39 protein-coding genes, 1 tRNA gene and 1 pseudogene are annotated in these 47,722 nt (G+C 53.9%); 16 read left to right on the top strand and 25 right to left on the bottom strand.

Annotated elements, in window-relative coordinates; genetic code table 11:
- Nucleotides 1–525: IS5 family transposase (locus tag ACMHXH_RS16670; protein WP_413737951.1), on the bottom strand; the 525-nt coding region annotated here is incomplete at its 3' end.
- A 568-nt stretch (nucleotides 526–1,093) separates the two neighbouring features.
- Between ACMHXH_RS16670 and ACMHXH_RS16675 the strand changes: the two genes are divergently transcribed.
- A complete protein-coding gene (locus tag ACMHXH_RS16675) occupies nucleotides 1,094–1,576 on the top strand; it encodes a hypothetical protein (protein WP_039033504.1) in 483 nt (160 codons plus the stop codon).
- A gap of 477 nt (nucleotides 1,577–2,053) precedes the next feature.
- On the opposite strand, the gene groL is transcribed toward ACMHXH_RS16675, so the two are convergent.
- Together groL and ACMHXH_RS16685 are read right to left on the bottom strand one after the other, a co-directional pair.
- The gene (gene groL / locus ACMHXH_RS16680) at nucleotides 2,054–3,694 is read right to left on the bottom strand and encodes a chaperonin GroEL (protein WP_039033505.1); all 1,641 of its coding nucleotides are present in this window, start codon (nucleotides 3,692–3,694) and stop codon (nucleotides 2,054–2,056) included.
- Between the two features lie 58 nt (nucleotides 3,695–3,752).
- Nucleotides 3,753–4,043: a co-chaperone GroES gene (locus ACMHXH_RS16685; protein ID WP_025010152.1), complete on the bottom strand. Its 291-nt coding sequence runs from the start codon at nucleotides 4,041–4,043 to the stop codon at nucleotides 3,753–3,755.
- Nucleotides 4,044–4,292: 249 nt separating this feature from the next.
- Here ACMHXH_RS16685 and ACMHXH_RS16690 point away from each other — a divergent pair, with 249 nt between their 5' ends.
- A complete protein-coding gene (locus tag ACMHXH_RS16690) occupies nucleotides 4,293–5,657 on the top strand; it encodes an MATE family efflux transporter (protein WP_039033506.1) in 1,365 nt (454 codons plus the stop codon).
- 215 nt (nucleotides 5,658–5,872) lie between these two features.
- On the opposite strand, the gene ACMHXH_RS16695 is transcribed toward ACMHXH_RS16690, so the two are convergent.
- Nucleotides 5,873–6,550 carry an FxsA family protein gene (locus tag ACMHXH_RS16695; protein ID WP_082014242.1) on the bottom strand — a complete coding sequence of 226 codons (678 nt, stop codon included), beginning with the start codon at nucleotides 6,548–6,550 and terminating at the stop codon, nucleotides 5,873–5,875.
- Nucleotides 6,551–6,750: 200 nt separating this feature from the next.
- Here ACMHXH_RS16695 and cutA point away from each other — a divergent pair, with 200 nt between their 5' ends.
- The 6 genes from cutA to ACMHXH_RS16725 all read left to right on the top strand — a co-directional run bounded on the left by cutA (nucleotide 6,751) and on the right by ACMHXH_RS16725 (nucleotide 13,448).
- The gene (gene cutA, locus ACMHXH_RS16700; RefSeq protein ID WP_039033507.1) at nucleotides 6,751–7,083 is read left to right on the top strand and encodes a divalent-cation tolerance protein CutA; all 333 of its coding nucleotides are present in this window, start codon (nucleotides 6,751–6,753) and stop codon (nucleotides 7,081–7,083) included.
- Nucleotides 7,080–8,888 (top strand): protein-disulfide reductase DsbD, encoded by a 1,809-nt coding sequence (locus ACMHXH_RS16705; protein ID WP_039033508.1) that lies wholly within the window; start codon nucleotides 7,080–7,082, stop codon nucleotides 8,886–8,888. The genes cutA and ACMHXH_RS16705 overlap by 4 nt, the downstream gene beginning before the upstream one ends.
- A gap of 127 nt (nucleotides 8,889–9,015) precedes the next feature.
- The gene (locus tag ACMHXH_RS16710) at nucleotides 9,016–10,635 is read left to right on the top strand and encodes a cation:proton antiporter family protein (RefSeq protein WP_039033509.1); all 1,620 of its coding nucleotides are present in this window, start codon (nucleotides 9,016–9,018) and stop codon (nucleotides 10,633–10,635) included.
- A 202-nt stretch (nucleotides 10,636–10,837) separates the two neighbouring features.
- On the top strand, nucleotides 10,838–11,989 hold the full coding sequence (gene galK, locus ACMHXH_RS16715; RefSeq protein ID WP_039033510.1) for a galactokinase: 1,152 nt from the start codon (nucleotides 10,838–10,840) through the stop codon (nucleotides 11,987–11,989).
- Between the two features lie 32 nt (nucleotides 11,990–12,021).
- Nucleotides 12,022–13,053: an aldose epimerase family protein gene (locus ACMHXH_RS16720; protein ID WP_039033511.1), complete on the top strand. Its 1,032-nt coding sequence runs from the start codon at nucleotides 12,022–12,024 to the stop codon at nucleotides 13,051–13,053.
- Nucleotides 13,050–13,448 (top strand): DUF2391 family protein, encoded by a 399-nt coding sequence (locus ACMHXH_RS16725; RefSeq protein WP_039033512.1) that lies wholly within the window; start codon nucleotides 13,050–13,052, stop codon nucleotides 13,446–13,448. The genes ACMHXH_RS16720 and ACMHXH_RS16725 overlap by 4 nt, the downstream gene beginning before the upstream one ends.
- Before the next feature lie 95 nt (nucleotides 13,449–13,543).
- On the opposite strand, the gene ACMHXH_RS16730 is transcribed toward ACMHXH_RS16725, so the two are convergent.
- The 5 genes from ACMHXH_RS16730 to fdhD form a co-directional block, all read right to left on the bottom strand.
- Nucleotides 13,544–13,948, bottom strand: coding sequence for a hypothetical protein (locus tag ACMHXH_RS16730; RefSeq protein ID WP_039033513.1), 405 nt, complete (start codon nucleotides 13,946–13,948; stop codon nucleotides 13,544–13,546).
- A gap of 424 nt (nucleotides 13,949–14,372) precedes the next feature.
- Nucleotides 14,373–15,353, bottom strand: a complete 981-nt coding sequence (locus ACMHXH_RS16735) for an NAD(P)H-quinone oxidoreductase (RefSeq protein WP_039033514.1) — start codon at nucleotides 15,351–15,353, stop codon at nucleotides 14,373–14,375.
- A gap of 243 nt (nucleotides 15,354–15,596) precedes the next feature.
- Nucleotides 15,597–15,830 carry a sulfurtransferase-like selenium metabolism protein YedF gene (yedF, locus tag ACMHXH_RS16740; RefSeq protein WP_025010175.1) on the bottom strand — a complete coding sequence of 78 codons (234 nt, stop codon included), beginning with the start codon at nucleotides 15,828–15,830 and terminating at the stop codon, nucleotides 15,597–15,599.
- Entirely contained in the window at nucleotides 15,830–17,044 is a 1,215-nt protein-coding gene (gene yedE, locus ACMHXH_RS16745) for a selenium metabolism membrane protein YedE/FdhT (RefSeq protein ID WP_039033515.1), read from the bottom strand. Before yedE ends, yedF begins: the two co-directional genes overlap by 1 nt.
- Nucleotides 17,045–17,349: 305 nt before the next feature.
- Nucleotides 17,350–18,186 (bottom strand): formate dehydrogenase accessory sulfurtransferase FdhD, encoded by an 837-nt coding sequence (gene fdhD / locus ACMHXH_RS16750; RefSeq protein ID WP_039033516.1) that lies wholly within the window; start codon nucleotides 18,184–18,186, stop codon nucleotides 17,350–17,352.
- 141 nt (nucleotides 18,187–18,327) lie between these two features.
- Here fdhD and ACMHXH_RS16755 point away from each other — a divergent pair.
- Nucleotides 18,328–18,422 (top strand) — tRNA-Sec (locus tag ACMHXH_RS16755).
- 69 nt (nucleotides 18,423–18,491) lie between these two features.
- Here ACMHXH_RS16755 and selB read toward each other — a convergent pair.
- The 8 genes and pseudogenes from selB to ACMHXH_RS16795 all read right to left on the bottom strand — a co-directional run.
- Nucleotides 18,492–20,327: pseudogene (gene selB, locus ACMHXH_RS16760) on the bottom strand (selenocysteine-specific translation elongation factor); the annotation flags it as partial.
- The gene (gene selA, locus ACMHXH_RS16765; RefSeq protein ID WP_039033576.1) at nucleotides 20,324–21,745 is read right to left on the bottom strand and encodes an L-seryl-tRNA(Sec) selenium transferase; all 1,422 of its coding nucleotides are present in this window, start codon (nucleotides 21,743–21,745) and stop codon (nucleotides 20,324–20,326) included. The gene selA and the pseudogene selB, both read right to left, overlap by 4 nt.
- A 62-nt stretch (nucleotides 21,746–21,807) precedes the next feature.
- A complete protein-coding gene (gene fdhE / locus ACMHXH_RS16770; RefSeq protein WP_039033518.1) occupies nucleotides 21,808–22,722 on the bottom strand; it encodes a formate dehydrogenase accessory protein FdhE in 915 nt (304 codons plus the stop codon).
- The gene (locus ACMHXH_RS16775; protein ID WP_039033519.1) at nucleotides 22,723–23,364 is read right to left on the bottom strand and encodes a formate dehydrogenase subunit gamma; all 642 of its coding nucleotides are present in this window, start codon (nucleotides 23,362–23,364) and stop codon (nucleotides 22,723–22,725) included.
- Entirely contained in the window at nucleotides 23,361–24,284 is a 924-nt protein-coding gene (fdxH, locus tag ACMHXH_RS16780; RefSeq protein ID WP_039033520.1) for a formate dehydrogenase subunit beta, read from the bottom strand. The genes ACMHXH_RS16775 and fdxH overlap by 4 nt, the downstream gene beginning before the upstream one ends.
- Nucleotides 24,285–24,286: 2 nt before the next feature.
- Nucleotides 24,287–27,301, bottom strand: coding sequence for a formate dehydrogenase-N subunit alpha (gene fdnG / locus ACMHXH_RS16785; protein WP_144361832.1), 3,015 nt, complete (start codon nucleotides 27,299–27,301; stop codon nucleotides 24,287–24,289).
- A gap of 895 nt (nucleotides 27,302–28,196) precedes the next feature.
- Nucleotides 28,197–28,910 carry a single-stranded DNA-binding protein gene (ssb, locus tag ACMHXH_RS16790; RefSeq protein ID WP_039033523.1) on the bottom strand — a complete coding sequence of 238 codons (714 nt, stop codon included), beginning with the start codon at nucleotides 28,908–28,910 and terminating at the stop codon, nucleotides 28,197–28,199.
- Between the two features lie 33 nt (nucleotides 28,911–28,943).
- Entirely contained in the window at nucleotides 28,944–30,311 is a 1,368-nt protein-coding gene (locus ACMHXH_RS16795; RefSeq protein ID WP_039033524.1) for an MFS transporter, read from the bottom strand.
- A gap of 221 nt (nucleotides 30,312–30,532) precedes the next feature.
- On the opposite strand from ACMHXH_RS16795, the gene uvrA reads away from it, so the two are divergent.
- The 4 genes from uvrA to ACMHXH_RS16815 all read left to right on the top strand — a co-directional run bounded on the left by uvrA (nucleotide 30,533) and on the right by ACMHXH_RS16815 (nucleotide 36,817).
- Nucleotides 30,533–33,355 (top strand): excinuclease ABC subunit UvrA, encoded by a 2,823-nt coding sequence (uvrA, locus tag ACMHXH_RS16800; RefSeq protein ID WP_039033525.1) that lies wholly within the window; start codon nucleotides 30,533–30,535, stop codon nucleotides 33,353–33,355.
- Between the two features lie 7 nt (nucleotides 33,356–33,362).
- On the top strand, nucleotides 33,363–33,713 hold the full coding sequence (locus tag ACMHXH_RS16805) for a hypothetical protein (RefSeq protein ID WP_144361834.1): 351 nt from the start codon (nucleotides 33,363–33,365) through the stop codon (nucleotides 33,711–33,713).
- Between the two features lie 73 nt (nucleotides 33,714–33,786).
- Nucleotides 33,787–34,845 carry a M28 family peptidase gene (locus ACMHXH_RS16810; protein WP_335911750.1) on the top strand — a complete coding sequence of 353 codons (1,059 nt, stop codon included), beginning with the start codon at nucleotides 33,787–33,789 and terminating at the stop codon, nucleotides 34,843–34,845.
- A gap of 169 nt (nucleotides 34,846–35,014) precedes the next feature.
- The gene (locus ACMHXH_RS16815; RefSeq protein ID WP_144361835.1) at nucleotides 35,015–36,817 is read left to right on the top strand and encodes a DEAD/DEAH box helicase; all 1,803 of its coding nucleotides are present in this window, start codon (nucleotides 35,015–35,017) and stop codon (nucleotides 36,815–36,817) included.
- A 35-nt stretch (nucleotides 36,818–36,852) separates the two neighbouring features.
- Here ACMHXH_RS16815 and ACMHXH_RS16820 read toward each other — a convergent pair whose 3' ends face one another.
- Both ACMHXH_RS16820 and ACMHXH_RS16825 read right to left on the bottom strand, forming a co-directional pair.
- Nucleotides 36,853–37,059, bottom strand: a complete 207-nt coding sequence (locus ACMHXH_RS16820) for a cysteine-rich CWC family protein (RefSeq protein WP_039033527.1) — start codon at nucleotides 37,057–37,059, stop codon at nucleotides 36,853–36,855.
- Nucleotides 37,056–37,436 carry a GFA family protein gene (locus ACMHXH_RS16825; protein ID WP_039033528.1) on the bottom strand — a complete coding sequence of 127 codons (381 nt, stop codon included), beginning with the start codon at nucleotides 37,434–37,436 and terminating at the stop codon, nucleotides 37,056–37,058. The genes ACMHXH_RS16820 and ACMHXH_RS16825 overlap by 4 nt, the downstream gene beginning before the upstream one ends.
- Before the next feature lie 771 nt (nucleotides 37,437–38,207).
- Here ACMHXH_RS16825 and ACMHXH_RS16830 point away from each other — a divergent pair.
- A complete protein-coding gene (locus tag ACMHXH_RS16830) occupies nucleotides 38,208–38,603 on the top strand; it encodes a hypothetical protein (RefSeq protein ID WP_071477189.1) in 396 nt (131 codons plus the stop codon).
- Between the two features lie 218 nt (nucleotides 38,604–38,821).
- Here the strand turns inward: ACMHXH_RS16830 and ACMHXH_RS16835 are convergent, their stop codons facing one another.
- The 5 genes from ACMHXH_RS16835 to slyA form a co-directional block, all read right to left on the bottom strand.
- Complete coding sequence (locus ACMHXH_RS16835) at nucleotides 38,822–39,874, bottom strand: c-type cytochrome (RefSeq protein ID WP_039033531.1); 1,053 nt, start codon at nucleotides 39,872–39,874, stop codon at nucleotides 38,822–38,824.
- Nucleotides 39,875–39,883: 9 nt separating this feature from the next.
- Nucleotides 39,884–40,438, bottom strand: coding sequence for a c-type cytochrome (locus ACMHXH_RS16840; protein ID WP_233962780.1), 555 nt, complete (start codon nucleotides 40,436–40,438; stop codon nucleotides 39,884–39,886).
- A 288-nt stretch (nucleotides 40,439–40,726) separates the two neighbouring features.
- A complete protein-coding gene (locus ACMHXH_RS16845) occupies nucleotides 40,727–41,755 on the bottom strand; it encodes a DUF2955 domain-containing protein (protein WP_039033533.1) in 1,029 nt (342 codons plus the stop codon).
- Between the two features lie 8 nt (nucleotides 41,756–41,763).
- The gene (locus ACMHXH_RS16850) at nucleotides 41,764–42,822 is read right to left on the bottom strand and encodes an HlyD family secretion protein (protein ID WP_039033534.1); all 1,059 of its coding nucleotides are present in this window, start codon (nucleotides 42,820–42,822) and stop codon (nucleotides 41,764–41,766) included.
- Between the two features lie 10 nt (nucleotides 42,823–42,832).
- Nucleotides 42,833–43,300: a transcriptional regulator SlyA gene (slyA, locus tag ACMHXH_RS16855; RefSeq protein WP_039033579.1), complete on the bottom strand. Its 468-nt coding sequence runs from the start codon at nucleotides 43,298–43,300 to the stop codon at nucleotides 42,833–42,835.
- A 350-nt stretch (nucleotides 43,301–43,650) separates the two neighbouring features.
- Between slyA and ACMHXH_RS16860 the strand changes: the two genes are divergently transcribed.
- Entirely contained in the window at nucleotides 43,651–45,498 is a 1,848-nt protein-coding gene (locus tag ACMHXH_RS16860; RefSeq protein WP_335911796.1) for a methyl-accepting chemotaxis protein, read from the top strand.
- An 83-nt stretch (nucleotides 45,499–45,581) separates the two neighbouring features.
- Here ACMHXH_RS16860 and metF read toward each other — a convergent pair whose 3' ends face one another.
- A complete protein-coding gene (metF, locus tag ACMHXH_RS16865; protein ID WP_025887953.1) occupies nucleotides 45,582–46,472 on the bottom strand; it encodes a methylenetetrahydrofolate reductase in 891 nt (296 codons plus the stop codon).
- A gap of 400 nt (nucleotides 46,473–46,872) precedes the next feature.
- Between metF and ACMHXH_RS16870 the strand changes: the two genes are divergently transcribed.
- The gene (locus ACMHXH_RS16870) at nucleotides 46,873–47,013 is read left to right on the top strand and encodes a hypothetical protein (protein WP_160289558.1); all 141 of its coding nucleotides are present in this window, start codon (nucleotides 46,873–46,875) and stop codon (nucleotides 47,011–47,013) included.
- Nucleotides 47,014–47,722: the final 709 nt, after the last annotated feature.

The raw sequence follows: 47,722 nt of genomic DNA on the forward strand, positions 1-47,722 counted from the left end.
TACTTCATTATCTGCTACAGTTTCAAGGCTTGTTTGCGCACCGATAATTTCATGTGTAGCGGCATCGATAGCCAAATGAAGCTTGCGCCAAACTCGACGTTTTTCTTTGCCATGCTTACGCATTTTCCATTCACCTTCGCCATACACTTTGAGGCCTGTGGCATCGACGACAACATGCGCTACCGCACCTCTTGAGGGATTGCGGTACTTGACGTTCACCGTCTTGGCGCGTTTACTGATACAGCTGTAGTCTGGAGCAATTAACGGTATTTTCATCAGCTGAAATAGGGAGTTGATGAACCCTTCGGTCGCACGTAATGACAGCTTAAAAATCCCTTTGAGCATCAAGGCGGTTTCGATGGCGGTGTCGCTGAATTGAAAGCCACGGCCACGACCGCCGTGATGCTTTGTGCAATGCCAAGCGTTAACCGCTGCCTCGTCCAGCCAGAAGGTAACCGAACCACGGTTGACTAATGCCTGATTGTATTGCTTCCAGTTGGTGATATTGCGTTCTGACTTACCCATGAAACTGACCGAAGACCTGTTATGCAAGATCAGATCATGGAAAGCGAAAAAGGTTCCGCTTATTTAGGCAACAACGCCTGGCCAAGATGCTTGTTAGAGCAAGAATTATGACCCTCGCTGTGGTTGGGTTGAATCGTTACTGTTTGAAATAGAAGGTGTTTTTGCCATTAATGAGAAGGGTCATGATACCCACAGTGCTTCTATTGTTATTGTGTTCGTATCATCCATTAAGATATTTTTACAAGTTACTTCACACACGTTTCACGGTTAGCAAATAATCAGACTCGAAGGAGAGTAAGCAAGCAAAAGTCAGGACACCCACAACACTTTTGCTGTGTGGAGTCTACAGGGACCTATCTATTAGTAAGAGGGCGACAAGCCTGCAGCCCTCTGGTGGGACTCGTCCTGCTGGGCCAGGAGATTCGGCACCTCCAGGCAGTCAGATCGGTGAAAATGAAATCTTTGGAAGGCCAGAAAATAGAAGAAGTGGCTCAAGTATTGACATTCCTGCTAATGGCGACAAACCTCATGAGACATTGCATTACCCATCAAAAGAGCAGAATAAACAATGAAATACTTAAAGTTTAGTACTGGTGATGTTTCACTGAACATTATAAAACACATTCTTTTGAACAATAGAGTGATTGGGTATGGTGTCCCAACATCACAGAACTTATCTTGTGCTTGGATATTTAACCTTTATTTTGAAGGTTTTGATAAAACTCTCAGTTTTTCATCAGATGTTGCGAGTTCTACAGGATGGAAAGAATATGGGTATTTAAGAATGGACTTGAAGCCAGTTGAAAGTAATAAAGAGTTAATTACATATGTGGCTATTGAGCCGATAGATATTTCATCGCTTGATATTCTAATAAATGAAGAAGATGACATAATTGCTGAATGCGGACTTATCTTAATTGGAGAAAATAAAAGATGGGTTGTGATATCAACTTCCCCAGCACCCGGAGCGGTTTCTGTTAAAGCGGACTTTAACACTGTAGGATATAAGCCGGAAATATTGTTGGAGCAGTGCAGCATAAAGAGAATTTGATTTTCATGAAAGAGTGAGGACAGCCACAACACTTCACCCGCAGACTGCACCAAATCACCCGGCATATGCGCATCAGTGACCGTCGCTAACATGGATGTTGGCGCCGAGCTTACAAGGACGTATTCACAGCGTGTCACTGAGGTGCATATGCATAAGGCCTGCGGCAGGCAATGAGTGGCACAATCAGCCGGAAGCCATTCCAAACCCAAACCACTCCCCCGCCCTCGGCAGAAACCGCTGAAATGGAAAAGGCCCGTGTTCGATGCGCGGGCCTTTTCCTTTCTCGGAATAAACAAAAGCCCCGATACGGTTAAGTATCGGGGCTTTTATTTTTAAGTTCTAAGCTTCTGAGCTTAAGACCGACATTACGTCTAGCGCAGGAAAAATCGTTTTAGAGCCAGGCATCTTGCCGCGACGTTTAGTGAACTAAACGAGTGTCAAGATAACGCCGCTATAGACGATTTTAACCCGCTAGGATCACATCATGCCGCCCATTCCGCCCATACCACCCATACCGCCCATATCAGGCGCAGCCTCTTCCTTTGGCAGCTCGGCTACCATGGCTTCGGTGGTGATCATCAGACCGGCTACAGAGGCCGCAAACTGCAGCGCAGAGCGGGTAACCTTGGTTGGATCCAGGATACCCATTTCCAGCATGTCGCCGTAAGTGTCGTTACCGGCGTTATAACCATAGTTACCGCTGCCGTTCTTGACGTTGTTGGCGACAACAGAGGCTTCTTCACCTGCGTTGGTAGCGATCTGGCGCAGTGGGGCTTCCATGGCGCGCAGGGCGATAACCACACCGTGCTTCTGATCTTCGTTGCTCACGTCCAGCTCACCAATCTTGGAGGCAACGCGAACCAGGGCAACACCGCCCCCAGGAACCACACCTTCTTCAACGGCGGCGCGGGTAGCGTGCAGCGCATCTTCAACGCGGGCTTTCTTCTCTTTCATTTCCACTTCGGTAGCGGCACCGACTTTGATTACCGCAACACCGCCGGCCAGCTTGGCCATACGCTCTTGCAGTTTTTCTTTGTCGTAATCGGAAGTCGATTCTTCAACCTGCTGCTTGATCTGGGCAACACGGGCTTGAATTTGCGACTCTTCACCGCTGCCATCGATGATGGTGGTGTTGTCTTTGGTGATAACCACGCGCTTGGCGGTACCCAGGTCTTCCAGAGTGGCTTTTTCCAACTCCAGGCCAATCTCTTCGGCGATAACAGTACCACCGGTCAGGATAGCGATATCCTGCAGCATGGCCTTGCGACGGTCACCGAAACCAGGCGCCTTAACGGCAGCCACTTTAACGATACCGCGCATGTTGTTCACTACCAGAGTCGCCAGGGCTTCGCCTTCAACGTCTTCGGCAACGATCAACAGTGGCTTGCCCGTCTTGGCCAGGCCTTCGAGGATAGGCAGCAGCTCACGGATGTTGGAGATCTTCTTGTCAACCAGCAGGATGAATGGGTTGTCCAGTTCAACAGAGCCGGTTTCAGCCTTGTTGATGAAGTAAGGAGACAGGTAACCGCGGTCGAACTGCATACCTTCAACTACGTCCAGTTCGTTTTCCAGCGCCTGACCTTCTTCAACTGTGATCACGCCTTCTTTGCCCACTTTTTCCATCGCGGTGGCGATGATTTCACCGATAGACTCATCAGAGTTGGCAGAGATGGTACCTACCTGAGCGATAGACTTGGAGTCGGAGCAGTCCTGAGACAGGGCTTTCAGCTCGGCAACGGCGGCGATTACAGCCTTGTCGATACCGCGCTTCAGATCCATTGGGTTCATACCGGCGGCAACGGCCTTCAGACCTTCGGTCACGATAGCCTGAGCCAGTACTGTGGCGGTAGTGGTACCGTCACCGGCAGCGTCGTTGGCCTTGGAAGCAACTTCCTTAACCATTTGCGCGCCCATGTTTTCAAACTTGTCTTCCAGTTCGATCTCTTTGGCAACTGAAACACCGTCTTTGGTGATCAGTGGTGCGCCGAAGCTCTTGTCCAGAACGACGTTACGGCCTTTAGGGCCCAGAGTGACTTTAACTGCGTTAGCCAGAACATTCACGCCCGCCAGCATTTTTACGCGAGCGTCATTGCCAAATTTTACTTCTTTAGCTGCCATGTTGATTATCCTTAAATTTTTCGATTACTTTGGAAGGTCTTTAATGGTTGTGAGTGGTTTATTCCACTACGGCCATCAGGTCAGCTTCTGACAGGATCAGGACTTCTTCACCGTCAATCTTCTCTTTCTTGACACCGTAACCTTCGTTGAAGATCACTACGTCACCTACCTTCACGTCCAATGGCTTAATGTCACCGTTTTCGAGGATGCGGCCATTGCCAACAGCCAGTACTTCACCACGGGTAGACTTTTCGGCTGCGCTGCCGGTCAGTACGATGCCACCGGCCGAAGTGCTTTCAACTTCCAGGCGTTTGACGATCACGCGGTCATGTAATGGACGAATATTCATCGATGGATTCTCCTAATGATTTTTGCCCAATATGAGGCGGTTCATGGTTGATGTAAAAGGCGACCAAGCCAATTGGCTTTAGCCGCTTGATGTTGGCTTATATGGGGGCCGTATTTGGCACTTCCAAGGGGACAGCTCAAAATTTTTTGAAAATTTTTGACCCTCGTTTTTTAAAGCCGGGGCAATCCTGTTAGAATCGCGCTTCCGCACGATTTCCTTCATCCATTTCACAAGAGGCAGATACGGGCCATGAGAGACAGACACGGGCTGCTCAGTCAGCCGATAGGTCGTGTACTGCTTAATATGAGTATTCCCAACATGTTAGGGATCCTCACCGTGCTGGGCTTCAATCTGGTAGACACCTACTTCATCAGTAAGCTGGGCACAGAGGCGCTGGCGGCGATCAGCTTCACCTTCCCTGTGACCCTGGTGGTATCCAGTATTGCCATCGGCATAGGCGCCGGTGTGTCCACTAATCTTGGCCGCCTGATAGGCGCCGGGCACGCCCCCAAAGCCAAGGTGTTTCTGCATGATGCCCTGCTGCTGACCTTTATTTTGACTGCCGGGCTTTCCTTGCTGGGCAGTTTGTTTATCGAGCCGCTGTTTTCCCTGCTCGGCGCCAAAGACGACATACTGCCGCTGGTGCATGACTATATGAACCTCTGGTATCTGGGGGCGCCGCTATTGGTGCTGTTGATGGTGGGTAATCAGGGCCTGAGGGCCACCGGCGATACCCGTTCCCCGGCGGCGATTTTGTCGCTGGCGGCGCTGATTAACCTGATCCTCGATCCGCTGCTTATCTTTGGTATCGGCCCCTTTCCCAGGCTGGAAATTCAAGGCGCCGCCGTGGCGACCCTGATCTCCTGGTTAATGGCACTGTCGCTGTCCAGTTATCTGTTGGTGGCCAAACGCCATATGTTGGTGGCCGCGGGCTGGTGTTTAAGTCGCTTTGTCGATAACTGGAAACAGCTGGCCCATATCGCCCAACCGGCGGCGCTGATGAATATGATCAACCCCCTGGCCAATGCCGTGATGATGGCGATGCTGGCCAGGATAGATCACGCCGCGGTGGCCGCCTTCGGTGCCGGTACCCGGCTGGAGTCTGTGCTGCTGATTGTGGTGATGGGGCTGTCTTCCAGCCTGGTGCCCTTTATCGCCCAGAATCTGGGCGCTGGTCAGAAGGAGCGCGCCCGCGAGGCATTGCTGCTGGCGCTGAAGTTTGTGCTCCTGTTCCAGACCCTGCTGTATATTCCGTTGGCGCTGCTGGCGCCGCAGATTGCCGCCCTGTTCACTACCGATCCGCAAGTGCTGGAATGGCTCAGCTTCTATATTCTGGTGTTGCCCGCCGCTTACGGCCCTCTTGGCGTGGTGATCATAGTGGCCACCTCGCTCAACGCCTACCACAGGCCCATGGCCTCGCTGGTACTGAATCTGTGCCGCCTGTTCCTGCTGATGCTACCACTGGCGGCGCTGGGCGCCTTCCTCGGTGGGGTAAAAGGCCTAATGCTGGCGCTGCCGGTAACCAACATACTCATGGGTATTGCCAGCTATTATCTGGCCAGCAATATCAGCGAACCGCAAAAAATCAAATCCCCCTGCCCCAATGAGGGATAAGCACTTGGCAACTCCAGAAAGCTGAGAGTATGCACGGCAGTAGTTGCCGCGACAGCATCCTTAAACTGACGCCGCGGCCACTGCTACGGCGCACTCATTCAAGTGCCGCGATAGCCACTGGCATAGCGATAAATGAGTGATAAATGTTTTCCAGTCAGCGCTGCAAGTTATGAAGAGTGAATAAAAAAGACCTTCCGAGCGGAAGGTCTTTTTTATCAGTGTTTGTGCCGATCACCTGCGCTACCGGGCCGACTATCATCTTGGTCTGTTTTATCTTCCGTATCCTGCGGCTGATGGCCTTTTTCACTTCGCTGATGGCTGTTTTCACTTCGCCGAGGGCTCTCTCCACCCGGCTGATGGCTCTCTTCTTCCAGCTGATGGCTCTCTTCTTCCAGCTGATGGCTCTCGGGACGCTTATCGGAAGGGTCGGCCTTGCGCTCAAATTCACCTTCAAATACATCCCCACCCTGACCTCTTTGATGAGGTGGTTCAAAGGGGTTGGCACCGGCTCTGAACTGGGCGCCGGTAACCACCTTGAGCTGCATCCGCTGATAGAAATAACGTGCCAGCGGTGCCCTAGTGATAGGGGTCAGCAGAATAAGGCCGATAAGGTCGGTAACAAACCCCGGTATAAGCAGCAGAATACCGGCCATAGCCAGCATCATGCCCTCGACTATCTCTTGCCCCGGCGCTTCACCAACGGCCAACTTTTTCTGTACCGACATCAAGGTACTCACGCCCTGGCTGCGAACCAGAGAAACACCGACCACCGCGGTGAGGATCACCAATGCCACTGTGTTCCAGCTGCCCAGGACTTCGCCGACCCGGATAAGTACCGAGAGTTCGACGACAGGGATCAGCACAAAGATGATCAACATTATCAGAAATGGCATGTAGGCCTCATTTTTTGCAGTAGTTGAAAACTAAATGGGGATAACCCGGTCTGATTTCAAGTCCGCAGCCTGCAACGGGTTTGGCGCTTAAGCTCACTGTTTCAGCAAAGCCTTAATGCAAGCCTGCGGCAAAACACGTAAAGTAGACGCTCGATTTTAATCCCCTTGGCTTAAGTCAGGTTTAATTTAACCCGCTCATTATGGACATAAAATCTCAACAAGCGCTGCTGGTTTTTTGCAGTTGCCCGGATACAGACAGTGCCAAGAGCCTGGCGGCAACCTTGGTGCGCGAGTCGCTGGTGGCCTGTGCTCAGGTGAGTCAGACTGTGGATTCATTTTATGTCTGGCAGGACGAACTCTGCCAGGAGACTGAAGTCAGTCTGCAGCTCAAATGTCTGGCCAGCGCCTACCCCAGGCTGGAGCAGAGACTACTCGAACTGCATCCCTATGAAGTACCTGAAATTATTGCTGTGCCCATCAGTCATGGGCTGCCCGCCTATCTGGATTGGATAAAAGACAACACTAAGCTATGAAGAAAATACTTACCCTGCTGCTAGGCAGCCTGTTGCTTCTCAGCCCGCTGGTTCAGGCCGATGGGATCTTTGGTAACAAGCAATTCGATTTTCTCAAGAGTGAACCTGAGCTGATGCCTGTGGATCAGGCCTTTGCCTTCGACTTTAGTCAGCAAGGCAATAAGGTCAAGCTCAGTTGGGTGATAGCCGACGGCTATTACATGTACCGCGACAAACTCAAGTTCAGCATAGATGGCGGTGAACTGGGCGAGATAGCCCTGCCCCAGGGCAAGGGCCACACGGATGAGTATTTCGGTGAGCAGCAGGTGTACTACTCCTTTATCGAAATTCCAGTTGCCATTAAAGAGGCAGGGGAAGCCGCCAAGTTATCCGTCACCTTTATGGGCTGCGCCGAGGGCAAACTCTGCTTCCCGCCGACCACCAGAGACGCCCTGCTTAAACCTGTAGCGGCCAATGATGGCATACTGCCCGATACCGACAAGAGTGCCGATGCAAAAGCGCCGGCTCCCAAGGGCCAGGCGGTAACCCAACAGGATAACCTGCTGGACAAGCTGCTCTCCGGCGACAGCACCCTCCTCAACTATCTGACCTTCTTCGTGTTGGGGATAGGTCTGGCGCTGACCCCTTGTGTGTTCCCCATGTATCCCATTCTGTCGGGGATCATTGTCGGCCAGGGGCAGAAAGTCTCCACCGGCAAGGCCTTTACCCTGTCGATGGCTTATGTGCAGGGGATGGCAATTACCTATTCGCTGCTGGGGCTGGTGGTGGCTTCGGCCGGTCTCAAGTATCAGGCGGCGCTGCAACACCCGGCTGTGCTTATCACCATAGCCATACTGTTTGTGGTACTCAGTCTGTCTATGTTTGGCCTCTATGAGCTGCGCCTGCCCGCCAGTTGGCAACAGAAGATGAACAGCCTCTCCAATAAGCAAAAGGGTGGCAATCTGCTGGGCGTGTTCGTCATGGGTGTGCTTTCGGGCCTGGTGGCCTCGCCCTGTACCACGGCGCCGCTATCGGCGGTACTCGTGTACGTGGCACAAACCGGCGATCTGCTACAGGGCTTTTTGACCCTCTATATTCTCAGCATGGGCATGGGTCTGCCGCTGCTGCTGATAGGCACCTCGGGCGGTAAGTTGCTGCCGCGCGCCGGCACCTGGATGAACATAATCAAGCATGTGTTCGGCTTCCTGCTGGTGGCCGTGTCCATCATAATGCTGGGCCGTATCTGGCCTGGATTGGTGTCGGATCTCATGTGGTCTGTGTGGGCCATCGTCTTTGTTGGCTACCTGATGCACCAGAACAAGCTGAGCCAGTTCAACTGGAAACAGACAATGCGCAGCGTGATCCTGACCCTGCTGTTGCTGTCGAGTTTCTCCTATGGCTTCCAGGCGGTAATGAGCGCCATGGGCTACCACTTCATGGGGCAGCCACAAACCGAGCATCATACCTTCAAGCGCATCAAGTCACTTGAGGATTTCAAGACCGAACTGGCAGATGCCAAGGCCGCCGGCAAGCCGGTAATGTTGGATCTCTATGCCGATTGGTGTGTGGCCTGTAAGGAGTTTGAGCAGATCACCTTCAAGAATGCCGAGGTTAAACAGCGGATGGAACAGATGGTGCTGCTGCAGGCCGATGTGACCGCCATGGATGAAACCGATGTCGCCCTGCTGGAAGCCTATGATGTGCTGGGGCTGCCGACACTGCTGTTTATCGATGAGCAAGGCCAGCTAACAAATGAGCTGAGAGTGACAGGTTTCATGGGCCCGAAAGAGTTTGCCGCCCACTTGGACATTTTGCTCAAAAACTAGTGCGTTAGTACTGACATTTCTGGAAAAGCGAACTTATCAGCAGATAAGTTCGCTTTTTTATTTAAATTTAATGCTCTTCTTATAGAATAACCTTCTAATAGCCATCATTTTTCCTAAAAGAATAAAAATGGAACCAGCAATTCTTGTTATTACCTTGGCCTGCGGCATGCTGGTCAACCGCATCAATTTACCACCGCTTATCGGCTATCTGGCCGCCGGCTTTGTACTCTATACCTTAGGGGTAGACAATGACAGCCTGCCAATGCTTAACGAATTGGCTAACTTAGGGGTTACCCTGCTGCTGTTTGCCATAGGCCTCAAGCTGGATATCCGCAGCCTGTTCAAGGCCGAAGTCTGGGCCGGCTCCAGCCTGCACCTGATGTTATCCATGGTGATCTTTGTCCCCATTCTCAAACTGCTGGGGCTGGTTGGCCTGGTGCAATTGACCAATCTCACGGTGGAACAGCTGACTCTGCTGGCCTTTGCCCTGAGCTTTTCCAGTACTGTATTTGCGGTCAAGGTATTGGAAGACAAGGGCGATATGCAATCCCTCTACGGCCGGGTCGCCATAGGTATTCTGATCATGCAGGATATCTTTGCGGTATTGTTCCTGACCATTTCCAAGGGGGAGTTTCCCTCGATATGGGCGCTGGCACTCCTGTTATTACCTTTAGCCAAACCCTTGATATACAGAGCCTTTGATAAGGTCGGCCACGGTGAACTCCTGGTACTCTTCGGCCTGGTGATGGCTTTGGTGGTCGGCGCCTGGCTGTTTGAATCTGTGGGGCTGAAACCGGATCTTGGCGCGCTGATCATAGGTATCCTGCTGGCAGGACACAAGAAGGCGTCCGAGCTGGCCAAGTCGCTGTTCTACTTTAAAGAACTGTTTCTGGTGGCCTTCTTCCTCACCATAGGTCTCAACGGTCTGCCGAGCGTGACAGATATTATGCTGGCTGTGCTGCTGGTGACACTGATCCCGCTGAAAATCCTGTTGTTTGTCTATATCCTCACCCGCTTCAAACTGCGCTCGCGCACCTCTATGCTGGGCTCATTCAACCTGGGTAACTTCAGTGAGTTCGGTCTGATTGTGGCTGCCGTGGCTACCAGCAAAGGCTGGCTACCCTCTCAGTGGCTGGTAATCATTGCCGTGGCACTGAGCTTCAGTTTTGTATTGGCGGCACCACTCAACGCCATGGTGGGCAACATCTACCAGAAGTACCAACAGAAACTGGTCAAGCTCGAGAAGCACCCACTGCATCCGGAAGACAGACAGATCCCCGTGGGCAATCCGCGCTTCCTTATTCTGGGGATGGGGCGCATAGGCTCTGGTGCCTATGATGAACTCAAGGCCAGATTCGATGGTGAGATCCTGGGGATTGAACACAAACAGGAGTTGGTGGATTTCCACCGCGAGCAAGGGCGTAACGTAGTACAAGGCGATGCTTCGGATACCGACTTCTGGGAAAAACTCGACCGGGCTCCCGGGCTTGAACTTGTGCTGCTGGCGATGCCGTATCATGCGGGCAATATGTTTGCAGTTGAGCAACTTAAGAAACTGAATTACCAAGGAAAAATCAGCGCGATTGTGCAATATGGTGATGAGGGTGTGGCGCTGCGCGAATCCGGCGTCCACAGTGTTTACAACCTCTATGAGGCCGCAGGTGCCGGTTTTGTCGAGCATGTGGTCTGTGAACTGCTGGCGGCCGAAACCGTCAAGGAAGCCGACGCCAAGAAAGCCGCATCCTGATATCTTAGTATCATTTAGCCTCACTCTGTCCGGCAGCGGGTGAGGCTTTTCCTTTCATCTTCCCGAATACCCCCTCAATCTATCCTGGAATGCAACCTGGATAAAAATCTCACTTACACCTCAGAGACAGAAATGATATAACAACAGAAAAGCAGTCATTTATGTTGCTGTTCGAGCGTTTTTTTGCGGAATCCATAAGAGCATGTCGAATCCTGCCCCCAGCGTTACCAAACTCTTTGTCAAAACCTTCGGCACCAAGCCCGATGCTTTATATCAGGCCCCCGGTCGGGTCAACCTTATCGGGGAACACACAGACTATAACGAAGGTCTGGTGCTACCGGCGGCAATCAACTTTCACACAGTCATCGCGGTCAAGCGCCGTGACGACGACAAGTTCCGCGCCGTATCAGGTGCCTTTCCCGGCATTTTTGAATGGCACTATGGCAATGAAGGCAGCATGAACGAGGATGAGGGCTGGGTCAGCTACCTCAAGGGCTTTACCTCGGCCATGGCCCAGAGCGGCCTACCTGCCCGCGGCCTGGATCTGGCGGTGATCGGCAATGTACCGGCCAACGCCGGATTAGCCTCGTCGGCCTCGCTGGAAATCGCCTTTGGCACCGCCATCAATGACACCAGTCAACTGCATCTGTCACCGCTGGCCATAGCGCAACTGGCGCAGCGGGGTGAAAACCACTATGTCGGCCATAGCTGCGGCATCATGGATCAGATCACCTGTGCCATGGCCGAAGCCGGGTCAGCGCTGCTTATAGACTGCCTGGATCTGGACTGCGAAAGCGTGCCCTTCCCCGACGATCTCAGTCTGCTGATCATCAATTCCGGTCTACCCTCCATCGCTCACAACAAAAAGTTTGGTGAGCGCCGCTTGCATTGCGAGCAGGTGGCAGGACATTTCGGTTTGGATACCCTGCGCCACTTGTCGCTCAGGGCGCTGCAAAGCGCCGAGGATGAACTGGATCCGGTTGCCTTTCGCCGTGCCCGCCATGTGATCAGTGAAAATCAACGCACCCAGAGCGCCTGCCGCGCCCTGGAGCAGGGCGATATCGCCAGGCTCAGTAAACTGATGGCCGAATCACACCGCTCGATGCGCGATGACTTTGAAATCAGCCATCCAGCGATAGATACCCTGGTGGAATTGATAACCGACGTCGTCGGCGAACGCGGCGGAGTACGGATGACAGGCAAGGGCTTTGGCGGCTGCGTCATCGCCCTGGTGGAACATGAGTTGACCGACAAGGTGATTGCCGCCGTCGAGCAGCAATACCCGGCCAAAACCGAGCTGGAGGTCAGTGTTTACCTGTGCAGCCCCAGCGACGGAGCCTGCCGCCTGGACTGAGTTGTAGACCTAAAGCCAAAAGGAACTAGCAGATGATACGTTTCAGCGCACTCGACAGTTGGGAAGATCCCCGCGGCGGCCAAATAGAAAGGGTCAGAATCGACAATGGCATTCTGGCGCTGGAAGTGCTCAGTCTCGGTGGCATTATTCGCTCACTGTGGGCGCCGGATCGCCATGGTGAGCGCGCCAATATCGTGCTTGGCTGTGACTCTGCAGCCGATTATCTGGATCAGGACGCCTGTTTGGGCGCGGCTGTCGGGCGTTACGCCAATCGTATCAAGCAAGGGCAAATTCACGGCCTGGGCAAGACTTTTTCTCTGGACAAAAACTTCAACGGCCACTGCCTGCACGGCGGCCACGAAGGCTTTCATCGGCGCCAGTGGCAACTGGGCACGCTGCCGGATGGGGTACGCCTCAGCCTGATAAGCCCGGACGGTGACATGGGTTTTCCCGGTGAATGCCGGGTGCAATTGGACTATCGTCTGGCGGGCAACAACCTGTTTGTGGAGTTTATGGCCTCAAGCAGCCAGGACTGCCCGGTGAGCCTGACTCAGCACAGCTATTTCAATCTCGATGGCCGGGCGGATATCGCTGAGCACCATTTGCAACTCGATAGCAGCAGAGTCCTGGCAACCGATTCCGAAGGCATTCCCAGCGGCATAGTCGATACCCAAGGCAGCATGTTGGATCTCAGCCAGGGCAAGACTCTCAAAGCACTGCTGGGACAGCCGGAACTGGCCGCCGGCCAAGGGCTGGATCACTGCTTTATCAGCCGGCAACAGAAAGATGAGCTCTGGCGTGTGGGTCGTCTGAGCGCACCGCTATCCGGCCGCGGCCTAACGCTGTACACCAACCAACCCGGAGTGCAGCTATACACAGGCGCCGGGCTAGAAGGGACCAAGGGTCGTAAGGGCCAAGCGTTGAAGGCCTGGCAGGGCGTCTGTCTCGAGCCACAAATGCTGCCGGACGCTGCCAATCAGCCACAACTGCACGGCGATCCCTGGATAGCCCCCGGACAAATTTATCATCATTTGAGCCGCTACGAGTTCGATACCCAGGCATGACCAAACTCTATTTCAACGCCGAGGATCTCGGCCAGATCAGCATAGGCGCCTTTGCCTTGTCCGTGCCCATCTCCTTTTCCGAGGAAGCCTGGATGCTGGCGGCCAATCTACCGGTAGTAAATCTGGTACTGGTGGTGGTATTGAGCCTGAGCTTTATCGCCCTGTTTGCCTATCAGAGTGTGTTTCAGGCCAACATCAAGGCCAGGGTGTGGGTGTTTTGGCTGCGGATCCTGCTGGCTTATGCCCTGACCCTGCTGGTGGTGAGTGTCGTCTTGCTGGCCCTGGATAAATGGCCATTACTGAGCGATCCCTTACTGGCGCTGAAACGCACCCTGTTGATCGCCATGCCGGCCTCTATGGGCGCCATCATAGTCGATAGCTTCGATAAAGAATAATCGGCTATCCAATAGATAATGTCAGTATTCGACTGTCCGGTATACCCGGGCCACCGCTTCAGTAAACTGAAGACGGACGGCCGGGTATAGGGATATCAGTCGTCGAAGCTGTCATCCCAATCGTCATCGAAATCATCACCCATGTTGTCGGTTTCAACCTCGACCTCAGGTTCCGGCTTGGGCTTACGCGCGGGAGCGCTGTCTTTGACGTTGTTCAGATTGACTCTGGCCTGCTGCTTTTGCATAAACTCGCTGCGGACCGCTTTGAATGCACTACCGAACTCACGCTCGGCAGCCTTGGCTTCATCCTCACCCAGATCATGCAAGTTGGGTTTAACTATATCTTCCACATATTCAATAATCGCATTGCGCTGAGAGTTGAACAGGTAGATACGTCCAGGAGATGCCTCGGGTAACTGATTGTCATGGACGACGATAGCATTGCCACGTGCGGTTCTGAGCTCGCCATACCAAACTTGTTTCTTTGCAGTGTTATACATATATGCCAATACCCTTAAATCAACACATACACCAGAGAAGTTGCCAATAAGTCGCTGCACTTTGTGCCTGGACTTGCTCGCGCCTTCCCTAAAGTTTTTCGGCCAAAGAAGCGCACTACTGCTCACTTTGCCACAATAGGTTTCCACCTTTGGAAGGTGGCGTTTTCAAGTGCGTATTCTTACAGAATCTTTCCGAGAATCAATGCTGCAAACCGTGATTTTTCCAACTAAATAACGATTAATTTTTCATGACAGCACCCTAGAGTGCTCTCACAAAGGACTTTAGCCTAAATTTTCATCAGGGCAAGTTGAATTTTGCACGCAAACGCCTTAAGGCTGCATGTTACAGCCAACCAGCGACGACGAAGAAAAAGCTGCCGAAGGAATATTCAGCAGCCAAAGGGAGTGGCGCGTCAGTAGCTACTTACTTCAGTGTCAGTACCACCTTGCCCGAGTGATTGCCGGATTCCAGCAAGTGGTGTGCCGCAATGCAGTCTTGCAGCGGGAAGCTGGCAAAGATATGTGGCTTAAGGGCGCCTTCATTCAATAACGGCCAGACCTTGGCCTTGAGCTCGGCAGCAATCGCCGCCTTGGCCGCGACGCTTTGAGGCCTCAGAGTCGAGCCGGTCCAAACAATGCGCTTGGCCATCAGGCGAAAGATATCCACTTCAGCCCTGGCCCCCCTTTGCATGGCAATAGACACCATGCGGCCATCAGAGGCGAGTACCTTGAGATTCTTGTTGGCAAAGTCGCCGCCAGCCATATCCAGCACCACTTCGACCCCCTTGCCCTCGGTCCAGTCCATTACAGGTTCGACAAAGTCCTGTCGGCGGTAATCAATCGCAAGCTCAGCCCCCAGTTGCCGACACCAGGCACATTTCTCCGGGCTACCGGAAGTCACCAGTACCCTGGCACCAAAAGCCTTGGCCAGGGCAATGGCGCTACTGCCGATACCGCCCGAGCCGCCGTGGATTAGCACTGTCTCACCTGGCTGCAACCCGGCTCGCATAAACAGATTGCCCCACACGGTAAAGAAAGTCTCGGGAATCGCTGCAGCCTCTTCCAGGCTCCAGCCCTTGGGCACAGGCAAGCAATGCCCCGCCCAGGTAAGCACATACTCACTGTAACCACCGCCAGGCACCAGGGCACAGACCGCTTGCCCATTTTGCCATTGGTCTACGCCCTGCCCCAATGCCACTATCTCGCCGGCCACTTCCAACCCCAACACGGGGGAAGCGTCTGCCGGAGGCGGATAGTTGCCCTTGCGCTGTGCCAAATCCGGGCCATTGACTCCGGCCGCCGCCACCTTGATCAACACCTGCCCCGGGCCGGGAGTAGGGATCTCGGCATCAGCCAAATAGAGCACTTCCGGTTGTCCGGGAGTATCAAAAATAACCTGTTTCATTACTGCTCCTTGATGTAGGGAAGAGCCGAACCACAGCTTATATTTGCCTTTAACTCGGTTCAGTGCAAATCTGGCATCGAGTCATGGCGGCCATCGGCGCACGACTTTCAGCTGGCTTGAAAGTCGAATGCCGCTCATATCCAGATGCCTGGCTCCCGCAATAGCCCACCATTAAACCCGCATAAAAAAACGCTGCAAAAGCAGCGTTTTATAACAATTGAAACAGCGGAAATTGATACTAATTCAGCGCTGAATCAGATAGCGGATCGTCGGGCCGTTCTGTTCTATCTCCAACACCTTGTAGCCGTGGTTTTTGGCATCCAGCGGAATATTGTTGATCGACTGTGGGCAGTCGCTGATCACTTCCAGAATTTCACCGGGCTTGAGCTGGGGCATAGCCTCCAGGGTGGCAACAGCGGGATATGGACAGGGTTCACCAACCATATCTAATTGATAATCAGGAGTATATTGGCTCATTACGCGGCCTCCGCAGTCAGTTGAGCATCCCGTTTGGCTTTACGGGCGAAGAATTGTTTTTCCCAGGCGAGCATGGCGACAAATGCCAGGCCCAGCATCAGATAGGTGGCCAACAAGCCGCCCTTGTCCCCTAAGCTGGAAAGCAGGTTGACCTTGTCCCAACTGGTGGCCAGTGGTTCGGCCAAGTCGTCCCAGTAGTAGGCCAGAATGGTGGAGCCGATAACGTTGCCCAGACCAACCCACCAGAAGTGTACCTGCCCTTCCACGGCGCGGTACATCCAACCGGTTTCGCAGCCGCCGGCCAGCACTATGCCGAAACCAAACAGCAAGCCGCCGATAACCGCGTTGGGACCGGCCCACATGATCTTGGGTGAAACCCCAAGTTGCACATAGCTGTAAATCCCTATGGCACTGACCGCCATACCTATAATGATCGCCTTAGCCATATGGGTACGGCCGGTGATCCACATGTCGCGAAATGCCGAGGTAAAGCAGATCTGTGCCCTTTCAATCAGTAGACCGAAACCGACACCGCAAAGCATGGCGATACCTAGCTTGGGCGCATTGAACAGGGTCAGGAGTCCCCAACCGACTATGCCGATAAACACCAGCATACCGATCCGAAAGCGCCGTCTGGCCTGGTTTTCATCCTGCTTGACCGAACTGGCCTTGGTGACCTTCTTCAGCGCCACCGGAATGCGGAACATGGGCAACAAGGTAAACCTGGCGCCAAAGTAGGAACCGGCAGCAGTGGCCAACGCAAAGAACCAGGCATGCAACGAGAACTGTGGGATCCCGGTAAAGAAGGCCGCCAGGTTACAACCCATGGCCAAGCGGGCACCGAAGCCGGCTATGATGCCGCCAACCAGGGCCTGCATGATACGCACCCGACTCTGTGGCATTCTGAGCTTGACGTTATTGGCCCATAGCGCCGCGGCGATACAACCACCGAACATGCCGATAATCATCATGCCGTCGATACGATCCAGCGGCGTGCCGGCCAAACCTATCACCTTGAAATAACCCCAGGTTTCCGGCTCAGCACCAAGCATTTGCAACAAGTGCCCACCCCAGCGGGTGAATTCGCCGGTCACGGCCCAGAAGGTACCGGTAAGACCAAAATAGTAAGTGGAAAGAATACCGGCGGCGATAACCGCCGGCATGGGGGCCCAGAAACGGACCAGATATTGTTGTTTAAATTGTTGCCATGTCATGTCATTACCCTAATGAACGAGACCTTGCCAAAACGGACACGGGCGTGTCCGTCAACCATTTTGTAAGGTGCGAACAAACAGCCCACAGCAACTGACCTGTCGCACCTTATTTCATGCCTTTACGGCGATAAAACCGCTGGAGTGCAGCAAACGACCGGCTGTCTGTCATAGTCAAAGCACTAAAGACCGGCCGAAACTGAGTTCCGACCGGTCACAAGAGTGTTTAACAACGATGACGAGCAGACAGTAGACGCTGTGCTAAAGAAAGGGCGAACAAGTCCCGTGAGGACTTTGTCTCTACTTACTTAAATGGCCTTGGCCAGGCGATCGCGGCTCAACCCCGTCAGTCTGTGACCATGGGTGTAGAGCGTCGCACGACCGTTGCGGCAAAAGCCCACCAGCGTGATGTTGCTCTTCTCGGCCAACTCCAACGCCAGTGAGGTCACGGCGGACATGGCAAAAAGAATCTGAATATTGGCACTGGCAGCCTTTTGCACCATCTCGAAACTGGCTCTGCTGGTCAATAAAACCGCGATTGGCCGCTCGGCATTTTTCTGTGAAAAGGCACCGATTAACTTATCCAGTGCTATATGTCTTCCAATATCTTCATAGGCATCAATAATATGCCCATCTTTATTTAAACCCATGGCAGCATGGGTGGCACCAGTTAATTTAAAGTGCTGTTGATTATCCTTAACAAAACTCAAAGCAACCTTTAAATTATTGATATTAAACTCGGCACCATCATCAACTCGAATAACAGGTTTAACCGCTTCTTCAAGTTGGGCAACACCGCAAAGTCCACAACCGGTCCTACCGGCCATATTGCGTCTTTGTTGCTTTAATTCCATAAAACATCTTTGGGTTATCTCAATCTGAACCAGCACACCTTCTTCGGTGTGCTCAAGCTCAATACCCTTGATTTCATTTATATTTCTGACTATGCGCTCCGACAGGGTAAAGCCGATAGCAAAGGCTTCGAGATCCTGCGGACTGGCTAACATTACCGTGTGGGCAATGCCGTTATAGACCAGGGCGATTCTCACTTCGTTCGCTAAGTAGTCAGTTAATTCAGAAGCCTGCCCTTGTTCCATAAGGGTGACTTGTTTCTCGGTGACAACGTCATGCGAATAATAATCCATAAGTACCCTCTGAACCTATCTAAATAATAAAAATTTACAGACTTTAAAATAAAATAAGAGCTATATCACAAACTCATAAAGTAAATAAAAACAGGGTTGCTTCAACTGAATTCATTTTCTATTATCCTTGTGTCTTTCGATGGAAGAACGTCGTCTCCGGTGAGGCGTCCGGACTTCAAATCCGGGTGGGGCTGCCAGCAGTCCCGGGTAGGTTCGACTCCTATGTTCTTCCGCCAATCTTCATGGGACCAGAAAAGTTCAGCGTCCCGGATCTCCCGACTGTTACTGCGATATTTCCTGCGGGTAAAACCGCTGCGATCGAAAAACTCCAACAGTTGGATACTCACCTTGCGGCCAAGACCTATCATCGCCTTGAACTCGGCGGTTTCCAGTTGCCCCTTTTGGTCTAAATGACCACGAATAAGATCCGCGTAGTGGCACAACTTACTGCTGAGCAGGTATCTGTCTTTCACCACTGCGGTGATAAATCCCTGTTGCACCAACTGGAAGCACAGCGGCCGCAGTTCGCCCGGATCCAGCTCAAGATATTCGGCCATCTCAGTTACCCACACAGGGGTATCTTGCTGCTCGAGCCAGGGAGATAAACGCTGCCAACAAGCTTCGGCTTGGGGATCCAAAGTCATTCTGTGTTGTGGCAACTGCAGTAAGGCGCCGCGCAGTACCATGCGGCGATCGCGACAGAGGCGCTCCAGGATCAAACTGGCAAGTGGCAAGGGGAACTTACTGTGACTCATACGCAGCAGGCGATTACGCCCCAACCCCAATTGATCCGGGTGCTGCTGATGGTATTGCTCCAATAAGGACAAATAGTGCTGCTGCTCGGCCTCAAGCAGTTCAGGTGCCAACAGGAAGCCGCCGTGGCGGCTGAGTCCGGCTTCCTGAATGAGTCGGGTCAAACCAGCTTCAGTCAGTTGCCAACGCCAGGCCAAATCAGCCACGGCCAAGGCCTGTTGCCGACCGAGGTGGGCCAATGCGGCAGCCGGAGTTTCGGCATCGGCGAGACAGCCAATAAGAGCGAGCCGCTCTTCGGTGCGTTTCTTGCGATTGGGTACAGTCAGCGCCAGCACTCTGGCGGCACCCAGGGTGTGCTTGCCACTGGCGTGACGCAGTACTATGGGGTCGTCCTGACATAATAACAACGGCTTATCCAACACCAGCTCAGCCAGGCTGTAGCCGCGCTCATCAGCCTCTGTCAACTGGGATATGCGTCCCAGGGTATGCTCGGCGCCGTGGTGGCAATGTACGCTCTGCCAGTGAGTCACAGGTTCAAAGGCACGGATCTGCACCACAGGGCGACCACAGGCATCCGGCTGTGGCAAGCTGCTGAGCCAATCGCCGCGCTGCGGCGCTCTGTGGTTATCGACACCACTGAGATTGAGGGCAACGCGGGTGCCCGGCAACGCCGTCTGCGACTCCTGTCCCTGGCAGTGAATGCCGCGGATCCTCAGCTTGTCTTTCTGACCCGAGCTGTAGAGGTTATCACCGACCTTGGCACTGCCACTGATCACTGTGCCAGTGACCACCCAACCGGCGCCCTTAACGCTGAATGCCCGATCCAGGGTCATGCGAAAGGCCTGCTGCGCGTCTGCTGCAATACAAGCCTTCTCAAGCTGCAGCTCGCTCGATGCCAGCGCCAGAATATGCTCTCTGAGCGAGTCGATCCCCTGGCCATTACTGGCCGAAACGCTAAAGACGCCGGAGGCCTTGAGGGCAAACTCGCAAAGCAGCGCCTCACTCTCTGCAACCACTTCATCGATGCGGGCCCGCTCCACCAGGTCACTCTTGGTAAGCACCAGTGTCAGGCTCTTAAGCGGCAACATGGCTAAAATTTGCAGGTGTTCACGGGTCTGCGGCATCACGCCGTCATCACAGGCCAGCACCAAGAGCGCGTGCCTGGCATGACTGACGCCCACCAGCATGTTATTGATAAACTTTTCATGACCCGGCACATCGATAAAGGCCAGCCGTTGTTCGTCGGCAAACGGCATAAAGGCATAACCCAGATCTATGGTCATGCCGCGGCGTTTCTCTTCCGGCAATCTGTCGGTATTTTGCCCGGTCAGGGCCCGAATCAGGCTGGTCTTGCCATGGTCTACATGGCCGGCAGTTACCAGGATCACAGCGATACTCCCAGGGTGCTCAGCTCGGCCAGCAGCTCGGCTTCATCGTCTACCCCGCGCAGATCCAGCAGCAACTGCTCATTACTGATCCGGCCGATCACCGGCCGCTCGGCCTGCTTGAAATGTTGCTCAAGCTCAATCAGGCTAGCCCCCGGATTGGCGCTGAACGCCAGCGCCACCGAAGGCAGGAAGGTATCCGGCTGTGAGCCACTGCCCACCTGGGTGCGGCACTCCACCAGCTCCAGCTGATAGCCGGGGGCAAACAGGGGCTGCAACGCCTGGTGTAAACGACTGCCAAGCAGCTTGAGTTGTTGCTGACTGCGGCCGAACTTGGCCATCATAGGCAGTTCAGTATCCAGGGTTTCCGGGTTGAGATAGTGGATCAGTGTGGCTTCCAGCGCCGCCAGAATCAGTTTGTCGCAGCGCAGCGCCCGCTTGAGCGGATGGCTTTGCAATTTATTGATAAGCGACTGTTTACCGACAATCAGCCCGGACTGAGGGCCACCGAGCAGCTTGTCGCCGGAGAAGCTCACCAAATCGACCCCATCGGCCAGCATCGCCTGCGGAGTAGGTTCCTGCTTGAGCCCGAAGCGGCGCAAGTCGGTGAGCGAGCCACTGCCGAGATCCGAGATCAGCGAAATATCATGCTCGCGGCACAAGGTCGCCAGCCGCGACTCTTCCACCGAGGCGGTAAAGCCCTGAATATGGTAGTTACTGGTGTGCACCTTCATAATGGCGGCGGTGTTTTCGGTTATCGCCTGTTCGTAATCCCTGAGATGGGTTCGGTTGGTGCTGCCCACTTCTACCAGAGTAACCCCGGCCTGACGCATGATGTCGGGGATCCGGAAGGCGCCGCCTATCTCCACCAGCTCGCCGCGGGAAACTATCACCTCTTTACCTGTGGCCACCGCCGACAACATCAACAGCACGGCGGCGGCATTGTTGTTAACCACACAGCAGGCATCGGCGCCGGTGAGGCGGTGAATGAGTGAGCTGACGGCATTGTCTCTATGGCCGCGCTTGCCGGCCTGCAGCTCAAATTCCAGTGGGGTCGGGTAACGCATCACAGAAGTGACGGCCTCTATGGCCGCCTCGGACTGCTGCGCCCGTCCCAGGTTGGTGTGCAGCAGGGTGCCGGTGAGGTTCCATACCGGCCGTAAACTATGGCGATAATCGCTGGACAGCTGATCAACCAAAATGCCATACAAGGCTTGGTGTGAGTGACACCAGTCGGGCAGGCGTTGCTCACGGCCTATCCCGGCTCTTGCCAGCCGAAGTTGTCCATCCAACGCCTGTTTGACGGCGGCCTTGCCAAAGCGGCTCAGCAGCGGAGCCAGCGCTGGCTCGGCCAGCAGGCTATCCATGGAAGGCAAAGCCCGATAGAGGTCTTTGAGGGTATCGGCAGTTTGGGTCATCATCTGTTTCATCATTGACTGAATAAAGGGAGGGCCTTAGCCCTCCCGGCTTTCTTACTAGCTGGTTACTCGCTGTCTTCCGTCTCGTGGGCCAGCAACAAAGGATTGACAGTGGTGGCACCATAGCCTTTCTCGTTGAGCTGACTGTCGAGCATCAGGGTCGCCAAATCATCGGCGGCCACATCCATCAGCGGCGACTTTTCGAGGAACATCATCTTGGTATAACCATGACAGGCCTCGCAGCTTTCGATGCGAACTTCGGCCTGATAGTCGTCCAAAGACCAGAGGGTCATCTCCTTGTCATGCCCGCAGCAAGTGCAATGGGCACGTATGAAGTGCCACTCGCTCTCACACAGGCTGCAATGCAGATAACGCAAACCGGCTCTGGGTTCATCGACTATCACGCTGGCAACCGGATGACTGCCACAAACCGGACACAGGCTCTGCTGTTTGACCTGGCGCTGATCCATGCGCTGAATAACTGCCGGCGCCCAGTGAGACCAATAAAGCCCCATGGCAGCCCACAGAAACAGACTGAACCTGGCGGGCACTGCACTCAGGTTGCCCTGACGCAGCGCCTGCCCCCAGGCACTCAATTGCTCGGGGGCCTGTTGCATCAAAAGACGCAGCACCCGGGCGACCGACTCATCCACCTGAGGCAGGAGTTCACTGAGCAGTTGCTGCAGCAAACTCTGCCAATAGCTGTCGGCACTGGGACCCAAGTCTGCGAGGGGCAACCCCTCGGACTTGTCCCAGGCGGGAGGAAGACCGAAGTCTTCCTCCGCCGCCAGTTTGGCCTGTACGGCGACCAAACGGCGACACAGCTCCAGGTAATCAGCCAGCGGCGAGTCCTTGGCCAACACTTCCAGACGCTTGGCTCTGCGCAGATAAACGCTGACAGGATCGGCGGCTTTCAGTGGTTTGAGCTCCAGCGGCGACTCGCTGCCGGGGGCCAGGGGTATCTCGGCTGTTTGACTCATTTAGTGTTTCTCCGCTTCCGAATCTTCTTCCAGCATTCTGGGGTGGTGCTTACGGCACCAGGCCTTGGAGACCTTGCCGTAAAGCATGCCCGCAACCGAACCTTCTACCCAGGTCGCCATCCAGAAGTGCACCATCACGAAAATCAGCATGATGAGAGCACAGATGGCGTGCACCAGAATCGCCCAGCCAATGGTAGTGGCTGAGAAATAAGGTGCAAAATAGGGCTGCCACATGATGAAACCAGTCACCGTCAGTCCGATGGAGGTCACCACGAAAGCACGGAACAGCACCTTTTGCCCAGGGTTGTAATGGCCGATAGGCGGGATCTTGTCCTCGTTCTCAAACATCACATCCTTGATGGACAGCATCCATTTCAGGTCGTTCTTCTCCCACTTGTTGTGATGGTAGTAACGCACCAACATCAACATCAGCGGCAGACACATAAACAACCCGGCAATGGGGTGAACGAAGCGCGCCAATTGAGGCGTGCCCGCAATAGCCCCCATCCACTGGAAGGAAGGATAAAAGAACGAAAACCCGGTCAGAAAGGTGACCAAACCTGCCGCCACAATGAACCAGTGGCAGATGCGGTCAAACAGCTTATGACGCACTATCATCTCTTGCTTGTGATGCTTGCTCATTTGCCGTCCTCCTCTTTCTGAGCCGCTTGCTGATCTTCCTCAGGCGGCTGATAACCGGGTTGATCCTCTTCGACTATGTTGCGACCAACGGTGATCTTGTGCAGACAAGCCACAGCAGCTGTTGCCAGGATCCCCACAGTACCCAGAGGCTTGACCCAGTCCTGCCACAGAGTGACAGACAGTGGGATCTGTGGATCTTCCGGCATGTTGTAGCTTTCGGGCTGAGTGACATCGTGCAATATCATCATCATCGCTGTGCCACCCACACCTTCCGGGTTGTACAACCCAGCCTTGGCAAAGCCACGCTCTTTGAGCTCGGCCACCCGCTTGTCGGCATAGAACAACATGTCTTCACGAGTACCGAAGCGCAGTGCGCCTGTGGTACAGGTCTTGACGCAAGAAGGCTCCAGTCCGACTGCCAAGCGGTCGGAACACATGGTGCACTTGTAGGCCTTGTTATCCTTGGGGTCGATTTTGGGGATATCGAACGGACAGGCACTGGCGCAGTAACCGCAACCAACACACTTGTCTGAATCGAAATCCACTACCCCGTTGGCGTGCTGGATAATGGCGCCTGCGGTCGAACACGCCTTGAGACAGGCAGGATCGGCGCAGTGCATACAAGCTGAGTGAGTGAACTGCCAGCGCAACTTGTTGCGCTCGTCCATCACCTCGTTGTACTCCATCAAGGTCCAGACCTGGCCGGAGAGTTTCATCGGGTTTTGATAACTGCCCTCGAAACTGCCCACTTCTTCACGCAGATCGTTCCATTCGGAACACGCCACCTGACAGGCCTTACAACCGTTACACTTAGTCGCATCAAACAGTTTTGCTACCTGCTTGATATCACCAATCCGAGTTTGCGATGCCGGCGTTGCCGCTGAGGTGCCTGAGCGTCGAATAATATCTTGTGTTGCCATTATCAGACCTCCGCCTTCTCAACGTTCACCAGGAACGCTTTGTACTCAGGAACACCCGTGTTGGCATCACCCATCTCTGTGGTCAGCACGTTACAGGTATATGCCTTCTTGGTGAGGGCGTTATGACTACCGTGACGTGGAATACCCAGGGTGTGTACCGTTTGACCATTGACTTGCAGTGGCTGCAAACGCTTGGTCACCAGAGCCTTGGTAAAGATGTGGCCACGCTTGGAGCTCACCTTCACCAAATCACCATTCTTGATGCCTTTTTCTGCTGCCAACTGCTCGTTCATTTCCACAAAGGTCTCTGGCATGGAGATCGCCGCCAAACGGCAGTGAGTCGTCCAGAAGTTAAAGTGTTCAGTGAGCGAGTATGTGGTACAGGCGTAAGGGAACTCCTCTTTGGTGCCTATGGTTTCTTTCACACCCTCAAACCAACGCAGCACTGGGCTGTGCACCACTTTAGGATGCAATGGGTTGGTCCCGATTGGTGATTCCACCGGCTCATAGTGCTCAGGGAACGGCCCTTCTTTCAGCAGCTTCAGGGCGAACAAACGGCCCACACCTTCTGCCTGCATGATGAATGGGTGCGCGCTGTCCTGTGGATTGAGCTTGGCGTTGAAGTCAGGCACGTCTATGCCTTCCCACTTGCCATCCTTCCACTCGACTATGGTGCGTTTTGGATCCCAAGGCTTACCGTTGACATCACAAGAGGCGCGGTTGTAGAGCACCCGGCGGTTGGCAGGCCAAGCAAATGCCCATCCCGGGGTTATCCCCTTGCCGGATGGATCATGGTTGTCACGGCGTGCCATCTGGTTGCCTTGCTCGGTCCAGGAACCGGCATAGATCCAACAGGCACAGGCGGTGCTGCCATCGTCCTTGAGTTCACTAAAGCTGCTCAGTTGACGGCCGGTGTTAACATCGTATCCGTTCAACTCTTTGGTCAGCTCCACCGAGCTTGGGTTATGCGGATCGGCATAGTCCCACTTGACCGCTTCCACAGGCTCAGGCAGTTTACCGCCCTCTTCGCGATACAGCTTTTTCATCTCCAGCAAAATGCCGGCCACAATCTCAGAGTCGGGCATGGATTCGCCGGGAGCATTGGCACCCTTGTAGTGCCACTGCATCCAGCGACCCGAGTTGACGATGGAACCTTCTTCCTCAGCAAAACAGGTTGTGGGCAGACGGAACACTTCCGTTTGGATACTGGCGGTATCAACTTCGTTGTAATCCGGCTCATGTTGCCAGAAGGTCGCGGTTTCAGATGCCAAGTTATCAAGTACAATCAAATACTTGAGCTTGCTCAACGCCTTGAGGTTCTTGTTGCGGTTAGGCATAGAGTTAATCGCGTTAACCCCCTGCACAATACAACCGTTGATCTGACCGCGATACATCATGTCAAGATAGCGGCCAAAGTCATACATCTGATCCCACTTAGGCAACCAGTCATAACCAAAGTCGTTTTCAGCTGTGGCATGCTTGCCCCAGAAGCCCTTCATTTGCGAGATAAAGAACTTGGGATAGTTTTGCCAATAGTTGGTCTGACCCGGACGCAACGGCTTAGGCGTATAGTGATCCAGATAAGTCTGCAGATTGACGTCTTTATCATTGGGTAGCTTAAGGTAGCCCGGTAGGCTCTGACACAGCAGACCCATATCGGTAGAACCCTGAACGTTGGCGTGACCACGCAAGGCGTTAACCCCGCCACCCAACTGGCCAATGTTACCCAACAGCAACTGCACCATCGCCATGGTACGAATGTTCTGCGCACCCTTACTGTGGTGAGTCCAGCCCAGGGCATACATAAAGGTCGCCGCCCTGTCTTTGGTGTAAGTGCTGCCAATCGCCTCACAGACCACTTGGTAGTCGTCTACCGGTGTCCCTGTGATGTTGCTGACAGTGGCAAAGTCGTAACGTTCTACGTGCTGTTTCAGCAGGTTCCACACACAACGAGGGTGCTCAAGGGATTCATCCACCTTGGCATAGCCGTTTTCGTCGAGTTGATAGAACCAGGATTCTTTATCGTAGTCGCCCTTCTCTTCATCAAAACCTGAGAACAGACCTTCGTGGAATTCAAAGTCTTCCCGCACCAGATAGCTGGCGTTGGTATAGGCCTTCACATAGTCGAAGTTGATCTGGTTGGTGGAGATCAGATAGCGGATCACACCCAGCAAGAACGCAATGTCTGTGCCTGAGCGGATAGGAGCATAGTGATCGGCCAAAGCAGCACTACGGTTGAAACGAGGGTCAACCACAATCAATTTGGCATTGTTATGTTGCATAGCTTCCGTGACCCAGCCGAAACCGACAGGGTGCGCTTCTGCAGCATTACCGCCCATAATGATCACTACATTAGAGTTCTTGATGTCGATCCAGTGGTTGGTCATGGCACCGCGCCCAAATGTTGGAGCAAGACTTGCTACCGTTGGGGAGTGTCAGTTACGTGCAATGGTATCGATGGCGACTAAGCCAAGAGAACGAGCAAACTTTTGAGTCGCAAAACCACTCTCGTTCGCCATACCGGATGAGGTCATCATCCCTGTAGTCAACCAACGGTTGACTGTTACGCCATCGGCGTTCTTCTCAATCAGGTTGGCATCACGATCGTCTTTCATCAAACGGGCAATACGCTTGTAAGCTTCGCCCCAACTGATACGCTTCCATTCATTGCTACCCGGAGCGCGATACTCAGGGTACTGCAGACGGTGCGGACTGTTAACATAGTCCACCAGGCCTGCGCCTTTAGGGCAGAGCGCCCCACGGTTTACCGGATGATCGGCATCACCTTCAATATGAAAAATGGCATGTTCAGAGTTTTTGCCACCGCTGCCTTGGCTATACATAAGCAAGCCACAACCCACCGAGCAATACGGGCAGTTGTTGCGGGTCTCTTTAGCTCTGAGTAGTTTGAATTCCCGAACTGCGGCATAAGCCTTCTCGGACAACAACCCCAGCGCAGATATGGCTGAAGTTGCCGCCCCGGCAGCGCACAGTTTGAAAAACTGACGTCTGTTCATAGCGTCCTCACACTCTTGTCGTTATGAGTTTTGATGGGGGTCACCCCTTTCGGCGGCGACCTACCGAGTGCAGTAAAATTAAAGACCACACTTCATGTAGGATTATCCTTAAAGACACTCAGGATAACAAATAATGACACGAGACCAGGATCACAAAGAGATAGCTATGACATCTTGAACCATAAAATGATATAGATACAGAACTAAAACCCAACAAATAGACTTAAAATAGTTTATAAAGCCAAAACGAACAAAAAATACACCAAAAGACATTTTGTCCAAATATATAGGTAAATTTTGTCCCATTAACGAAAAAGGCAGGATGAATAGCCATTAACTGAGGTTCAATCGACGGGAAAAAGAAAAGGATAGTGCTAAAAAAGCCGACAACTAAGACAAGGGGAAATAACTGAATGAACGAATATAACAGATAAAACAAAGTATTACATCAGTAACACCTTTACACTATCTGCAGTAGCAAACCGAGGGAGCAGAATAACCGTCATCAAGTCAAATTGACCCACCGCCTAAAAAACCATCAAACACTAAACGACAGATAAGCCACTCACAAATGTAAAGATTGTCAATTTTTACCAAAAATATCCTGCCGCTATTGGCGAATCAGGCATAGCGGGCACTGACTTGAGACCAAAAGCGCATCTGTACCTAATCAGGAAAGCATCTCAGTTAAGCGTCCATGACGCCGATAATATTGCTAAAGGCCTGGTCAGGTTCAAGGAGACGGAGCCAAACAAGCAATGGCCCGCTTTCGAGCTTCAAGCTATTACCACCAAAAGAGCCGCGACTATAGCTCGAGAGGCGCCAAGCAAAAAGCCACTGCAGTTGCAGTGGCTTTTTCTGGTATATAAGCACAAGTGCCTATCTCCAATAGACCTCAGAATGGGATATCATCATCCCAGCCGTCATCCAGATCCGGCGTGTAGTTCTGCTGTTGTGGCTGAGGCTGTGGTGCCGGACGCTGCTGTGGAGCCGCCTGTTGTGGCGCAGGCTGCTGTGGCTTGGGCGCATAACCTGAGTTCTGCTGCTGACCATAACTTTGCTGCTGCGGCGCGTTGTACTGCTGCTGTGGCTGCTGTGGCTGCTGAGCAGGCTTGGGCTGATAGCCGCCGGACTGCTGTGGCGCATTGTATTGGGACTGAGACTGTGCCTGACCACCGCCGTAACCACCTTGGTTTTGGTTCATACCACCTTGGTTCATACCGCCCTGGTTGCCGCCCTGGCTCATACCACCTTGATTTTGGTTACGGCCACCCAGCATCTGCATAGTACCGCCCATATCGACAACCACTTCAGTGGTGTACTTATCCTGACCGCTCTGATCTTTCCACTTGCGGGTCTGCAGCTTGCCTTCCAGATACACTTGCGAGCCTTTGCGCAGGTACTCACCGGCAATTTCAGCCAGCTTGCCGAACATGACAACCCTGTGCCACTCGGTGCGCTCTTGCTGTTGGCCCTGCTGGTCTTTCCATGACTCACTGGTGGCCACTGTGATATTCGCTACGGCGTTGCCGTTTGGCATGTAGCGCACCTCTGGGTCCTGCCCCAGATTGCCCACCAGAATTACCTTATTAACACCACGACTGGCCATCGAAATCTCCTGCGATTTTCACTTAAACTTAGCTTAATTGACAGAGCCTAACACAGCTCTGGCTCGTCTTAAATCGAATTGATCGTTCACCTTGAGGTAAGCGACTTTTTCTTCCAAAACCACTATGGCCTCGGCAACCCCCGGCAATTGAGAAAGCTCAGCGGCCATCTTCTGCGCCTGCTCTCGACCACTCACTTGAGCCTCTAGAGTGTAACTCTTGAGCAGCACAGGATTTTTCATTCCCAGGGTCAATGCCAGCCAGATAATCAGCAGCACCACTGCCACACTAAACACTCCGGCAGCGCCCATGATTTGATAGGCGCCACCACCGAGCAAACCGCCACAGAAGGCGCCGAGAAACTGACTGGTAGAATACACCCCCATGGCCGAACCTTTGGCCCCCACGGGACAAAACTTGGCGATCAGGCTGGGCAGCGAGGCTTCCAAGTAATTAAAACCGGTAAAAAAGGCCACTATGGCGACCGCCAACACCCAAAGACTATGGGAAAACAGCGCCATCGCCAGCAAAGATGCCAGCATGATCACCAAAGCAAACTGAAACATCCCCTTGGTATTATTGCGCTTCACGCCAATGATGATCAGCGGCACCATCAAAAAGAAGGCGCCGACAAAGGCCGGGAAGTACAGCATCCAGTGCTTTTCTTTAACAAGACCGGCATCGACCAAGTCCAGCGGCAATGCCACGAATACCGCCGTCAGCACCAAATGCAGAATAAAAATACCGGCATCGAGGCGAAATAGCTGTGGATCTTTAAGCATATTTTTCAGCTTGCCCGGTTCCGCCATGGTATCGCCCTTGGGCGCATGAGCCACAGGGTTTGGCACCAACAACTGCACTATCAGCATTCCCAGCAACGCCAGGCCCGCCGTCAGGGCAAACAAGCCCGATAGCCCAAGATGCTGCGCCACCACAGGCCCCACCAACAGCGATAAGGCAAAGGAGAAACCTATGCACATACCTATGATGGCCATCACCTTGGTGCGTTGTTCATCCCGGGTAAGATCCGCCGCCAATGCCAGCACGGCAGCGGCAATGGCGCCCATGCCCTGCAAGGCGCGGCCGGCGACAACGCCGTAGATGCTGTCGGACATAGCAGCCAAAACACTGCCAAGAGCAAACACCAACAGGCCGCCGAGGATCACCGGTTTGCGGCCAATTCTGTCTGACAGTATCCCCATGGGGATCTGCAGTATCGCTTGAGTCAGACCATAGGCGCCGATAGCAATACCCACCCACAGAGGTGAGAAGCCTTTGAGATCTTGTCCATAGAGCGCGAAGACAGGCATGATCATAAACAAGCCCATCATGCGCAGCCCAAACACACTGGCTAATGAGAACGCGACTTTTCTTTCAGTGCCGGAAAGTCCACCGTTGGCCATAGTTTTTGCCCTGGATTAAGAATTTTTTAAGGGAGCGCATGTTACCACGAAGGTTTTGAACAGCTCAAAGAGAAAAACCCAAGTCGCCCTCAGCCCTCGGCTGAGGGCTTGCTACTGACAGTATGGTGTCAGTAGCACAAATGCGTCGCCGCTATCGGCACAAGGCAAAATATGTGATACTTGTGCTCTTTTTCTCCAGTGATTAGCCAAAGTAGAGACTGATGGACAAGATAGACATCCGCGGTGCCAGAACCCACAATCTCAAGAACATCAATCTGACCATTCCCCGAGACAAACTCATTGTTATTACAGGCTTATCTGGCTCGGGCAAATCTTCTCTCGCCTTCGATACCCTCTACGCCGAAGGTCAGCGGCGCTATGTGGAATCCCTATCGGCCTATGCCCGCCAATTTTTGAGTCTGATGGAAAAACCGGATGTGGATCATATCGAAGGCCTGAGCCCGGCAATATCGATTGAACAAAAGTCCACTTCCCACAACCCTCGTTCTACCGTGGGAACCATTACCGAAATCTACGACTATCTCAGATTGTTGTTTGCCCGCGTGGGCGAGCCCCGTTGTCCGGTTCACGGCCAGCCGCTGGCGGCACAAACCGTCAGCCAGATGGTAGACAAGGTGCTGGAACGCCCCGAAGGCGAGCGCCTGATGCTGTTGGCTCCCGTAGTGCAGGGCCGCAAGGGTGAGCATGTCAAATTACTGGAGAACCTGGCGGCCCAGGGCTATATTCGCGCCCGTATCGATGGCGAGGTGTGCGATCTTTCCGACCCACCGGCGCTGGATCTGCATGTAAAACACAATATCGATGTGGTGGTTGACCGCTTCAAGGTGCGCGAGGATCTGCAGCAGCGGCTGGCGGAATCTTTCGAAACCGCACTGGAGCTGTCCGGCGGCGTGGCCACTGTGGCCAGCATGGAGGAAGGCAGCAATGAAGAGTTGCTGTTCTCCGCCAACTTCGCCTGCCCTCACTGTGGTTACTCCATGGCCGAGTTGGAACCCAGGCTGTTTTCCTTCAACAACCCCGCGGGTGCCTGCCCGACCTGTGACGGCCTCGGGGTACAGCAGTTTTTCGATCCCGATCGGGTGATCACCAACGATGAGCTGTCGTTGGCGGGCGGTGCCATTCGTGGCTGGGACAGACGCAACTTCTACTATTTCCAGATGCTCACCTCACTGGCCGAGCATTACGGCTTCGATGTGGAAACTCCCTTTGGCGACCTCCCCGCCAAGGTGAAGCAAATAGTGCTCTACGGCTCAGGCAAAGAGAATGTCGCCTTCCGTTATATCAACGATCGCGGCGATGTAGTGGTTCGCAACCATCCGTTCGAGGGGATCCTCAACAACATGGACAGACGCTACCGAGAGACAGAGTCCAACTCGGTGCGTGAAGAGCTGGCCAAGTACATCAGCAACCAGGCCTGTTCCAGTTGTGGCGGCTCACGCCTGCGCGAAGAGGCCCGCAACGTGTTTATCGGCAATATCAACCTGCCGGAATTGACCACCTGGTCCATTGGTGAGGCCAGCGACTACTTCGCCACCCTGAGCTTTGAGGGGCAAAAGGCGCAGATAGCCGAGAAGATCCTCAAGGAAGTGGGCGATCGCCTGGGCTTTTTGGTCAATGTCGGCCTAAACTACCTGAGTTTATCTCGTTCGGCAGAAACCCTCTCAGGTGGCGAGGCGCAGCGGATCCGCCTGGCCAGCCAAATCGGCGCCGGTCTGGTCGGGGTGATGTATGTACTCGATGAGCCTTCGATTGGTTTGCATCAGCGCGACAACGAGCGCCTGCTCAACACCCTCACTCACCTGCGGGACTTGGGCAACACTGTGATTGTGGTCGAACACGATGAAGATGCCATCCGCATGGCGGATCATATTATCGATATCGGCCCCGGCGCCGGGGTTCATGGCGGTGAAGTGATCTGTGACGGTGACATCAACGCCATCATGGCCTGTGAAGCCTCTGTCACCGGCCAATATATGTCCGGCAAGAAAAAGATCACCGTAGCCGGAGGTCGGGTGCCCTGCGATCCCGGCAAGATGATCAAGCTATTCGGTGCCAGCGGCAACAACCTCAAACAGGTAGATCTGGAGATCCCGGTCGGGCTGCTGACCTGTGTCACCGGGGTATCCGGCTCGGGTAAGTCCACCCTGATCAACGACACCTTCTTCAAGATTGCCCATCGCATGCTCAACGGCGCCACCGCCGAAGAGCCGGCGCCTTATGAGCGTATCGAGGGCATGGAACTGTGCGACAAGGTGGTAGATATAGATCAAAGCCCCATAGGCCGCACGCCGCGCTCCAACCCGGCCACCTATACCGGCATATTTACCCCGATCCGCGAGCTGTTTTCGGCGACTCAGGAATCCCGTACCCGCGGCTATCAGCCGGGGCGTTTCTCCTTCAACGTCAAGGGCGGCCGCTGTGAGGCCTGTCAGGGTGACGGCCTTATTAAAGTAGAAATGCACTTCCTGCCGGATGTGTACGTGCCTTGCGATGTCTGTAAAGGCAAGCGCTACAACCGTGAAACGCTGGAAGTGAAGTACAAGGGCAAGAACATTCACGAAGTGCTGCAGATGACGGTCGAGGAAGCCCGTGTGTTCTTCGATGCGGTGCCGGCCATTGCCCGTAAACTGCAAACCCTGATGGATGTCGGTCTGTCTTATATACGTTTGGGCCAGAGCGCCACTACCCTTTCCGGCGGCGAGGCTCAGCGGGTCAAACTGGCTAAAGAGCTGTCGAAGCGGGATACCGGCAAGACCCTCTATATTCTGGATGAACCCACCACAGGGCTGCACTTTGCCGATATCCAGCTGCTGCTGGATGTACTGCACAGACTCAAGTCCCAGGGCAACACCATAGTGGTGATTGAACACAATCTGGATGTGATAAAAACAGCCGACTGGATAGTGGATCTGGGGCCGGAAGGTGGCTCGGGTGGCGGCACCATTCTGGTGGCCGGCACCCCGGAGCAGGTGGCCGAGCATCCAGAGTCCCATACCGCCCGCTTCCTGAAGCCTATGCTGTGAGGTGACTGTGACAGGCAACAGACTACTGTTATTGGCCCTGGTTATCTTTATGGCGGGTTTATTGCTGGCGGCTTTTGACCCCTTGGTAGGCAACTGCAAACGCTATTTGGGTGAAGTGGTGCATTCCGGCCCGGACGGCACCACAGTCGCCCTGCCCGATGGCCGCACGGCGCTTGTGGAACCCAGTGCTCTGCCCCCGGCGACGCTGGTCACCATAGGCGCCAAGCGTCATTTGGTGTCGGGTATTGAGGTATTCAAGCTCAAGGGCAGAACAAAGGCAGATACGCCTTCGGCCAGCCACGGCGGCAATACCCTACCGCCTAGCTATCAGGGCGGCGTGGCACAAGCCGCGAAATAAGCAGGCAAACCTGTCTCGGGGAATGGTATAAACTGCAACATAGCTTGAGTTGATTACCCTTGCCGGAGGCAGGATGCCGATGACACTCTCTATTCACCCGCCGCTGTGGGCACTCTCTATTCGCCCGCCGCTGTGGGCACTCTCTATTCACCCGCCGCTGTGGGCACTCCTATTGATATTGCCGATGCTTGCTGCCGGTTGCAGCAGTTCGCCAGAACGCTGCGGCGCTGAGATTCAACTGAACTGGGCCGAGACAAAGCAGCTGCAACAGGATGTCGAAGTACTTGCCTCGCCCAGACTGCAAGGTCGGCGCAGCGGCACCCAAGGTGCTGCGCTCAGCCGCGAGTATCTCACAGAGCGCTTTGAACAAATCGGCCTGCAGCCGCTCTCTTCGATATTTCCGCCCCTGGCCGAGACTCTGAGCGGCTTTCAACACTCATTCAACTATGTCGATGGCTTTGCCGACGCTCGGGGCATCAACCTGCTGGGCTGGCTACCGGCAGCCCGGCCGACCACTGAGTGGCGCCTGCTGATTGCCCACTATGATCATCTGGGCGATCGCGGCCCGGGCTTTTATCCGGGGGCCGACGACAACGCCTCTGGTGTGGCAGCCTTACTGGCCATCGCCCAAAGAGTCAAACAAGCGCCCGGTCGCTACAACCTGCTGTTTATTGCCAGTGACGCCGAAGAGCCGGGACTCTATGGCAGCAAGGCCTTGGTGAGCGCATTACAGCAAAGCGGTTTTGCCGAGCACATCTCGCTGGCGGTCAATCTGGATATGATAGGCAGGCCCGGGCTTCCTTATGCCATCTACCTCGAAGGCAGCCGCTATTTCCGCCACTATGATGACTTCAGCGACTATCTGATGGCGGGCACAGGGCTGTGCATTCGCCCCAGTCATCCGCGCCCTATTGGTCGCAGCGTTCAGCGCAGTGATTGGCTCAGGGCCTCGGATCATTACCCTTTCCACCGGGCGGGGCTTCCCTGGCTCTACTTCGGTGTCCCTGCCCACGCCCAGTACCATACCCGTGATGACACGCCCGACAGACTGGATTATCCTTTTATCGGCGCCGTGGCCGAAGCAGCCGATCTGCTGCTGCGACTGCCATCGGAACAGTTACAAAACCGATAGTTGGCCTACTATTTGCTTTAAATTTGCCATAAAAATACCTTTAATCGTGGAAAATAGCAGATTTCGCTGTTATAATCTGGCGTTTTCGGTGCGGGAAATCGACACGGGGTTGATTTTCTGTCTGTGAAACTTTCTGCGTCATCCAGACGCGTCCACAAGGCTACAACCCATGTCATCCAGTGAAAAAACTTTCCGAGAACTCGGCCTCTCCGAGGCGTTGCTGCGTGCTCTAGATGAGCTCGGCTACGAGAACCCGACCCCAATTCAAGCCGCGAGTATCGCCCCCCTGATGGCGGGCCAAGATATTCTCGGCCAGGCACAGACAGGTACAGGTAAAACCGGTGCCTTCGCTCTGCCTCTGCTTAATGCAACAGATCATAACCTCAACGCACCGCAAATTCTGGTGCTGGCACCAACCCGCGAACTGGCGGTACAGGTAGCTGAAGCTTTCTCCAGCTATGCCAAATTCATGAAAGGTTTCCATGTACTGCCTATCTATGGCGGTCAAAGCATGCACCAACAACTGCAGGCGCTGCGTCGCGGCCCTCAGGTAGTCGTTGGTACACCAGGCCGGGTCATGGACCATATGCGCCGTGGCACCCTCAAGCTCGACAGCCTCAAGGCTCTGGTGCTTGATGAAGCCGATGAAATGCTGAAAATGGGCTTTATCGACGATATCGAGTGGATCTTGGATCATACTCCGGCCGAGCGTCAGCTGGCACTGTTCTCTGCCACTATGCCTGAGCAGATCAAGCGGGTTGCCAACAAGCACCTGAACAACCCTGCCACCATCAGCATTGCCGCCAGCCACACCACGGTAGACTCCATCGAGCAACGCTTTGTACAGGTGTCCCAGCACAACAAGCTGGAAGCCTTGGTACGTGTGCTCGAAGTGGAAAACACCGAAGGTATCATCATTTTTGTGCGTACCCGTAACTCTTGTGTGGAACTGGCCGAGAAGCTGGAAGCCCGCGGTTACGCCTCATCACCACTGCACGGTGATATGAACCAACAGGCCCGTGAGCGCGCCGTGGATCAACTCAAGTCCGGTAAGCTGGACATTTTGATTGCCACCGACGTTGCCGCCCGTGGTCTGGACGTTGAGCGTATCGGTCACGTGGTCAACTATGACATCCCTTACGATACCGAAGCCTATGTACACCGTATCGGTCGTACCGGCCGCGCCGGTCGTACCGGGATGGCGATTCTGTTTGTGACCCACAGAGAGATGCGCATGCTGCGCACCATTGAGCGTGCCACCAACAGTCGTATTTCCCCGATGAAGGTGCCAAGCCCTGAAACTGTGGCTGAGCGCCGTCTGTCTCGCCTTGGCGAACAGGTTGCTGCCACCATAGCCAACGAAGAGCTGGACTTTATGAAAGGCGCTGTGGCTCAGCTGTGTCAGCAGTTGGAAGTGGACACAGATATTCTGGCGGCCGCACTGCTGCAACAGGTACAGCAAGAGCGTCCGCTGCAGTTGCCTCCGATCCAGGAGCGTCAGCGTGACAGCCGTGATGAGCGCAGCTCACGCGACGATCGTGGTTCACGGGAAGATCGCGGTTCGCGTCGTCGCGACTCTCGTCCGGTTCCCGGCGATCTCGGCAAGGCCGAATCCCTGAAGGATAACCCGGATCTGCAGATGTGCCGTTACGTGCTGGATGTGGGTCGTGAGCACGGCGTGGGTGTGGGCAATATCGTAGGTGCCATCGCCAACGAAGCCAGCATAGACAGCCGTTACATAGGCCAGATCCAACTGTTTGACTCTCTGACTACAGTCGATCTGCCTGCCGGTATGCCTAAAGACGTACTGGCGCACCTGAAGAAAGTTCGGGTATGCGGCAAGCCTATCAATATCCGTGAAGCCGGTAGCCAGAGCTTCGAAGGTGAACAGCGTCCAGCTCGTCGCCCTCGCAAGCACTCAGGCGAACGCCGTCCGGATCGTAAGCCCCGTCGTCGTGATGACCGCAGCTGATCCTGCGGATTAAATAGACTCGGTAAAAATGCCGCTCACTCATGGTGAGCGGCATTTTTCTTTATATTGATTAAGCAGTGTCGGCAGATACAACTGTGCTTGGGAATATCCCGCAGCGCCAGTTCCAGGTAACTGAAGTCGGCCTTCATGCACCAGCAAAGCGCAGGATCGGTACCGGCCGCCATGGCGCATTGGTTGGCTTGTTGGCATACAGGACAACGAGCGGCGGACTTTTCGGTCATGAAGCCTCCCTGTCAGCAGGATGATTGATGCCATCCATCACGGGAGCATCCTTGAAAGCAAAGGGATCCAACTCGTCAATGCACCCCAGATTAACGCCATACTCCTGTGGATTCGAGCGCCTTTGATGATGAGTATAGATACCGCAGCGACTACAGAAATAATGTTTCGCGGTATGGGTATTGAACTGATAACAGCTGGTGAGCTCTGCGCCACTCACCAGCTTGAGATTAGCCAAGGATACAGAGGCTACCGGCGCACCACGGCGGCGACACATGGAGCAATCACAACGGCGAACATTGTTCACTCCTTCGGGAAAAGTGAGCGCCAACTGAACCCCGCCACAATGGCAACGGGCAATATAGTGAGTCTGAGTCATGACAATCCTTGTAATCCTGATTGAACGGGCAAGCTTAATTAGGGAAGGTGCGAACAAGTCTCATGTGTGCTCTGCGTCGGCTTATGGGCCTGGATGCAAGGCGTGGTTCGCAGCAAATGGTCATAGTCCTTTGTAAGAAGCACAACACAGCAGGCAGATCTGTAATCTGGGCTTTCACAGTAAAACGGCATACGGCCTATTTCATCTTGCCCCAAGGTACACTGCTTGCCAATAGACAGAAGCTGAACTGCCAAGCCAAAGAAAGTAATCACCCTGACAAAGAGTAAGCATTTCCCCCGATATTGCTGCAGCCAATAGCCAAGACTCCCCATCATAATGGAGCAAACTGCGACCCACATCTGCTGCGCCCCCTGCTCAAGCCAATGCCGAATTTCAACCCCAGAAGTCGGTGATAAGGCGCAGCGACCACCGCCTCAGTATAACGCTAAGCATAGTAACCCAGGGACTTTCCGCCCCTATCACAGCGAGGATTTGTCATCAGCGCTAGAGAGTTGCCAACGAGTGTTTCTGATCGCGAACAAAGAACCTGTCACCGGACAGAAACAACCAATCTCATTGATTAGCTGAGTTTTTAATTTATTTTTAAGGAAGCATTTTTCGGTTATAACCCTATGGATCCCATGCCACAAAATAGGTAGACTGGCCCCGGTTTACCTCCTTGGAAACAAACCAAGGGATATGATTTGGGGGCGTAAATCGGTTGCTTGAGTAGCCAGTACGCGCTCTCCTCAACTTATAGAGAAGGAAATAATGGGTTTACAAGAAAAACAATGGAAGCGCTCTATCGAAGAGCAGCATGTGGTTGAGTTCAAACAGGACATGAAGAGCATTCTGGATGCCGACCTGGACGTAACCTTTGACTGGGACAGCTTCGACAGCGCCAAAGAGATCATGTACGTGCCCACCTATGCACTGGATCGTGTCAAATCCGCGTTCAGAGAACTCGCCAACGACCAGGACGCCAAGGAAGAGATTGTTGCGCAGATCAAGACTCTGCATATCAAGAACATCAACGACAATGCCGAAGAAGCCAAGAATATGCGTATCGGCGATGGCGTTTTCGCTCTCGAAGTCGGTTTCGGCGGCAACCACGCCTGTGTCTTCAACGACACAGCTATCCGCCAGTACCTGGAAAATAACCTCTGATCATCCGAGCAGAGCGTGATGCTTAGGCTCATCTCCGTTTGAGCCCATCAGTATCCAAGGCCGGTCCTCCCCTGAGACCGGCCTTTTACTTTTTAATGGCTTCAGTCAGTCAATTACCTCCCCCGGGCCAAAACCACAGAGTCAAGTTCCCAACCCTGTACTACCAAATAAAAAAAGCGCGCCTGCTATGGCGCGCCGAATAGATTAAGGCTCTTGCCTTACGACTTCTTGGGGAAGATGGGATAAGCCTCTTTGCCCAGCAAGGTACCCTTTACCTCTTTACCGTAGTAACCGGCATGCTTGTGATACTTGCCTTGGGTTTCCTCGAGCTTTCCTTTGAAGCGGGGATCCTGAGGACGTTCATGGGAGTTGATATAAGCGGCTACATCCCAAGCTTGTTGAGTGGTCAGCTGCATACTCTTGCCCAGTGGCATATTCTCGTGGATAAAGAAGGCAGCCGTGTTGACCCTATGCATTCCGGCGCCCCAGTTAAAACTCTGCGGTCCCCAAAGCGGTGGCAAGGCATACACACCGGCTATCGCTTGCCCCTGACCATCGGCGCCATGACACGCCTGACAATGGGCCTGATAAACCTGCTCACCGCGGGCCGGATCATAAGCCAACTCAGGTTTGGGTATTGAAGGATAACCCCGGCCCGGCAGATTGGCGCGTTGATCTACCGTCAACTGCTGCTTAATGGCTTCAGGGATGGGGAAGTCTTCCCGTTTGCCGCCCTTGATAAGCTCGGCATCGGCCAGTTCAGGCACTTCGCCTTTGACACCGTATTGATCCATCAAGCCACCTACCCCAAGCCAATAGGCATAGGCAGACAGGGCCACCAACTCAGGGCTGCCGCTCTCTGGCGCCTTGCCATTCATTGAATAGGTAAAACAGCCCTGAATACGCTCTTCGAAGCTGTTGACCTTATCGTTCTTCTTCCGATAGGCAGGATAAGCGAAATAAGCGCCCCAGATAGGAGAAGCATTGGGCTTACGGCCGGCATCCATATGGCAATTGACGCAGTTCAGCTCATTGCCGACGTATTTGTCGCGCAGTTGCTGAGTATTGACAAACAGCTGATAGCCCTTGCGCACCTTATCACCAAAGGCACCGGCCGGAATCGCATCCAGCGGTCTGGGGATCAGATATTCCTGCCCTTGTACCTTAGGTGATGATGGCAGTTGCGCCTGGCGATCGGGCAGATTCTCGGCCTGGGCCTGAGCTGTCATTGCGGCCACAGCACCCATGATAAACAGAGTAGATTTTTTCATGCTGCGTCCTTACTTGAGATTGGCAAAATAGCTGGCAATAGCATCGATTTCGGCGCTGTTGAGCTGTTTGGCAACATGCTCCATCATGCCATCGACATCGCCTTTACGGCTGCCATCCTGCCAGGCTTGCAGTTGAGTCTTGATATAACTGGCTTGCTGACCGGCAAGCCTGGGGAAAGTGCCACCACCCAGGCCGGAAGGGCCATGACAAGTCACACAAGCGGGTAGGTTCCGGGTCCAGTCGCCCTGGTACACCAGTTTTTCGGTCGGATCAGCAAATACCACCTGCTCACCTCTGAGCTGGGGTTTGACTTCAGCGACGCTCTGGGCCGCGAAGTAATCCGCCACCTGGCCGATAACCTCATCCCCTTGCAGGGTCATGGCCATGGGCGTCATGGTAGCGTTTTGGCGGGTTCCAGCCTGAAACAGCTTGATTTGTTGTTGAATGTATTGGCTGGAAAGTCCAGCGAGTCTTGGGCCCAACGGCTCTACGCCCTGTCCCTGAGGGCCGTGGCAACTGCCACAAAGCGCGGCCTGCGGTGGCATAGCCGGCTCTGCTGCCATGGCTGTCCCTATGGACTGAGCCAACAGCAACAGACCACCTGCGGCGAGCGTGATTGATTTCATCTGTTATCCCCCAAAATGAGTAAGTGCTATAGCATAGATCCAAATCACATATATGAGAAGTTTGCGATAAATATCAAAAAAGCAGCGAAAACGGCCATAATCCAGATGTCATAAGGTTTGCAGCTCAAATAAATCTTCGGCTTTGAAATATTTGCTTACGATTTGAGTTTTATAAAAAACCCTTTTCTAACAATGTATTGGATAACGATTCTCGTTTAGAAGTCATTACTCTCCAAAGCGGGTCGTCTCAAAGCTATTGAGAAAATGATGTAATAGATAACAGGCCAACAAGGTACCGACTATGGCCACCAGAATGCTACTCACCCGATACAGGGCACTGAAGATCAGATCATTGCCCGGAGTCAGATATTGGCCGAACAATATTCCCAGAGTGGTCATGGCACCAAAGCCCACCGCCGAGCCACTGGCCTCTTTGACATGGGCCTGGGCAAACAACAAAGTACCGAACCAGAGCATAGGTACGACCAACAAAAGCACACCGGACCAGTCATACAGCAAGAGTTGCACCGCCATCCCGTATACCACCCCGAGCACAGTACCCATAGCCCGTTTGCGGGCATAGTCGAGGGCACCGTTCCAATGCATGGGAAACAGCAACAGCAGTGTAGTAGCCTGCGCCGACATGGAGTCGCGCAGATCAAAGGCCTGGAATATCAGAAACGACAGGGTTGCAACGCTGGCCCCCATCAGCGCTTCATGGCGCATTCTGTGGGGCTGTTTGGGCCCGGGGACATAAGCATTGCGAGGTTCAACATCCGGGATCAGCACTGTCATCAAATAAGCTATCAGCACAGACAGCACACTGGCCCAAAAGTTACCGAAGATGAGGTCGTTAAGGTCGGTATCAGGATAGCTGGCAAAATGCAGCATAATGCTGAGGCTGATCACTCCATTGGCACCAAACAGAAACAGGGCGCCACGGGACATACAGGCAAAGCGATACAGAAACAGCACAAAGACAATCAAGGTCATCAGTGCCGGATGACTGCCAAACAAACCGCCTATGATGCCCACCTCAACCCCACAGACAACAGCCGCGGCCAGTAACTGGCGCGCCGCATGGCCGTTCATCACTGGCACCAGTCCCAGCAACAACATGGGGATGACAGTATAAAACACCCCGTAATTCCAATTCATCAGCTTACAGATCAGAAAGCCGAGGCTGGCGCCGGTGGCGATGCGCAGGCACTGGCGCAGCTCATTCTGAGTCAAGGGGTGGTGACGCAGGATCATCGGCCACCTCAATAGATGTAGTGCAGCAGGCTGACTGCCTTGATCTGCAGCTTGGCCATGAAACGATAGAAACTATTGTCCGGCAGCAGTTGTACGGTGGCTCGGGAACCGGCCGCCAACCTGGGGTATTCTTCACTCTGGAGTTCAAAGTGCAGTCGCAGACGCTGAGCGTCCCGCACCCAACGATCTGACTCGGTCGGCGTCGCCAGCATGCCGTTGGCATCGAATTGTCCAGCGCTGACACCGGCATCGCGGCTGCTGACTCTGGCAGGGTAGAGTCTGCCTGGCTCGGCATCGAACGCCACCCAGGCTTCAGTGCCCGACTCAACTCCCCTGAGGGTTTTCTCGCGAAAATCGGCAATGATATCCATCTGCTCCGACACCAGAGCCAATACGGGTTGGCCCTTGTTGGCCATGCTGCCACTGGCCAGTTGTAGGTTGGTGACTATGCCTTCGTGTTCTGCCAGCACCTTGGTGTAACTCAGATCCAATTCTGCCTGAGCCAAACGGCTGCGGGCCTGGCGCAACTTGAGGTTCTCTGTCCCGGCTGTTCCCCGGGAAACCTTGAGTTTAGCCAGTTGTGCCTTGGAGGCTGCCAACTTGGCTAACGCCGAGCTGGCATCAGTATCGGCCTGATCCTTAAGCTGGCGTGACACACCATTGCTGGCATAGAGGGCATCCAGGCGCCTGGCCTCACGTTGTTTCTGTTGCAACATGGCCTCATTGGCGCTGACATCTGCGGCGGCGGCCTCTATGGCTGCATCCAGCTCGGCGTTATCCTGCACCGCCTGCTCCAGCGCCAATTTGGCCTGCTCCAGCGCGAGCTCAAAAGGAGCCGGATCTATGGCGAAGAGTAACTGCCCGGCCTCTACATGTTGATTGTTGGCTACAGCCACAGATTGCACCGGGCCACTCACTTGGGGCGCTACCTTGACCACAGTGCGGGTCGCCATCGCCTGTGGCGTCAGCGGCATCTCCAGATCCGCCAACATGAAATAGGCAAAGACCAGCACAAAGCCCACCATGGAAAATTTAACGAGTCTGGCAAATTGTTGATCTGGCGTCATAAAGTCTCTCTCATTTCGCTTGCTCTTGCTGCAGCTGATGTTGGGCGTTATCGCAAATCCTGGTGATCACAGCTTCAAAATGAGCCAGCTCATCCGGATCTATGCCCGCCAACAACTTGGCCCGTACCTGGATGATCCTGGCCTCCATGGAGCGAATAACTTCCTCACCTTGGGCCGTCATGGAAACGATGCGCGCCCTTTTGTCATGCTCGCAGCTGTGGCGAGTGATCAACCCCTGCTGCTCCAGCTGACCCAGGGTCCGCATCAAAGAAGGCAATTCAATTTCCAGCGACTCGGCCAACTGCTTTTGACTGATATGGTCGCCCATGCGTCTCAGCTTCCATAGCACGGTCCAACGAGGATGGGTCAGCCCCAAAGGCGCCAATTCATTGTCGGCGACCATGCGCCATAAACGGTGTAAACGCCCCAAGCGCTCTCCCAGAGAGGTCTCTGTCAGCTGTTCTATATATTTGTGCATCTTGATTAACTGGTTACTTAGCAGGCTAAGCATTTTACTTATTTAGCCTGCTAAGTAAATAGCCGATCGAAAATAAACCCGATCTGCCTCGCACATCTGTTCAGTAAGTAAACGGATCTGGACAAAAATTTGTCATAAGTCGCAATTACTTAACACTAGTAGCACTATAATTATTCAACCTTGTTTGACCCTGGGAAGGTACAATGAGCCCGGCGCAAGGTCGTGGCGATCACCAGGCCACGTCAAGCCGCCGCACTCGTTTCATCCCCCCATGCCTGGAGGCTAACTTGTTCTCACATCTAAAAATCGGCACTCGAATCGTGCTGGGGATCTGCGCCGTACTTATCGCCATGATGAGCTTTATCATGCCCTTGGTATTGTCGGAATTTTCCAGCCAAATTGATAATGCCGAGCAGCGTGAACTGCATAAGCTGTATCAAACCGCGATTGCTGAAATAGATTCTTCAGGCAAATTGGCTGAGGCGTTGGCTACTGTGGTGGCCAATACCCCGGAAATGCAGCAAGAATTCGCCTTCGGCGACAGGGATTCACTCAACAACCGCAGCCAACAACTGTTTGTCCCGTTGAAACGGGATTTTGCCGTGCAGCAGTTTCAATTCCATCTGCCACCGGCCACCTCCTTCCTCAGGGTACATAAACCGGAAAAGTTCGGTGACGATCTCTCAGGGTTTCGCCAAACCGTAGTGCAGACCAACAACAGCAAGCAGCCGATAATGGGGCTCGAGAAAGGGGTGGCTGGCCTCGGGATCCGCGGCCTGGCTCCAATGACTTATCAGGGACAACACACAGGTTCGGTTGAGTTTGGCATGTCATTCGGTCAACCTTTCTTTGATGCCTTCAAACAGAATTATCAGGCCGAAATTGCCCTGCTGACACCTGACAGCAGCGGTTACCGCCGTTTTGGCGGAACCTTTGAAACCGCGGCTTTCAAAGACACGGCGCTGCTGCAGAAAGTACAACAGGGAAAAGCTGACAAGTCTTTGATAAGTTTGAATAGCAATAGTCATGTCCTCTACCTGCATCAGGTGACTGACTTTTCCGATAACCCCATTGGCGTACTGGCGATCGCCATGGATCGCAGCCACTCGGAAGCCAGCCTCTGGTATATCAAACTCAAGTTGGTGGCCATTGGTGCCATAGCGCTGTTGGCGGGCGCCGTTATCGCCTTCTTTATCGCCCGCAGCATCACCCGCCCTATCGCGCAAACCACCAGCGCCATGGAGGATATCGCTCAAGGGGAAGGCGACCTGACCAAGCGTATCGAAGTGAGCAGCAAGGATGAAATTGCCGATCTGGCACGGGCATTCAACCTGTTTGTCGCCAAAATCCAGCAAACTATTCAGCAGGTGACTCAAGCCACTGACTCACTGGCAACCTCAGCCGAAGAGATGTCCGGCATCACCAGCGACAGCCGCCACAGCGCCGAGCAGCAGCAAAGGGAAACCGAACAAGTGGCTACCGCCATGAACGAGATGGCCGCCACGGTTCAGGAGGTCGCCCAAAATGCCACAGTTGCCGCCGACTCGGCAGAGCAAGCCGATGCCGCCACAGATTCAGGTAAACAGGTGGTCAACAGTGTGGTTGAGCTGATGGCCGGACTGGAGTCAGAGATCCGTGGCGCCGCGGCTGCTATCGACAAACTCGAGCAGGACAGTCAGGCGATAGACTCAGTGTTGGAAGTGATCCGCAATATTGCCGATCAGACCAACCTACTGGCACTCAATGCCGCCATTGAAGCAGCCAGGGCCGGCGAACAAGGACGGGGTTTTGCCGTGGTAGCCGATGAAGTACGCACCCTGGCGAGCCGCACTCAGGCATCGACAACCGAAATTCAGCATATGATTGAAACCCTGCAACAAGGGGCGCAGTCAGCCGTCGGTGTGATGCAAAGCAGTAATCAAACCATGGATAAGTGTGTCGCCGAAGTGCAAAACGCCGATGCGGCTCTCAATGAGATCCGCGCTGCAGTTTCCGCTATCACCCAGATGAATATCCAGATAGCCAGTGCCGCCAACGAGCAGTGCGCCGTCTCGGCCGAGATCAATCGCAATCTCAACAATATCAATGATGGAGTGGCTCAGGGCAGTGAAAGTGCTGCCCAGATAGCCGTCGCCGGTGAAGAACTGGCACAGCTATCGGTACGCCTCAAACAGCTGATTGGCCAATTCAAGGTCTAATCCTTTCACTAAAAACACACTAAAGACAAGCCCACCAAAATAGTGGGCTTCGTTTTTATCCGCTTAGCCGTTATCAAAGGCCTTCACTTGCCGGGGCGTACTCCCAGTGTATGGCAGATGGCATAGGTGAGCTCGGCACGGTTCAGGGTATAGAAGTGGAAGTCTTTCACCCCTTCACGGGAAAGTACCTTGACCATGTCGATGGCCACGTTGGCCCCCACCAGCGCCCGGGTACCGGGATCGTTATCCAAACCTTCAAACTGGCGGTGCAGCCATCCAGGCAAAGACACATTGGTCATGGCGGCAAAACGCTTGAGCTGGTTGAAGTTGCCCACAGGCAATATTCCGGGAACAATTTCCACATCGATGCCGGCGGCCACACAACGGTCGCGGAACCTGAGATAAGACTCCACATCGAAGAAAAACTGGGTGATGGCACGGCTGGCACCGGCCTCAATCTTGCGTTTCAAGTTGATAAGGTCGGCTTGGGCATTAGCCGCATCCGGGTGCACCTCTGGATAGGCGGCTACCGAAATATCAAAGTCGGCGACCGAGCGCAGCAAACGCACCAGATCCGAGGCGAAACGTGTCGGCTTGGGACTGCCTTCCGGCAGATCGCCTCGCAGCGCCACTATGTTACGAATACCGCTGTTCCAGTAATGACGTGCCAACTCCAGTAACTCTTCATCACTGGCATCCACCAACGTCAGGTGCGGCGCCGCCACCAGCTCGGTTTCCTGCTGGATCCGTTCGATCACGCTGTGAGTGCGATCCCGCACCCCTGAGTTGGCACCATAGGTGACAGAAACAAACTTGGGATTCAGTGGCTCCAGGCGTTGAATTGAGTTCCACAACAAGGTTTCCATCTCAGGCGTTGAGGGCGGAAAGAACTCGAAAGAAACATTGATGTCGCCGTTGAGCTCAGACAAGCTCTGGTTCAGCGAGTGCGCATGTTGTGCGTGATGAAAAGCCATTGAAAATTCCCTCAACTATCTATCTGGACGTTTGGACGTCTATATGTCCACATACTAGAGAAACTGTCCTTGAAGTCAAGCCCAAAGATGGCTTCAAAGGTGTATTTATCTTAATCAGTATAAAAGCCACTAATGAGTGTTTCTGCAAAGCCTCGGTTTTACGCCTGGGGAGCGCTTTCGCACAAGTTATCCTGTGCCTGGAAAATAGGCGTATGTCTGCAAATCGCTCAAATATTTCAAGCTGCTCAGGACTAACAGAGTTGCACCTATTCCCCCTCGGTGTCGCCGAAAGCCGTTGGCGCAAATAACGTGGCTGAGGGCGAATGCTCGCCGGTGGCGAGTGTGCTTATGAGCGCGAGCCAAGGAAGGCGAGCTGGCCTTTATCCATGGAAGGATTTGGATGCCGAAGCAGCGACAGTCGAATCAGGGGCGAGTGTCGCCTAGCGACGAGCTCACGAGCGCGAGACAGGATGTTGAGCTGGATAAGAGTCACATGGATGTGACTCTGAGCGTCTGGCGCGATAGCGAATTGGCATCATAAGCACAAGGGGTTTTCCGCTGCGTCGCGGGTCGCTGGGGGTTTGGAAAGGGGGCGAGTCGATACAGCCCCCTTTCCTCGGGTGTGGGGCGGCGAGAGTTGCGTAACAACGTGCTTTCGAGCGAAAGCCAGGGATGGCGAACTGGCCTTTGTGCATGGATGCATTTGCTCCACGACTTTAGGCCGCTGGCACAGCGGCTATCATAGCTTCCAGCTAAGAGTATCTAAGTTAGTATTGGCCGAGCTTCCGGCGACGGATGTTACTCATTGCCTGCCGCAGGCTTATGCACAGGCGATCCTGTGACATGGCGAGAGTTGCGCAGCAACATGCTTTCGAGCGCGAGCCAGGGACGGTGAGCTGGCCGTTAAACAGGGACGTTGTTGTGAATACGTCCTTGTAGCCTCGACGAAAACGTCCCTGTTTTCGACGGTCACAGTTCCGCCTATGCCTGATAATTAGGTGTATGTCTGCAGCTTAAAACAACTCTGTGTGGAAAGAATTGCACCAATTCCCCCTTCGGAGCCGCCGCTGGCGTTGTTGCAAATTGGCGTAGCCGAGACAGGGATGTCGAGGCTCGAAGGTCGAGCAGGGCGAATGTTGCTAGGCAACAAGCTTCTGAGCGCGAGCCAAGGAAGGCGAGCTGGCCGTTATGCATGGATGCATTTGGCGAGTCCTGAGTGTAGCCAATTTGTTTCATAAGCCAGCGGGGAT

It is taken from the genome of Shewanella sp. BJSY2023SW001, from assembly GCF_047314685.1.
Taxonomy (GTDB): Bacteria; Pseudomonadota; Gammaproteobacteria; order Enterobacterales; family Shewanellaceae; genus Shewanella; species Shewanella indica.

What these genes read in the sequence shown, in the direction of transcription:
- fdhE (WP_039033518.1), bottom strand. Translation starts at nt 22,722, where the DNA reads ATGAGTCAAACAGCCGAGATACCCCTGGCCCCCGGCAGCGAGTCGCCG.
- ACMHXH_RS16825 (WP_039033528.1), bottom strand. Translation starts at nt 37,436, where the DNA reads ATGACTCAGACTCACTATATTGCCCGTTGCCATTGTGGCGGGGTTCAG.
- ACMHXH_RS16835 (WP_039033531.1), bottom strand. Translation starts at nt 39,874, where the DNA reads ATGAAAAAATCTACTCTGTTTATCATGGGTGCTGTGGCCGCAATGACA.
- uvrA (WP_039033525.1), top strand. Translation starts at nt 30,533, where the DNA reads ATGGACAAGATAGACATCCGCGGTGCCAGAACCCACAATCTCAAGAAC.
- cutA (WP_039033507.1), top strand. Translation starts at nt 6,751, where the DNA reads ATGGACATAAAATCTCAACAAGCGCTGCTGGTTTTTTGCAGTTGCCCG.
- ACMHXH_RS16710 (WP_039033509.1), top strand. Translation starts at nt 9,016, where the DNA reads ATGGAACCAGCAATTCTTGTTATTACCTTGGCCTGCGGCATGCTGGTC.
- ACMHXH_RS16840 (WP_233962780.1), bottom strand. Translation starts at nt 40,438, where the DNA reads ATGGCAGCAGAGCCGGCTATGCCACCGCAGGCCGCGCTTTGTGGCAGT.
- ACMHXH_RS16845 (WP_039033533.1), bottom strand. Translation starts at nt 41,755, where the DNA reads ATGATCCTGCGTCACCACCCCTTGACTCAGAATGAGCTGCGCCAGTGC.
- ACMHXH_RS16810 (WP_335911750.1), top strand. Translation starts at nt 33,787, where the DNA reads ATGCCGATGACACTCTCTATTCACCCGCCGCTGTGGGCACTCTCTATT.
- ACMHXH_RS16830 (WP_071477189.1), top strand. Translation starts at nt 38,208, where the DNA reads ATGGGTTTACAAGAAAAACAATGGAAGCGCTCTATCGAAGAGCAGCAT.
- galK (WP_039033510.1), top strand. Translation starts at nt 10,838, where the DNA reads ATGTCGAATCCTGCCCCCAGCGTTACCAAACTCTTTGTCAAAACCTTC.
- ACMHXH_RS16695 (WP_082014242.1), bottom strand. Translation starts at nt 6,550, where the DNA reads ATGCCATTTCTGATAATGTTGATCATCTTTGTGCTGATCCCTGTCGTC.
- ACMHXH_RS16775 (WP_039033519.1), bottom strand. Translation starts at nt 23,364, where the DNA reads ATGAGCAAGCATCACAAGCAAGAGATGATAGTGCGTCATAAGCTGTTT.
- ACMHXH_RS16730 (WP_039033513.1), bottom strand. Translation starts at nt 13,948, where the DNA reads ATGTATAACACTGCAAAGAAACAAGTTTGGTATGGCGAGCTCAGAACC.
- ACMHXH_RS16860 (WP_335911796.1), top strand. Translation starts at nt 43,651, where the DNA reads ATGATGAGCTTTATCATGCCCTTGGTATTGTCGGAATTTTCCAGCCAA.
- ACMHXH_RS16870 (WP_160289558.1), top strand. Translation starts at nt 46,873, where the DNA reads ATGCCGAAGCAGCGACAGTCGAATCAGGGGCGAGTGTCGCCTAGCGAC.
- ACMHXH_RS16685 (WP_025010152.1), bottom strand. Translation starts at nt 4,043, where the DNA reads ATGAATATTCGTCCATTACATGACCGCGTGATCGTCAAACGCCTGGAA.
- yedF (WP_025010175.1), bottom strand. Translation starts at nt 15,830, where the DNA reads ATGAGCCAATATACTCCTGATTATCAATTAGATATGGTTGGTGAACCC.
- yedE (WP_039033515.1), bottom strand. Translation starts at nt 17,044, where the DNA reads ATGACATGGCAACAATTTAAACAACAATATCTGGTCCGTTTCTGGGCC.
- fdxH (WP_039033520.1), bottom strand. Translation starts at nt 24,284, where the DNA reads ATGGCAACACAAGATATTATTCGACGCTCAGGCACCTCAGCGGCAACG.
- slyA (WP_039033579.1), bottom strand. Translation starts at nt 43,300, where the DNA reads ATGCACAAATATATAGAACAGCTGACAGAGACCTCTCTGGGAGAGCGC.
- selA (WP_039033576.1), bottom strand. Translation starts at nt 21,745, where the DNA reads ATGATGACCCAAACTGCCGATACCCTCAAAGACCTCTATCGGGCTTTG.
- metF (WP_025887953.1), bottom strand. Translation starts at nt 46,472, where the DNA reads ATGGCTTTTCATCACGCACAACATGCGCACTCGCTGAACCAGAGCTTG.
- groL (WP_039033505.1), bottom strand. Translation starts at nt 3,694, where the DNA reads ATGGCAGCTAAAGAAGTAAAATTTGGCAATGACGCTCGCGTAAAAATG.
- ACMHXH_RS16705 (WP_039033508.1), top strand. Translation starts at nt 7,080, where the DNA reads ATGAAGAAAATACTTACCCTGCTGCTAGGCAGCCTGTTGCTTCTCAGC.
- ACMHXH_RS16725 (WP_039033512.1), top strand. Translation starts at nt 13,050, where the DNA reads ATGACCAAACTCTATTTCAACGCCGAGGATCTCGGCCAGATCAGCATA.
- ACMHXH_RS16720 (WP_039033511.1), top strand. Translation starts at nt 12,022, where the DNA reads ATGATACGTTTCAGCGCACTCGACAGTTGGGAAGATCCCCGCGGCGGC.
- ACMHXH_RS16795 (WP_039033524.1), bottom strand. Translation starts at nt 30,311, where the DNA reads ATGGCCAACGGTGGACTTTCCGGCACTGAAAGAAAAGTCGCGTTCTCA.
- ACMHXH_RS16690 (WP_039033506.1), top strand. Translation starts at nt 4,293, where the DNA reads ATGAGAGACAGACACGGGCTGCTCAGTCAGCCGATAGGTCGTGTACTG.
- ACMHXH_RS16735 (WP_039033514.1), bottom strand. Translation starts at nt 15,353, where the DNA reads ATGAAACAGGTTATTTTTGATACTCCCGGACAACCGGAAGTGCTCTAT.
- ACMHXH_RS16675 (WP_039033504.1), top strand. Translation starts at nt 1,094, where the DNA reads ATGAAATACTTAAAGTTTAGTACTGGTGATGTTTCACTGAACATTATA.
- ACMHXH_RS16820 (WP_039033527.1), bottom strand. Translation starts at nt 37,059, where the DNA reads ATGACCGAAAAGTCCGCCGCTCGTTGTCCTGTATGCCAACAAGCCAAC.
- ssb (WP_039033523.1), bottom strand. Translation starts at nt 28,910, where the DNA reads ATGGCCAGTCGTGGTGTTAATAAGGTAATTCTGGTGGGCAATCTGGGG.
- fdhD (WP_039033516.1), bottom strand. Translation starts at nt 18,186, where the DNA reads ATGGATTATTATTCGCATGACGTTGTCACCGAGAAACAAGTCACCCTT.
- ACMHXH_RS16815 (WP_144361835.1), top strand. Translation starts at nt 35,015, where the DNA reads ATGTCATCCAGTGAAAAAACTTTCCGAGAACTCGGCCTCTCCGAGGCG.
- ACMHXH_RS16850 (WP_039033534.1), bottom strand. Translation starts at nt 42,822, where the DNA reads ATGACGCCAGATCAACAATTTGCCAGACTCGTTAAATTTTCCATGGTG.